The 53,655-nt window shown below is 62.6% G+C and carries 44 protein-coding genes; 25 read left to right on the top strand and 19 right to left on the bottom strand.

Annotated features, from left to right (window positions below; genetic code table 11):
* The first annotated feature begins 250 nt into the window (after positions 1–250).
* The 10 genes from VIO10_RS03075 to VIO10_RS03120 all read left to right on the top strand — a co-directional run bounded on the left by VIO10_RS03075 (position 251) and on the right by VIO10_RS03120 (position 12,516).
* Positions 251–1,435: an acyl-CoA dehydrogenase family protein gene (locus VIO10_RS03075; RefSeq protein ID WP_331959156.1), complete on the top strand. Its 1,185-nt coding sequence runs from the start codon at positions 251–253 to the stop codon at positions 1,433–1,435.
* A 42-nt stretch (positions 1,436–1,477) separates the two neighbouring features.
* The gene (locus VIO10_RS03080; protein WP_331959159.1) at positions 1,478–2,665 is read left to right on the top strand and encodes an acyl-CoA dehydrogenase family protein; all 1,188 of its coding nucleotides are present in this window, start codon (positions 1,478–1,480) and stop codon (positions 2,663–2,665) included.
* Positions 2,666–2,841: 176 nt separating this feature from the next.
* A complete protein-coding gene (locus VIO10_RS03085) occupies positions 2,842–3,579 on the top strand; it encodes an alpha/beta hydrolase (RefSeq protein WP_331959162.1) in 738 nt (245 codons plus the stop codon).
* A gap of 213 nt (positions 3,580–3,792) precedes the next feature.
* Positions 3,793–4,527 (top strand): hypothetical protein, encoded by a 735-nt coding sequence (locus VIO10_RS03090; RefSeq protein ID WP_331959165.1) that lies wholly within the window; start codon positions 3,793–3,795, stop codon positions 4,525–4,527.
* The gene (locus VIO10_RS03095; RefSeq protein WP_331959168.1) at positions 4,524–5,888 is read left to right on the top strand and encodes a hypothetical protein; all 1,365 of its coding nucleotides are present in this window, start codon (positions 4,524–4,526) and stop codon (positions 5,886–5,888) included. The genes VIO10_RS03090 and VIO10_RS03095 overlap by 4 nt, the downstream gene beginning before the upstream one ends.
* A gap of 8 nt (positions 5,889–5,896) precedes the next feature.
* Positions 5,897–7,216 (top strand): hypothetical protein, encoded by a 1,320-nt coding sequence (locus VIO10_RS03100; RefSeq protein ID WP_331959171.1) that lies wholly within the window; start codon positions 5,897–5,899, stop codon positions 7,214–7,216.
* 32 nt (positions 7,217–7,248) lie between these two features.
* Positions 7,249–8,988 (top strand): hypothetical protein, encoded by a 1,740-nt coding sequence (locus tag VIO10_RS03105; RefSeq protein WP_331959174.1) that lies wholly within the window; start codon positions 7,249–7,251, stop codon positions 8,986–8,988.
* A gap of 98 nt (positions 8,989–9,086) precedes the next feature.
* Positions 9,087–11,015: a hypothetical protein gene (locus tag VIO10_RS03110; RefSeq protein ID WP_331959177.1), complete on the top strand. Its 1,929-nt coding sequence runs from the start codon at positions 9,087–9,089 to the stop codon at positions 11,013–11,015.
* Positions 11,016–11,168: 153 nt separating this feature from the next.
* On the top strand, positions 11,169–11,798 hold the full coding sequence (locus tag VIO10_RS03115; protein ID WP_331959180.1) for a DedA family protein: 630 nt from the start codon (positions 11,169–11,171) through the stop codon (positions 11,796–11,798).
* Positions 11,799–11,823: 25 nt separating this feature from the next.
* A complete protein-coding gene (locus tag VIO10_RS03120) occupies positions 11,824–12,516 on the top strand; it encodes a hypothetical protein (protein WP_331959183.1) in 693 nt (230 codons plus the stop codon).
* Between the two features lie 46 nt (positions 12,517–12,562).
* Here the strand turns inward: VIO10_RS03120 and VIO10_RS03125 are convergent, their stop codons facing one another.
* Together VIO10_RS03125 and VIO10_RS03130 are read right to left on the bottom strand one after the other, a co-directional pair.
* Complete coding sequence (locus VIO10_RS03125) at positions 12,563–14,236, bottom strand: acyl--CoA ligase (RefSeq protein ID WP_331959186.1); 1,674 nt, start codon at positions 14,234–14,236, stop codon at positions 12,563–12,565.
* Complete coding sequence (locus VIO10_RS03130; protein ID WP_331959189.1) at positions 14,233–15,915, bottom strand: thiamine pyrophosphate-binding protein; 1,683 nt, start codon at positions 15,913–15,915, stop codon at positions 14,233–14,235. Before VIO10_RS03130 ends, VIO10_RS03125 begins: the two co-directional genes overlap by 4 nt.
* A gap of 131 nt (positions 15,916–16,046) precedes the next feature.
* Here VIO10_RS03130 and VIO10_RS03135 point away from each other — a divergent pair, with 131 nt between their 5' ends.
* The 5 genes from VIO10_RS03135 to VIO10_RS03155 all read left to right on the top strand — a co-directional run bounded on the left by VIO10_RS03135 (position 16,047) and on the right by VIO10_RS03155 (position 22,389).
* Positions 16,047–16,349 (top strand): hypothetical protein, encoded by a 303-nt coding sequence (locus VIO10_RS03135; protein WP_331959192.1) that lies wholly within the window; start codon positions 16,047–16,049, stop codon positions 16,347–16,349.
* 12 nt (positions 16,350–16,361) lie between these two features.
* Positions 16,362–19,112: a UPF0182 family protein gene (locus VIO10_RS03140; protein ID WP_331959195.1), complete on the top strand. Its 2,751-nt coding sequence runs from the start codon at positions 16,362–16,364 to the stop codon at positions 19,110–19,112.
* A 218-nt stretch (positions 19,113–19,330) separates the two neighbouring features.
* Positions 19,331–21,004, top strand: a complete 1,674-nt coding sequence (locus VIO10_RS03145; protein WP_331959198.1) for a sensor histidine kinase — start codon at positions 19,331–19,333, stop codon at positions 21,002–21,004.
* On the top strand, positions 21,004–21,660 hold the full coding sequence (locus tag VIO10_RS03150; RefSeq protein WP_331959202.1) for a response regulator transcription factor: 657 nt from the start codon (positions 21,004–21,006) through the stop codon (positions 21,658–21,660). Before VIO10_RS03145 ends, VIO10_RS03150 begins: the two co-directional genes overlap by 1 nt.
* Positions 21,661–21,708: 48 nt before the next feature.
* Positions 21,709–22,389, top strand: a complete 681-nt coding sequence (locus tag VIO10_RS03155) for a nitroreductase family protein (protein WP_331959205.1) — start codon at positions 21,709–21,711, stop codon at positions 22,387–22,389.
* Positions 22,390–22,464: 75 nt separating this feature from the next.
* Here the strand turns inward: VIO10_RS03155 and VIO10_RS03160 are convergent, their stop codons facing one another.
* Both VIO10_RS03160 and VIO10_RS03165 read right to left on the bottom strand, forming a co-directional pair.
* A complete protein-coding gene (locus VIO10_RS03160) occupies positions 22,465–22,923 on the bottom strand; it encodes a hypothetical protein (RefSeq protein WP_331959208.1) in 459 nt (152 codons plus the stop codon).
* Between the two features lie 20 nt (positions 22,924–22,943).
* On the bottom strand, positions 22,944–23,669 hold the full coding sequence (locus tag VIO10_RS03165) for a dienelactone hydrolase family protein (RefSeq protein WP_331959211.1): 726 nt from the start codon (positions 23,667–23,669) through the stop codon (positions 22,944–22,946).
* A gap of 269 nt (positions 23,670–23,938) precedes the next feature.
* On the opposite strand from VIO10_RS03165, the gene VIO10_RS03170 reads away from it, so the two are divergent.
* The 4 genes from VIO10_RS03170 (at position 23,939) to VIO10_RS03185 (ending at position 28,415) form a co-directional block, all read left to right on the top strand.
* Positions 23,939–24,661: a rhomboid family intramembrane serine protease gene (locus VIO10_RS03170; RefSeq protein ID WP_331959214.1), complete on the top strand. Its 723-nt coding sequence runs from the start codon at positions 23,939–23,941 to the stop codon at positions 24,659–24,661.
* A gap of 142 nt (positions 24,662–24,803) precedes the next feature.
* On the top strand, positions 24,804–26,186 hold the full coding sequence (gene dnaB, locus VIO10_RS03175) for a replicative DNA helicase (protein ID WP_331959217.1): 1,383 nt from the start codon (positions 24,804–24,806) through the stop codon (positions 26,184–26,186).
* 104 nt (positions 26,187–26,290) lie between these two features.
* A complete protein-coding gene (locus VIO10_RS03180; RefSeq protein ID WP_331959220.1) occupies positions 26,291–27,148 on the top strand; it encodes a hypothetical protein in 858 nt (285 codons plus the stop codon).
* A gap of 292 nt (positions 27,149–27,440) precedes the next feature.
* The gene (locus VIO10_RS03185) at positions 27,441–28,415 is read left to right on the top strand and encodes a hypothetical protein (protein WP_331959223.1); all 975 of its coding nucleotides are present in this window, start codon (positions 27,441–27,443) and stop codon (positions 28,413–28,415) included.
* Positions 28,416–28,561: 146 nt separating this feature from the next.
* On the opposite strand, the gene VIO10_RS03190 is transcribed toward VIO10_RS03185, so the two are convergent.
* From VIO10_RS03190 to VIO10_RS03230, 9 genes are all read right to left on the bottom strand, one after another.
* Positions 28,562–28,795 (bottom strand): hypothetical protein, encoded by a 234-nt coding sequence (locus tag VIO10_RS03190; protein WP_331959226.1) that lies wholly within the window; start codon positions 28,793–28,795, stop codon positions 28,562–28,564.
* Between the two features lie 49 nt (positions 28,796–28,844).
* Positions 28,845–29,126: a hypothetical protein gene (locus VIO10_RS03195; protein WP_331959229.1), complete on the bottom strand. Its 282-nt coding sequence runs from the start codon at positions 29,124–29,126 to the stop codon at positions 28,845–28,847.
* A 73-nt stretch (positions 29,127–29,199) separates the two neighbouring features.
* A complete protein-coding gene (locus VIO10_RS03200; RefSeq protein WP_331959232.1) occupies positions 29,200–29,436 on the bottom strand; it encodes a hypothetical protein in 237 nt (78 codons plus the stop codon).
* 190 nt (positions 29,437–29,626) lie between these two features.
* Positions 29,627–30,325 carry an SMC-Scp complex subunit ScpB gene (gene scpB, locus VIO10_RS03205; RefSeq protein ID WP_331959235.1) on the bottom strand — a complete coding sequence of 233 codons (699 nt, stop codon included), beginning with the start codon at positions 30,323–30,325 and terminating at the stop codon, positions 29,627–29,629.
* A gap of 11 nt (positions 30,326–30,336) precedes the next feature.
* Positions 30,337–31,095 (bottom strand): segregation and condensation protein A, encoded by a 759-nt coding sequence (locus VIO10_RS03210; protein ID WP_331959238.1) that lies wholly within the window; start codon positions 31,093–31,095, stop codon positions 30,337–30,339.
* Entirely contained in the window at positions 31,092–31,754 is a 663-nt protein-coding gene (locus tag VIO10_RS03215; RefSeq protein WP_331959241.1) for a site-2 protease family protein, read from the bottom strand. Before VIO10_RS03215 ends, VIO10_RS03210 begins: the two co-directional genes overlap by 4 nt.
* A 1-nt stretch (position 31,755) precedes the next feature.
* Positions 31,756–32,718, bottom strand: a complete 963-nt coding sequence (locus VIO10_RS03220) for a site-specific tyrosine recombinase (protein WP_331959244.1) — start codon at positions 32,716–32,718, stop codon at positions 31,756–31,758.
* On the bottom strand, positions 32,715–35,465 hold the full coding sequence (gene glnD, locus VIO10_RS03225) for a [protein-PII] uridylyltransferase (protein WP_331959247.1): 2,751 nt from the start codon (positions 35,463–35,465) through the stop codon (positions 32,715–32,717). The genes VIO10_RS03220 and glnD overlap by 4 nt, the downstream gene beginning before the upstream one ends.
* Positions 35,462–36,736: an N-acetylmuramoyl-L-alanine amidase gene (locus tag VIO10_RS03230; RefSeq protein ID WP_331959281.1), complete on the bottom strand. Its 1,275-nt coding sequence runs from the start codon at positions 36,734–36,736 to the stop codon at positions 35,462–35,464. The genes glnD and VIO10_RS03230 overlap by 4 nt, the downstream gene beginning before the upstream one ends.
* 208 nt (positions 36,737–36,944) lie before the next feature.
* Here VIO10_RS03230 and VIO10_RS03235 point away from each other — a divergent pair, with 208 nt between their 5' ends.
* Entirely contained in the window at positions 36,945–38,519 is a 1,575-nt protein-coding gene (locus VIO10_RS03235; protein WP_331959250.1) for a glycosyltransferase family 39 protein, read from the top strand.
* Positions 38,520–38,581: 62 nt separating this feature from the next.
* On the opposite strand, the gene mutS is transcribed toward VIO10_RS03235, so the two are convergent.
* Positions 38,582–41,176, bottom strand: coding sequence for a DNA mismatch repair protein MutS (mutS, locus tag VIO10_RS03240; RefSeq protein WP_331959253.1), 2,595 nt, complete (start codon positions 41,174–41,176; stop codon positions 38,582–38,584).
* Positions 41,177–41,417: 241 nt separating this feature from the next.
* Here mutS and VIO10_RS03245 point away from each other — a divergent pair, with 241 nt between their 5' ends.
* A complete protein-coding gene (locus VIO10_RS03245) occupies positions 41,418–42,932 on the top strand; it encodes an aldehyde dehydrogenase family protein (RefSeq protein ID WP_331959256.1) in 1,515 nt (504 codons plus the stop codon).
* A gap of 345 nt (positions 42,933–43,277) precedes the next feature.
* Positions 43,278–44,036 (top strand): hypothetical protein, encoded by a 759-nt coding sequence (locus VIO10_RS03250; RefSeq protein ID WP_331959259.1) that lies wholly within the window; start codon positions 43,278–43,280, stop codon positions 44,034–44,036.
* Positions 44,037–44,051: 15 nt separating this feature from the next.
* Here the strand turns inward: VIO10_RS03250 and VIO10_RS03255 are convergent, their stop codons facing one another.
* Positions 44,052–44,933: an SDR family oxidoreductase gene (locus VIO10_RS03255; protein WP_331959261.1), complete on the bottom strand. Its 882-nt coding sequence runs from the start codon at positions 44,931–44,933 to the stop codon at positions 44,052–44,054.
* Between the two features lie 180 nt (positions 44,934–45,113).
* Between VIO10_RS03255 and VIO10_RS03260 the strand changes: the two genes are divergently transcribed.
* Both VIO10_RS03260 and mobA read left to right on the top strand, forming a co-directional pair.
* The gene (locus tag VIO10_RS03260) at positions 45,114–45,740 is read left to right on the top strand and encodes an esterase/lipase family protein (protein ID WP_331959264.1); all 627 of its coding nucleotides are present in this window, start codon (positions 45,114–45,116) and stop codon (positions 45,738–45,740) included.
* Positions 45,741–45,788: 48 nt separating this feature from the next.
* Positions 45,789–46,406, top strand: a complete 618-nt coding sequence (gene mobA / locus VIO10_RS03265) for a molybdenum cofactor guanylyltransferase (protein WP_331959267.1) — start codon at positions 45,789–45,791, stop codon at positions 46,404–46,406.
* 9 nt (positions 46,407–46,415) lie between these two features.
* Here mobA and gcvPB read toward each other — a convergent pair whose 3' ends face one another.
* From gcvPB to gcvT, 3 genes are read right to left on the bottom strand one after another with little or no spacing between them, the layout of a single operon-like run.
* Complete coding sequence (gcvPB, locus tag VIO10_RS03270; protein ID WP_331959270.1) at positions 46,416–47,942, bottom strand: aminomethyl-transferring glycine dehydrogenase subunit GcvPB; 1,527 nt, start codon at positions 47,940–47,942, stop codon at positions 46,416–46,418.
* Positions 47,942–49,291, bottom strand: a complete 1,350-nt coding sequence (gene gcvPA / locus VIO10_RS03275) for an aminomethyl-transferring glycine dehydrogenase subunit GcvPA (RefSeq protein ID WP_331959272.1) — start codon at positions 49,289–49,291, stop codon at positions 47,942–47,944. Before gcvPA ends, gcvPB begins: the two co-directional genes overlap by 1 nt.
* Positions 49,292–49,343: 52 nt before the next feature.
* Entirely contained in the window at positions 49,344–50,477 is a 1,134-nt protein-coding gene (gene gcvT, locus VIO10_RS03280) for a glycine cleavage system aminomethyltransferase GcvT (RefSeq protein WP_331959274.1), read from the bottom strand.
* 130 nt (positions 50,478–50,607) lie between these two features.
* On the opposite strand from gcvT, the gene VIO10_RS03285 reads away from it, so the two are divergent.
* Entirely contained in the window at positions 50,608–51,510 is a 903-nt protein-coding gene (locus VIO10_RS03285; protein WP_331959276.1) for a bifunctional 5,10-methylenetetrahydrofolate dehydrogenase/5,10-methenyltetrahydrofolate cyclohydrolase, read from the top strand.
* A gap of 705 nt (positions 51,511–52,215) precedes the next feature.
* Here the strand turns inward: VIO10_RS03285 and VIO10_RS03290 are convergent.
* Complete coding sequence (locus VIO10_RS03290) at positions 52,216–52,866, bottom strand: hypothetical protein (RefSeq protein WP_331959279.1); 651 nt, start codon at positions 52,864–52,866, stop codon at positions 52,216–52,218.
* Positions 52,867–53,655 lie beyond the last annotated feature (789 nt).

Raw genomic sequence — 53,655 nt, forward strand, 5'->3', positions numbered from 1 at the left:
CTCCGTTGTCGCGCGCGACCCCTGCCGCGAGCGCGCGGTCTCTTAATACTGGCCTCCCGTGCCAACGGGCGGGCGCGCCCACTGCCAACGGCTTAATACTGCATGCCGTCGCCACGGCCACGGGGGCTGGTCTCCCTTTGCAGAGCGCGGGTCGAATGTTTTAAGTTCAAGCGCGACCGGCGCCTTACGCTCAGCCGGGCGATCGTCATGGCCGCTACGGGACAGCCGGCCGTGCCAGGAGAAATGCGCGATGGATTTCAATTTCAATCCCGAAGACGAAGCGTTCCGGATCGAGTTTCGCGCGTGGCTGGACGCCAACAAGCAGTTTGCGCCGCGCTCGCGCGAGATGTTGATGGCCGAGGGCAGGAACGCGTTCGATGAGCAGAAGCGCTGGGCCAGGAAGATGGCCGAAGGCAGATGGCTCGCGCCGAACTGGCCGGTTCAGTATGGAGGGCGCGGCGCCGGCATCCTGCAGACGATCGTCTATAACGAGGAACTCGCGCGGGCGGGCGTCGCGGCGCCGATGATCGGGATGGGCACCACCATGTTCGGGCCGACGCTGTTGCATTGGGGGACCGAGGAGCAGAAGCAGCGCTTCATCCCGCCGATAATGAAAGCCGAAGAAATCTGGTGCCAGGGATATTCCGAGCCGGGCGCGGGCTCCGACCTGGCCTCGTTGCAGACGCGCGCGGTCGAGGACGGCGACTACTTCGTCGTCAACGGGCAGAAAGTGTGGACCACGATCGCGCAGTACGCCGACTGGATCTTCCTGCTGGTGCGCACTGATCCCGACGCGCCCAAGCATAAGGGAATCAGCTACCTGATGGTCGATATGCACAGTCCCGGGGTGACCGCCCGGCCGCTGGTGCAAATCACCGGCACCAGGGGTTTCAACGAGGTGTTTTTCGAAGACGTGCGGGTGCCGAAGAAAAACCTGGTCGGCGAGATCAACCAGGGCTGGCAGGTGGCGATCACGACGCTGATGTTCGAGCGATCGGGCGGCGGCGGCGATCGCGGCGTGCTCACGCAATGCCGCGAGCTGGTGGAGCTGGCAAAATCGATCCCGCGCAACGGCGCATCGGCGTGGGAGGACGCGAGCGTGCGCCAGCAGATCGCCCAGTTCCACTGCGAGGCGATGGCGCTGCGTTACACCGGCTATCGGCAACTGACGCGCCGGCTCAAGGGGATGCCGCCGGGGCCGGAAGGATCGATGATGAAGCTGTGCGGCACGGAGCTGAACTTGCGCATCCAATTGTTCGCGATGGAGCTGCTCGGGCCGTACAGCCAGCTCGAATTCAACGCGCCGTTCGCAGTTGACCGGGGCAAGTGGTCGTTTCGGATGCTGGCGGCGCGCGGCGGCACGATTGCGGCGGGCAGCAATCAGATCCAACATAATATTATCGGTGAGCGGGTGCTCGGACTGCCCAAGGGCTGAGACGGGCGCGCGCCGGGAATCAACGGAGAAGGCATTCAATCGATGGACTTCAACTATACGCCGGAAGACCAGGCATTTCGCGCCGAAGTGCGCACGTGGCTCGAAGCGAACAAGAAATTCGCTCCGCCGCCGAGCAATATCATGGCCGACGAGGGCGAGGGCGACTGGGCGGCGCGCCTCAACTGGCACCAGCGGCTCAACCAGGGCGGCTGGGTGGCAGTCAACTGGCCCAAGGAATACGGCGGGCGCGGCGCAACCGTCATGCAGCGGCTGATCTATCGGGAAGAACTGAGCCGGCTGGGGCTCAACGAGCCGATGATCGGGATGGGAATCAACCTGCTCGGTCCTACGCTGATACATTGGGGGACCGAGGAACAGAAGAAAAATCATATTCCGAAAATTCTCAAAGGCGAGGAAGTCTGGTGCCAGGGATACTCCGAGCCGGGCGCGGGCTCCGACCTCGCGTCGGTGCAGACGCGCGCGATTGACGATGGCGACGACTTCGTGGTCAACGGGCAGAAGACGTGGACCTCGATCGCGCAGCATGCGGACATGATCTTCGCGCTGGTGCGCACCGATCCCGCCGCGCCCAAGCACAAGGGAATCAGCTACCTGTTGATCGATATGCACAGCCCCGGCGTAACCGTGCGTCCGCTGGTGCAGATGACGGGCGGCAAGGGCTTCAACGAAGTTTTCTTCGAGGATGTCCGCGTGCCGAAGAAAAATATCCTCGGCGAGCGCAACAATGGCTGGCAGGTCGCGATGACCACGCTGCTGTTCGAGCGCGGCGGCGGCGGCGGCGAAGGCGCGATGGGCGAGGTCTATGAGCTGGCGAGGCTCGCCAGGCGCATCCCGCGCAGCGCTGACGGCTCAACCGCGTGGGACGATTCGAGCGTGCGGCAGAAGGTTGCCGGATTCGCCGCCGAGGCGCAGGCGCTGCGATACACCGGCTATCGGCAGCTTACGCGCCAGTTGAAGGGACTGCCGCCGGGGCCGGAAGGCTCGATGATGAAACTGTGCGGCACGGAGCTCGCGCTCCAGATTGCGCTTTACGCGATGGAACTGCTGGGGCCGTATAGCCAGCTCGAATTCAACGCGCCGTTCGCGGTTGACAAGGGCAAGTGGTCGTTCAGAATGCTCGCGGCGCGCGGTCCCACGATTTACGCCGGGACCAATCAGATCCAGCACAACATTATCGGCGAGCGCGTACTGGGTCTGCCCAAGGGCTAGCGCATACGAAAATCGAAGAGCCTGTTGGCGTGCGTGATGCCCGCATCGCGCACGTTTTTTTTCACTGTTCACAGTTCACAGATATTTCGCCCCAATGACTTTACTGTTACGGCATTTCGTGGCAGTGTCGCGCGAACGCGCGTGCACCAACGCCAGGAGACTGATTAACAACCAGGATGCTGCTGCAACTTATCGCCTCCGCGTACTTCGACTTCCTGCGGCAGTTCGCTTCGCTGGTTCGCGACCCGGTCGGCTACGGCGTCGGAGTGCCGCACGGCGACGGCCATCCGGTACTCCTGATTCCCGGATTCACCGCGGGCGATTGGTCGCTCGGCACGCTGGCGCGATGGCTCGGGCGCGTCGGCTACCGTCCGTATCTGTCGGGAATCGATCTCAACGTCGGATGCCCGCGGCGCACGATGGAACTGGTGGGATGGCGTCTCGAAAAGATCGCGCACGAATCCGGCCAGCGCGTGACGATCATCGGGCATAGCCTGGGCGGCGTACTGGGCCGCGCAATCGCGGCGGCAAACCCCGCAAACGTGCGCCAGGTGGTGGCGCTTGGCTCGCCGATTCGCGACGGATGGACGGGAGTGCATGACCAGGTCCGTCCTGCGCTGCAGGCGATCCAGGCTTTCTGGCAGACGTTTTCCGACGATCCCGACGACTGCAGCACGACCGAATGCGCATGCGCATTCGTCGCCGCCGTGTTCGCGCCGACCCCGGAAGAGGGCCGCTTCAGCGCCATCTACACGCGCCGCGACGAGATCGTGAATTGGCAATCGTGCATCGACGATGCGGGATCCAATTTCGAAGTCTCCGGACTGCACGCGAGCTTGATCGTCAATCGCGAGGTTTACCGAATCCTCGGGTCGATCCTTGCCGACGCCCCAGGCGAGAGCGCCGCCGCTTGAACCTTACCCGCCCCCGGTCCTATTCATCGTCGCGAGAAATTCCAGGCAAGAAGAAATTTCCAACGCGGCGGTTCGCGATTTCACCGGCGCGCGCCGACGCAGCGCGACCGCCCATTCGCCATGAAGGCCCGACGCGTATCGCCGGCGCAAGATTGTTGATGGATTGGAAAATGGTAATATCGCGCCATCGTTGACGGCTGCAAGGAGGAGCGAATGATCAAATACGCATTGATCGCGGCTGCCGCCGTTTTTGCAGTCGGGTGCAATTCTTCGCCGTCACAATCCCCCGAAAATAAGGTCGGCGGTCCCAACGTCGTTGCTTCCGCGCAAGCGCCGATGGCGACGGCGACGACGAGTCTTTCGCTGGACTGGGGTAAGAAAGGGCAAGCCGGCCAGGTCGCGATCGCTCAGCTATTGAGCTACGGCGGCTCGAAACCGGCGATCGCTGCGCCGGCCGGCTGGCTGATGATTCGCGACGATTCCACCCCAACCACGCGCCAGTCGCTGTATTGGCATGCAATCCAGGCGAACGACGCCGGCACGGCGACGTGGGCATTCAGCGCGCCGGTCGATGCGCAGGGCGCGATCGTGTTGCTGGATAATGTTGCATCGGCCGCGCCGGTGGATATGACAAGTGGCAACACCGGCACTGGCGGCATGCTGACGGCCAGGTCGATTGCGACTACCGCCGATGGGGATTTGATCCTCAGTTATTACGCAACCGATTTCCATCTCCCCGGGCTCTTGGGATCGTCCCCGCAGATGCCGGCTGAGACGAAAACGCTGATGAATCAGGAAGCGGCGTCGCGCGAATTCTGGATCCTCGCGACCTATCAGAGTCAGAACGGCGTCACCGAAGACCAAGTCTGCAGCGCCGCGCAGCTTTTCAACTGGGCCGCTGCGCAAGTTGCGATAAAACCCGCCAACGCGACCCCATCGCCACCGTGAGCACCGACGTGACCGAATCGCACGCCGGTGCGAACCGCCCGACCCTGACGACCAGCCGCGGGTTCTTCGCGGCCGCCGTGGTTTTCGCGGTCGTCGGATACGCCGTCATCTTGTGGTACGGATGGAGCCTGACGCGGCTCGACATAATTTCGGCAATCGTCGCGCTGGGCGCTCTGACCTATTCATTCTGGCTGCCGGATTCGGAGCGGTTGATCGTCGAGACCGCCGCCAAGCGCGACGAGATGATTTCGCAGTTCGCCGTCTTCGTTGCATTCCTTGCTTTCTATGCGATAACGGCGGGCTCGGACGCCAGCCCGTTCAATGCCCACGTGCGCCAGGCGTTCGCTTTCATCCACGGCCACACTTACATCGACGCGCCCAATTACATCGAGCATGCGCAGCTTGGGCGCTACAGTTACCAGCTTCATCCGATCCTGCCGGCGCTGTTGCTGATGCCATTCGCAGCGATTTGGGGGATGGACACCAACCAGACGATTTTCTCGATCGTCTTCGGCGCGCTCGACGTCGCGCTCGCCTGGCGCCTGCTCGGGCGTTTGCGCCTGACGGTCAACGCGCGAACCTGGCTCACGGTTTTTTTTGGCGCGGGCACGATCGTCTGGTACGAGACCATCCACGGTACCAGCTGGGGGGTGTCGATGGTGGTCGCAATCGCGATGACGTTGCTTGCGCTCGACGAGACGTTCGGCAAAGCGCGCCCCGCGATCATCGGGACGTTTGCCGCGCTCGCGGCGCTGGCGCGCTACGATCTGGCGTTCGTCTGGCCGATTTATCTTGCGCTGCTTTACCTGCGGGGAGCGCGCAGGATTCGCGAATTGGCATGGTTCATACCGGGCTGCGCGGCGGTGGCGCTGGCGTACATTACGTTCAACGAAATTCGCTACCAGAGCTTGTTTGATCGCGGCGTATTTGTCTTCGCGCCACCGGGCTCTCATCTGTTTGGATGGGAGCACTTTCCCGGAAACTTCTACACGCTGTTTTTCATGACCACGCGGTTGGACGACACGTTCCCGTACATCCATCCGACTTTCGGCGGCCAGGCGCTTATTCTCACCAGCCCGGCATTCATCCTGGCTCTGCGGCCGAGCTTCCGCCGAATTCAAACCGCGCTCGTCGGCGTCGCCGCGCTGATCGCGATGACACCGAGCCTGTTCTACTTCACCAACGGATTTGCGCAGTACGGCACGCGTCATTACCTGCACACGTTTCCCTTTCTGTTGCTGCTGATGGCGTTCGGTGTGCATCGGCGAGCCGATCAATTGACGCGCATCCTGATTGTGGTTTCGGTCCTGATGATTGCGTTTGGCGTGTGGCATGAAAGATTCTACGGGCTCAACGCTTAACGGGGTTAATGCGGGGAATCGACCAGACCAGTTACGTCCTTGGTGTGCTGTGCGGCTTGTGCCTGCTGGCGCTGCTCGCGGCGGCGCTGGCGGTGGCTATCAGGCCCATGCTGCGGGAGCGCGACCGGCGCTTCGGGCTGGTGCTCGCGATCCTCGTCGCGTTGGCAATCGTCAAGCTCGCGCTGTTGCGGTTTCTGCCCGGTGATACGGTTGACCTGATGCAGTTTGAATCCTGGGGCACGGCGATGGCGCGATTCGGGCCGGCCCACGTGTACGATCCTCAGTACGTATGCAAGTACACGCCCGCTTATCTGTACGCGCTGTGGCCGGCGGCCGCATTAGCCCCGAACTCCACAGATAGTCTGCGCCAGTTCATCGAGATCCCTTCGATTATTGCCGACCTGCTTCTCGCGATCAGCGTGTATGCTGCTGTGCGGCGGATAGCTGAGCTTCGTTTCGCGTTGCCCGCGACCCTGCTTGCGGCATTCAATCCCGCGTTGATCTATTCGAGCACGGTATGGGGGCAGAACGACTCGCCGCTGGCTTTTCCGGTTCTTCTGAGCGTCGTAATGGCGCTTGACTCGCAGTTCGAGCTGGCCTGGGCGCTGGCGATTGTCGCCGCGATGATAAAATCGCAAGGTCTGATTCTGCTGCCCATTCTGGCGTGGTGGACGCTTATGACCGGCAAAGTCAGCGATTGGTTCAAGGCGGCGGGAGCGGCCCTGGTTACTGCAATCGTGGTGCTTGCGCCTTTCCAGCTTGCGCGTCCGTGGCATTTCCTGCCGGACCTTTACGCCTCGTCGGTAGGTTGGTTTCCGTGGGCGTCGCTCAACGCGTTCAACCTGATGTTGGCCTTGGGTGGGTTGACTGTATTAGACAGCGAAAGGGTATTCGGATCGGTTTCGTTTTTCATGCTGGGAAACTTTCTGTTTGGAATAGCCTACCTCATCGCGGGATACATCGTTTGGCGCCGGCGCGCGGGATGGAGTCTGATGTTTTCCGTTTTCCTCGTGTACCTGGGGATGTTCGTTTTTGCGCCTCGAATGCACGAGCGCTATCTGTACTACGCCGTCGCGCTGCTTGCGCCGTTGGTGTTCAGCTCCTGGGCGACGATCGTGCTCTACGCTACTCTCAGCGCCACGCTGTTGTTGGACATGGCGTACGTGTTCTTTGAGTTGGTATTTGTGAAAGGGGTCGTCGAGGGACACCTGATTATTGGGCCCAACGGCCGATTTGAGATCGCGCTTATCAACGTGACGGCCTTCGTGCTCGCCGCCATCTACGGGCTTGTCATGACCTTTCGGACCTCAGAGCGGGTACCAGCGTGAAAAAGCCGAATCGTCCCCAGGGGGCTCGCTAGATGCCGTTGTCGTCGCCGCGGCTGCGATGGCTGCGTAACGAGCGCGTGATGGTGTCGCTCGGCGCGGTCATCTACGCATGCGTCTTCGCTTATCCGGTTTTAACTCACCTCTCGACCCCGGGTACCCTGTGGGATTGGGATTTAGAACTGGGTCAAGAGTGGGCCGCCTGGGAAACGGTAACTGTCTTTAAGCAGATTCCGCTCTGGAATCCTTACAAGTGCGGGGGGCTGCCGATGCTGGCGCATCCGCTCGGCCGCGTCGTCGCGCCAACCTTTCCGCTTACGCTGATGTTCGGGCCGGCTGCGGGTCTGCATTTGTCGATCCTGATGTTCCTGGCGATTGCATGGTCGGGGACATACGTACTCGCACGCGCCTTGAGCATGCGTCCGCTCGCTGCGTTGGGCGCGGCGTTCGTCTTTCCGTCGAGTTCGTGGTTCGCGCTGCAAGTGGGCTCCGGTCACATTTGGACGTTCGGCTTTGCCTGCCTTCCATGGCAGGCGGCGTTCGCGATACTTGCGGTCGAGCGCCGTCGCACCGGCTTCGCCGTGCTGGCCGGCTTTGCGCTGGCGGTGGGGTTCCTCGAGGGCGGCCCGTATCCGCTGGCATTGTGCGGACTGACGATCGCGATGCTCCTCGCGACCGTGGCAGCGCTGCGCAGGAGCTGGTGGCCGTTGTACGTCCTGGGCGTGATTTTCTGCTTCGCCGTCGGGCTTTCGGCAATCAAGCTGCTTCCCGCCTACTTCGTAAGCATTAGCGTCCCGCGCCGGACCGCGGGCGACGAGGTCAACACGCTTGCGGCGCTTGCGACGGATCTTTTTTCCCGCACGCAAAACCTCTTCCTGCCTTTCCCCAACGGATTCAACTTCTGGGAATCCGGCGCGTACATCGGCCTCTTCGCTCTGCCCGCAGTCGCCAGCGTCTTCACCCCGCGCCGCAGCGCTGCATGGCTGATTGTGGGCGCGATCCTGCTGCTGCTGGAGCGCGGCGCGCTGCCTCCGCTTCCGCTCTGGCCCTATCTGCACCACCTGCCCCCCTTCTCCTCGTTGAGGGTTCCGTCGCGCTTCATCATCTGTTTCGCGTTGGTCGTAGCGATTCTCGCCGGATTCGGATTCGACTGGCTCGCGGCAAGGGCGCGTCCGTGGGGTGCGATCGCCGCCAGCCTGCTTATGGTTGCCGCTGCAACCGACTGCTGGCTGGTGGCAGTGTCAATCTATGGCGGAATCTTTTCCTATCCCGCCCATCCGGGACCCGCGATGGCATCCTTTCGCCAGATTCGGAACGTTCCCAACACCAACAGCATGCTGTTGCCCGCGATGCAGAACGAGGGCATCTTGGTGTGTTACGAATACACTTACTGGCCGACCTCTGCCGTGGGATTCGGCCAGCCCGGTTATCGCGGCGAGCAGTACCTGCTCGGCCCAGGCTCCGTGACGCTGGTGCGATGGACTCCCAACCGCCTCGAATACGCCGTGGACGCGCAGGCCCCTTCGGTGATGGTCGTCAATCAGAACTACGATCCATCGTGGCGAGTCACGTCGGGACCGAGCCAGACATTCTCCCAGGATGGATTGCTGGCGGTGCGGGTGCCGGCCGGGAAAAGCCGAATCGTCCTCAGATACATCAGCATCGCGACAATTTGCGGGATGATAATCTCAATTCTGACTGCTATCGCCGCATTTGTGCTGATCCGATGGGAGTCGCAACGGCCCGCTTCCGAGACGCGTAATTTTGACACCTGACTAGCAAATCGCTTACGCTGGCACGCTCAATCCGGCAAGCTGGAGACGGCCGAGGCCGGGGGAGGAGTGGCGCCGGCTTCGCGACCGATGGAGTTCCAATGCATGGGATAGCCGACCGCGCGCACATCACGAACCTGCTCGCGACGCGGGGCTATCTCGGCATTTTCGCAGCTGTGTTCGCCGCCAACCTGGGCGCCCCGGCGCCGGCTGCAACGGCTCCGACTGCGTCTGCGCGGCTCTTTCTTCTCTCGCGGCCAGAAGCGAAGTGGCTGACTCTCGGCTCCCTGGCCTTCGCGCTTGTTTTTTTCTTTCCGATCTTTTTCGACGGCTCAGTTTCGGGCGCGCCGATCGCCAGTTGGTTGCTGGCTTGGCCCCAACTGAGATTCAACGGCGGGATTCCGGGCGACATCGATCGCGATGTGTTCATGGAGTTGCGATGGGTCCCTTACTACACGCTGACACATTTCCATCAATTCCCGTTCTGGAGTCCCTACAAGTGCGGTGGAATGTCGATGCTCGGCAATCCGGAAGGCGCGGTAGTTACGCCGTTCATACTGCCTTACCTGCTGTTCGGCATGGCGTCGGGCGTCATAATCGAGGTCTATCTGCATCTCGCGATCATGTTTGCCGGCGGCTACCTGCTGGGTCGTGAACTCGGCCTTCGCCCACTGGCATGCGTAGCGCTCGCAGCGATGTTTCCCTCGAGTTCATGGCTCCCAATACATATCGGTATAGGCCATCTGAATTTTCTCTCGATAGCCTACACTCCATGGGTGCTCGCGTTGCTGCTCGCATCGTGCCGGACCAAGCGATGGTTCCCTTCCTTGCTGGGTGGATTGTTGTGCGCGCTGGCGCTGACGGAAGGAAACTACGGATTCGTCTTCACCGTGATGCTGGTCGCGCTGCTGGCGATCGCGCTTACAATCTTCGGGCTGAGTCTTAGACCGCTCGCCGCGGCGCTCTTGATCGGAGTGTTTGCGGTTGCGTTCAGTTCCCTTAAGCTGATTCCCACTGCCGAGTTGCTCAGTATATATCCGCGCGACTGGGGAGGGTCATGGCATAGCTGGTGGAGCGTCTCTGTATCTCTTTTTTCGAGATATCAGGATATTAGCCACCCGCTGCTCGCCTCTTTCTTCTTTTCCGAATACGCAGGCTACATCGGCGCGCCTTTCGCAGTGCTTGCCTTGATCGGCGCGGTCAGCGATTGGCGCAAGGCGTGCCCATGGGTGTTGGGCGGCATCATCTTTCTTTTCCTCTATCGCGGCGATACGAGTCCGGACGCATTGGTTGTATGGATGCGCGAACTTCCGCTGGGCGGCAACATCGGACTGTGCGGACGCTGGGTTGTTCCGCTGGTGTTTTGCGTCGGCGTGCTGGCTGCCCTGGGCGTTCAGGCTCTATGTGCCCGGCCAGGCAAATGGGGACCTCGGCTGGCTTTCATCATGGTCACGGTCGGCTTGATCGACGCATGGCTGGTATGCGCTGGGAACTACCGCTACTTCTTCCGGCCTCCATATACCGCACCGGCAGGATCGGAAACGTTTCGCCAGTATTGGAACAACTCGCCAGGCGGCATGGTCGCTGCCAACCAGAATAACCTGGGCGCCGTGAACTGCGGATGCTGCGGCTACTACATCCCCTACGACGTCGCGCGAGGTTACAACCAGGCCGGCTATCGCGGCGAGTTCTACCTGCTCGGAGCGGGCGAAGTGAAGCAGACCATGTGGACACCCAACCGTCTGCGCTACGAGGTAAGCGCGCCCGCGGCGACCTCGCTGGTGATCAATCAGAACATGTATCCGGGGTGGCGGGTGGTTCACGGAGATGGTGAGACCTACTCGGACGGCGGCCTGATGGCCGTGCGTGTTCCGCCCGGACGCCAGCAAATCGAAATCGTGTATAGGCCCACGCACATTCTCTGGGCATATTTGCTCACGCTCATCGCAACGACGGCATTGGTCGGGGTCTGGCTAATTGAGAAGAAAGTCGAACCGCCGCTGCGCGCTGTCGAGCCACCGCCGAGATAAGAATCGCGAATACGGCGTTTTGCTCCGAGACGCGTAATTTTTACACCTGACTAGCCAAAAATCTCCTGCGCTGGCACACTCAATCCGGCAAGCTGGAGATGGCCGAGGCCGGGGGTGGGGATTGGCGCCGACTTCGCGACAGATGGATTTCCAATGCATGGGATAACCGACCCCGCGCATATCGCGGATATGCTCACGACGTGGGGCTATCTCGGCATCTTCATTGCCGTCTTCGTCGGCAACCTGGGCATCCCGGTGCCGGAGGAAACCGTGATGCTTGCCGCCGGATTCGTGGCCGGCCGCGCGCTGCTCGATCTGCGAATCGTCTACGTCACCGTCGTCGCGAGCGCGGTCACGGGCGACTGTTGTGGCTACCTCATCGGCCGCACCGGCGGACAGCGGGTACTGGTTCGGCTCGCGTCCGCCTTTCCCTTCATGCGCACGCGTTACGACCGCCTGCAACTTTTCTTTCAGACCCACGGCAGCAAGGCGGTGTTCATGGCGCGATTTATCACCGGCGCGCGATTCATGGCGGGCCCGATGGCGGGTGCGTGCGGGATGCCATTCTTCCAGTTCCTCGGATGGAACGTGCTCGGTGCGATCGTATGGTGCTCGCTCGTCGTCACGGTCGGCTACCTGGTGGGCGACGAGTTGTATCGCGCCATCACGGCGGCTCATCAGGCGTCGCGATGGATTGAGCTGGCCGGAGTCGCCGTGGCGATCGTGGTCTTCGTCTTTTGGTGGAGAGATCGGCATCCTGCGGCGTCGCGGCCTCAATCGTAGCCGCGTTCGCGACTGCGTCGCGATCGTGGCGCTTGCGCTGGCGCTGACTGGATGCAAGCCGCGCACCCGTATCGATCTTCATTATCTTCCGGGCTTCGTGCCCGGGTCGCAGAATATTTTTCGTCCCGCCAGAATTGCGACGTCTCCCACGACCGGAGATTTCGGCTCCGGCAATTCCAGCGTCGGCATGATCTACGCCGCCGACGGCGTTCCCCGGACTCCGCTGGTGGTTGCCGACGCGGCCCGCGTGTTCAACGGCGCGTTGATCAAGGGACTGGCAGACGCCGGTCTGACGCCGGTGGCGCTCGACTCGAATCCGGGCGACGGCAAGCCACCCGAGGGCTCGGATTTTCTCCTCACCTCCGACCTCGAACAACTCGAGGTGAACAAGCGGTTCACAACGACCCAGACCGTGCACGGCCAGTACTTCTCGATGAGAGCCGTGGTGCGCGTAAAATTCGAGCTCAAGAATCGCCATGGCGCCGTGCTTTACTCGGGCAAGATCAGCGGCATCGAAAATGAACCGCCAAATCCCGTCGGCGCCGAGGTCTTTCTGCCGCTCGAGACCGAACCCGCCGAGTCTCTGTCGGTTGCACTTTCGCGCGCCGTCGGCTTGCTGATGCTACAGCCCGGATTTCGCGACGCACTGCCGGCGCGATCGGTCGAGGCGACTCCGACTTCGACGCCGCAATCTCCCGGCGCGTCGCCCACGCCCTAAGCGAGTCAAATCGCCGAGCCGGCGGATACCGAAGTGAATGCCGAACTTAAGCGGACTTTCCCTTGCGCGATTCTTCCCGGCGGCGCAGCTCGACGCGGCGAATCTTTCCGCTGACCGTCTTGGGCAGCTCGTCGATGAATTCTATCTCGCGCGGATACTTGTAGGGCGCGGTCACGCGCTTGCAATGCTCCTGCAACTCGGTCACCAGCCGATCGCCGGGCTCGGCGCCGGGCCTCAGCTTCACGAAGGCCTTGACGATTGAGCCGCGATCCGCGTCGGGACTCGCGACCACCGCGGATTCCATTACCGCGGGATGCTCGAGCAGGGCGCTCTCGACTTCGAACGGCCCGATTCGGTAGCCCGCCGAAATGATCACGTCGTCAGCGCGCCCGACGAACCATAGATAGCCGTCGGCGTCGCGGGTGGCCTGGTCGCCGGTCAGGTACCAATCGCCGCGAAACACACTGGCGGTCTCTTGCGCATTTTTCCAATACTCGATAAACAGCGACGGCGGCCGCTCGGGACTCACCCGTACTGCTATTTCTCCGAGCTCGTCAACTTTGGTCTCGGCCATTTGGTCGTCGATTACGCGGACATCGTGACCGGGAAACGGCAGCCCCATCGAGCCCGGTTTCACGGGCATCGCGGGCATGTTCGCGGCCAGGATAATCGTTTCCGTTTGCCCGTAGCCGTCGTGAATCGTGAGTCCCAGCCGCTCGCGCCACACCTCGATCACTTCCGGATTGAGCGGCTCGCCCGCACCCGTGCAATGCCTCAGTTTCGGGAATGAGTAGTCCGCGAGGTTTTCCTTAATGAGTATTCGATACTCAGTCGGCGGCGCGCAGAAGGTAGTAACTCCGTAGCGCGCGATCAACTCGAGTTCTTTCGCCGCATCGAAGCGGCCGTTGTACATGAACGTCGTCACGCCGTTCATCCACGGCCCGAACAGCACGCCGTATCCCGCCTTGGCCCAGCCGGTGTCCGAGGTTGTCCAATGGAGGTCGTCCGGCCTCAGGTCGAGCCAGTTAAGCCCCGTGAACCGATGACTGTAGGTATGGGCGTGACTATGCAGAACCGCTTTCGGTTCCCTGGTCGTGCCGGAAGTGTAATAGCAAATCGCCGGCTCCGACGATTTCGTATTCGCCGTCTTGAACGCAGGCGACGCGTGACTCATATATTCCTGCAGGCTTATCCAGCCGGTGCGGGCGGCGCCGGCTATCAGGTAATGCTCGACGCTGGGGCATTGCTTGCGCAGTTGCGCGATCATCGCGGCATTCTCGACGCCGGCGATTATCGCGCGCGCCCCGGAATGATTCGCGCGGTACACCAGGTCCTTCTCGCGCAGCATCGAAGTGCACGGGATGACGATCGCGCCGAGCCTGAGCGCGCCGATATACGCCGCCTGCCACAGCGTGATTCGCGGCAGCACCAGCAGAACTGCGTCGCCGCGCCGGATTCCATGTCCGGCGAGAACGTTGGCGATGCGCCTGGATTGCTGCGCGATATCCGCAAACGTCAGCCGTGCGCGCCGGCCTTCGCTGTCTTCCCACAGGATTGCAACCCGGCGCGGATCTTCGGCGAACTTGTCGATGACCGCGGCGAAGTTGAAATGCTCCGGCGTCTCCCAGCTGAAGTCACGGTACGCGCGCCGATACTTCTCGATTGCGCCGGACTTGATCGGGTCGATCTTGATTGAATCAGTCTTGATTGAATCAGTCATGGGCGCGAATTCCCGCGTGCCGCGCGCTCCACTGGCGCTTGCGAGCGCTTCGCTGCCGCCTTGATATACTTCACCGTCACCGGGGACAGATCGTCGCGTTCGACCCGCACGTCGATTATCGCAAACGATTTGCATTCATGCGCCGCGCGCAGCGCATTTCCCAGCTGCTCGACCGTGGCCGCCTCGAATCCTGCGCCGCCCCAATCGCGCGCGAGCTGCGCATACGGCCACGGCGGAATCTCGAGCAGTTCGCGCCGCTCGGCGATCGGCCGGAAGATGCCCCATCCGCCGTTGTTGATCACCACCACGATCGGATTCACGCGCTTGGCCGGAGCCTGCGAAATTTCCGGCCCGGTCATCTGAAAACCGCCGTCTCCGCACAACACCAGCGGCCTAAGACCGCTGCCGATTTGCGCGCCCAGCGACGCCGGCACCGCAAATCCCATCGAAGCGTAAAACCCTTGCGCCAGGTAGCCGCCGTTGTGCGGCACCCGGATGTCGAGCCCGCCAAACAGCATGTCACCCGACTCTGCGACCACCAGGTATTCGCGCTTGTCGGCCAGGAATTCGTTGACCGCGGCCAGAATCTGGCTGACCTTGACCGGCTTGCCGTCGCGCGCGGCGATCTCGCGAAGATTGTCGGCGTAATGAACCTTCTCACGATGAAGCCGCAGCTTCTCGCGCAGCAACGCGCGCGCGAAATCGCGCACCGCGGCGTCGGTGTAAGTGTGATACTTCACCTCGACCTTGCGATCGACCGCCCATACCGTTCGGCCTTGAATCACGTGCGGCGGACGGTTGCCGAAGTTCATGTCGGTTTTCAGACATCCGAGGTTGAGCACGAAGTCGGCCGCGTCCATCCGTGCGACGATCGACGGCGGGCTGATCGGGCCGACGTGCACGCCCATGTACAGCGGATGGTCCATCGGGAACGCACCCTTGCCGAGCACCGTCGTGAACACCGGCGCGCCCATCTGCTCGGCCAGCTCCACCAACTCGTGCGACGCCTTGAAGCGATGAATCTCGATGCCGGCGATCAGCACGGGCTTGCGGCTCTCGTTGAACATCGCGGCGGTCTCATGCGCCGCTTCCTCGACCTTGCGCGTGTCGGATTCCTGGAAATGCAGCCGCCCGTCCCATTCGATCAGCTCGTCGGAGACTTCGATCTGCCGGTCAACCATGTCGCGATGAATCTCGATGTAGCCCGGCCGCTGCTCGGCCCAAATGGCGCGCACGACGCGATGCAATTCATCGGCGGCGCTGCGCGGATCGGTCAGCACGGCCGACGCGCAAGTTACTTCGTCGTAGATGCGGCGCTGCGATTCGATTTCGCGGGCCTGGTGATGAATCAGCGTGCCGAGCTTGCGTTCCTCCTCGCCCGGGCCGCCCGAGAAAATCAGAATCGGCACGCGTTCCGAGAACGATCCCGCGACCGGATTGACCATGTTGTGGCCGCCGGCGCCGTAGGTCACGCAGATTACGCCGATTTTCCCGGTCGCGCGCGCGTAGCCGTCGGCCGCGAATCCGACCCCCGGCTCGTGCGACAGGGTGATGATTTCCAACCCGTGCTTGCGGCCCAGCGCGAAAAACAGCTTGAGCGCGAGGTCGCCGGGGATGCCGAAGACGTGCGACACGCCAAGCTTGCGCAGGTAGGCGACCAGGAAATCGCCCAGCGCCATGTGTCTCTTCACTCCGCTTCGCCCTCCTCGGTCGCCGCTAATTGTAACAAAAACAACCCCGCCGCAGCACATCTTCGTCGCCGCGCTGTGCTAGTGTATGATGCTGCCGGGTCAAGCTGATGTTTCGATCGATGCTTCGCATGCAATTCCTCGGGCCGATGCAACTGAGCCGGCTGGTGATGTACCTGCCGCAGTTCGTACGCTTGTTCTATCGGCTGATCACCGACGAACGGGTGCCGATGCTGGCGAAAACGGTGCCGTGGATGGGTTTGCTGCTGATGCTGACGCCCCCGGCGCTCGAGCTCGACCTGGTTCCAATCATCGGCGAACTCGACTGGATTCTTATCGCCTACCTCTCGCTCAAAGTGTTCATCTGGCTCTGCCCACCCGACGTCGTGCGGGAACACGTCAGCCAGATTGGGCGTGGCGAATAGCGCAGCACGCTGATGCGACCCCGCGTAATCCTGATTAGCCTCGCCGTTGTCGTTATCGTCGCGCTCGTGGCGCTGAGCCTGGCTGACCAGCTGCTGGTCGATTACCTGTGGTTCGGAAGACTCGGCTACGGCGGAGTTTTCAATACAACCGTCGCTGCGGAAATTGGGATCTTCGCGATCGTGTGGCTGGTCGCGTTCGTCGTGATCTTCGTGAGCGGGTTGATCGCAATCGGCTCGAGCCGCGATCGCGAGCGGCTGCGCGTGGTGCGCCGCCCCGACGAGATGGTCGAGGTCAATCTGCCTGAGCTGATTCGCGCGCTCGGCGAACGCGTGCCGTGGCGCGTGATCGTCGCCTGCGGCGCGGCCTTGCTGGCGCTGTTCGCGGCGCAAGGCGAGGCCGGCAGCTGGGATACTTACCTCAAGGGCCTCTACGGGGCGCCGTTCGGAATCGCCGAGCAGGCGTTCGGCAACGATATCGGCTTCTACGTGTTCACGATGCCGCTGCTTGAGGAAATCCGCGATCTGTTCCTGATGATCATCGTGCTGGCGGCCGGGATTGCGATCGCCGTCTATTGGGCGCGCGGCGCGCTCGACTTCAAGGAATCGCCGCCGCGCGTGTCGCCGGGCGCGGCGGGGCATCTGTCGGTGCTGCTGGGGCTGTTCTTCGTGCAGCGGGCGATGACTTATTGGCTCGGCCGCTTCGACTTGCTGCTGCATACCGACGGCGTCGTATTCGGACTGCGCTACGTCGATCGCATCCTGTGGCAGCCCGGGCTGTGGCTGCTGGTGGCGCTGTCGTTAGGCGCCGCCGTGATGTGCATGTTCAACGCGCGCGAGGGCGGACTGAGAATTCCGGTGGCCGCGTTCGTTGTCGTGTTCGGGCCCGCGCTCATCATGAATTTTATCCAGCCGGTGATCGAGCGCTTGTGGGTCAAACCCGACGAGCTTCGGGTCGAGCGTCCGTACCTGCAACGCAACATCGAGGCGACGCGGCACGCGTACAAGCTCGACACCGTTGACGTGAAACCGTTTGCGGGGCAGGGCACGCTCACCCCCGCGGCGCTCGAGCAGGATTCGGCGACGGTCAAGAACATCCGGCTGTGGGACCCGCGCCCGCTAATCGACACCTACCGCCAGTTGCAGGAAATTCGCACCTACTACGATTTTCGCGACGTCGACATCGATCGCTACTGGATCGAGGGCAAGTACACCGAGGTGATGCTGTCGGCGCGCGAGATGAATCTCGACCAGCTGCCCGACACCGCGCAGACCTGGGTCAACCAGCATCTCAAATTCACCCACGGCGCCGGGCTGGCGATGAGCCCGGTCAACCGCAAGGACACCGAGGGGCTGCCGGTGTTCTATATCAAGGATATTCCGGCGGTGTCGGACGTGGGGCTGAAGATTGACCAGCCGGCGATCTACTTTGGCGAGGCGCGCGACAACTACGCCGTCGTCGATTCGGCGACGCCCGAGTTCGACTATCCCAAGGGCGCCGACAACGTTTTTTCGTATTACGGCGGCACGGGCGGCGTGCCGGTGGCGGGATTTTTTCGCCGGCTGCTGTTCAGCATCTTTTATCGCGACATCAATCTGCTGGTCACCGAGAATATCGTAAAGAACAGCAAGATCATGATCCGGCGCAACATCGCAAGCCGAATCGCGTACATCGCGCCGTTCCTGAACCTCGACCGCGATCCATACGCCGTGATTCTCAACGGCCGCATGGTGTGGATCGTTGACTGCTATACCACCAGCGATCACTACCCCTACTCGCAGCGCAACGCCGACGGGATCAACTACATCCGCAATTCGGTCAAGGTGGTGGTCGACGCGTACACCGGCGACACCGATTTTTACGTGGCGGATGCCGAAGACCCGGTCATCAAGACGTGGCAGCGGATTTTCCCCGCGATGTTCAAGCCGATGTCGGCGATGCCGGCGCAGTTGCGCGCGCACATCCGCTATCCCGAAGATTTTTTTCTGATTCAAGCCGACACTTTCCGCACCTATCACATGACCGATCCGCAGGTCTTCTATAACCGCGAGGACCTGTGGGGATTTCCGCGCGAAAACTACGCCGGGCAGACGGTTCCGATGCAGCCCTACTACGTGATCATGCGGCTGCCGGGTGAGCCGCAGGCGGAATACATGCTGATGCTGCCGATGGTGCCGTCGGGACGCGACAACATGATTGCGTGGATGGCCGCGCGCTGCGACGGGGCGGATTACGGCCATCTGTTCGAGTATGCATTTTCCAAGGACAAACTCATTTACGGCCCCTATCAGATTCAGGCGCGCATCAATCAGAATCCCGAAATTTCGCGGCAACTTTCGCTGTGGAATCAGATGGGTTCGAAGGTCCTGCTCGGCAACCTGCTCGTGATACCGATCCAGGACTCGCTGCTCTACGTCGAGCCGCTGTTCATCCGCGCCGAGAACGGCCAGTTGCCTGAGCTGCAGCGGGTGATCGCGTCTTACAGCGATCGCGTGGTGATGGGCGATACGCTCGATCTGACGATGGCGGCGCTGTTCGCCAATCAGGCGCTGCCGGCGCCGCCGATCGCCAAGGCGATCATGAATGAGTCGGTGCCGCAGTCGATCGCCGCGGCAGGCACGCCCAAGGCCGACATGCAGAGCGCGGCGCAGCATTACAATCGCGCGCTGGAGGCGATTCGCGCCGGCGATTGGACGGCGTTCGGCGCGGAGATGAAGGCGCTCGGCGACGAGCTATCCAAGCCGTCAGATTCCGGCCATCAGTAGAGCGAAGGGTGCGCGCGCGCAATCGCGAACGATGCGTGCAGTTCTAACCTCTGACCCCTTCCCATGTGGTAAGGGGACCAATCGCTGACAAAAAGAGTTTTTCTCGCAACAAATTGTTCTTTGCGTAACGGGATGCGCGCCGCATCTGCTTGCGCTCCCTTAGAACATTCGTCTCCCTCTGTCATTCTGAAGGCGGAGCCATCAAGTTGGCAAACGCTGTGAAACAACGCAATCAACTGGCGGTGCTCGCGCCGCGACCCGAATCGCGTCAGATATCTTTCAGCGATCGGATCGCCGCCATCGCCGAGCTTGGCGCCGGGACGCTCGCGGTCGAGCGATGCGCGATCGCGTTTCCCGCCAGTGGTGCGGGCGCCGCCGATGTGGTGTGCGCGCCGCGCGGAGACTCGCGATGGGACGCGGTGGTGAATGCGGTTCTGAGTGCACTCGACAATCGGCTCGGTGATGCGGTCGCGGAATACGGATCGAAGCGAGCGCTTCGTGCGCCGGGTTCGATCGAATCGATTGAGAGAGTTGCGCTGAGCACGCGGGAAATCGACGCAATCGTGCCGGTCGAAAAAATAGACGGGCGCCAGATAGCCGCGGCGGCGTTCACCGACGGCGTGAGCGCGGTGCGAATCGCGATCGTGGCGCAGGCCGATCGCGCCCGCAGCGAACTTGAAGCATCGCTTGAACTTATGGCGCGCGCCGTTTTCGGCGAGATGGCGCTGGCCGCCGCGCGCGCGGCGCTTGAATTCTGGCGGACCCACGGCGCCGAGAGCGGCCGTCAGGCGGCCGGCGCAAAGCGGGAGTTGGCGCGAGAGCGGGCGGCAGCGAATTACCTGGACACGGCGGTTGCGGCGGCGCGGCGCGGGCAGCCGAACGAAAGGTTCGGCCGTTTCGGCGAACTCGTCGCGGGTGGGGCCGGCTTCGACCAATGGGTGGTTGCGGTCGCGGACGGTGGCGCGTTGACGGTGGCCGCATCGTCGTCCGGGCGCAAGGAATTCGATTTGGGCGAGACGGGCAGCGCGCTCTTGGAAAGTTTCCGGCGCCGTATCGTGATTGCGCGCTGGCGCGATCGCGACGCGGCTATCGTCGATCGCGCCAAACAATCTTCCGAAGACAGAGTGTTCGGTGGTTCGTATGTGTGTATCCCGTTCGAGGCCGGCGCGATCGCGCTGGCGTCGAGCGACGGGGGCGCATCCGCGGCCAGGGCGGAGGCGATTGTCGAGCGGCTGGCTCCAATCGCAGCGACCTGGGTGATGGAGCGGGAGGCCGCGCGGCGCAACCTGCTGGTGCGCCAGCTTGCGCTCAGAATGTTTGCCGCGAGCGACGAGGAGCGCGCCAGAATCGCGCGCGACCTGCACGACGATCAGGCGCAGTTGCTGGCGGCGGCGAAAATTGCGCTCGACGGCCGGCGCGAGGCGGCGCGCGCGATCTTCAAGCAGGTCGAGGAGGAGTTGCGCCGCAAGACGCGCGAACTTCGTCCTGTCACGATCGGAGACGGATCGCTCGACGAGGCAATCGAGCGCGAGTTCGCGCGACTGCATCGCGCGGGCGTAACGGCGAAGTTAGTTCACCTGGTTCACGATGGCGCGGCGGAGAAAATCTCGCGCCCGGTGCAGCAGCTATGCTTCCAGGTGGTTCGCGAGACGCTGTCCAACGTGATTCGGCATGCGCGCGCGAAGTCGGTCCAAATCACGATCGACGGCACCGATGCGGCCACGCGCGTCTCGGTTACTGACGACGGCTGTGGCATCGGCGCCGACATCAAGCCAGAGGGGACTGGCTTGGCGGGTGTGCGGGAGCGGCTGGAGTTGATGGGTGGAAGCTTGACGGTGGAATCGCGGGCAGGCCGCACGACAGTCGTCGCTGAAATCCCGGAGTCCGCGTGATGGAAAATCACCGGCGGATTCGCGTGCTGCTCGCCGATGACCATCGGATCTTTCGCGAGGCGCTGCGGATGGTGCTCGCGGCCGAGTGCGACGTGGTCGCGGAGGCAGCCGATGGCGAACAGGCCGTCGTGATTGCCGCGCAACTGAAGCCGGATGTGGTGGTGATGGACGTCGGGATGCCGGGAATCGGGGGACTTGCCGCGGCGCGTCGAATCGCCAAGGAAGCGCCGGTCTGCAAAGTGCTGGTGCTCAGCCAATACGACGACGAGGAATACGTGTTGGAGGCGTTTGGCGAAGCGGGCTGCGCGGGCTACGTGGTCAAGACCGACGCGGCGGCCGAATTGCTGAGCGCGGTGCGCGCAGTTCACTCCGGGCGGCGCTACCTGAGCCCCACAATCGCACCGATCGTGCTCGCGCGGCTGCGGACTGGCGCGCCTGCCAACGCGTCGCGCGCGGCGAATCCGACGCAACGGGAACGCGAAGTGCTCAAGCTGATAGGCGAGGGCGCGACCACCAAGGAGGTCGCGCAACGACTCGGCATCAGCGTCAAAACCGCGCAAGCGCATCGCGACAACCTCAAGCAGAAGCTCGAGCTGCGCTCGACCGCGGCGATCGTGCGATACGCGATCAAGCACAAACTGATTCGCATCGATTGAGCACGGGGCGCCGACCGAGTAACAATCCGCAGCCGGAGCAGCTTAACGATGGCAGAAATAGGGCTCTTCGAGGCAATTTACTCGGCGCGATCGCTCAGGCGATTCAAACCCGATCCGGTTCCCGACAATGTAATCACCAAGGTGCTCGACGCGGCGATTCGCGCGCCCTCGGGCAGCAACCAACAGAGTTGGGAGTTCATCGTCATCAAGGACGCGGCCCAGCGCAAAAAGATCGGCGACGTGTATCGCAAGGGTGGCGGAGTTTTGATGGCGCTCTACGCCAATCGCGTCAAGCCCGCGCACATGAGCGAGGACGCCTACCGAAAACTGAGGGCGTCGGCGACCCACCTTGTCGATCACATGGGCGACGCGCCGGTGCTGTTGCTCGCATGCTTGAAGCAGACGGCGCCGGCCGCAGCGCCGCCCAAGCTTGCGCCCGAGGTGGCCGCGGCGATGAAGAGCATGGCGCGGATCTCGGGCTCGAGCATTTATCCCGCCGTGCAGAACATCATTCTCGCCTGCCGCGGCCTGGGTCTCGGCACGGTGCTCACGACGATTCACGCCTACTTCGAGGACGAGGTGAAGGCGATATTGGGGCTGCCGCCCGAAGTGCAGACGTACGCGCTGATGCCGATCGGATATCCGCAGGGAAAGTTCGGACCGATCAGGCGCCGGCCCGTGAGCGAGGTCGCGTACCTGGACAAATACGGCAACCACTGGAAGAGCTGAGCGCGGCGCGATTTACGCAGGCGATTGCAGGGGCGTCCGGGGATCACCGGGCGCCTCGTTTTTTGTCGCGGAGTATCAGTGCGGTTCGTCGCGAAGATCCTCGGTGACTTTGCCGGCGAGGTGCCGGACCTGGGCGTGTTGCGAGAGCAATGAGGCGAGCACCGCGGGGTCGGGCTTGCCACCAAGGCGGTACTCGTCGGCGGAGTGCGCGAATCGTTCGTATGCGTTCAGCAGCTTTACGAAATCGCGATGCGAGCGCAGCGACGACTCGCGCGGCGTCGATGAGGAGAAGGCGTTGGCCTTGTTGAAGGCGTAATAGAACTCGCCCATCTCCTCGGACGACAGTTGGCGATCGTCGAGCTTGAAATAGGCGCGGCAATAATCCGCCAGCTTGTCCGACATATCGGAAAGCAGCGACACGTTCGCCGTCATCGTGCGATGGTAGTCGGACGAATAGCATGCGGTGACCGCAGCGATGGCAAGCGCGAGAAAAAAGACGGGCCGGCGAAGAGCGGCCCGCCGCAATGATTTCAACAAAACACGACCACGCCGTTTCAGCCGAGATACTCTTTGAAGAACGCGATGGTCCTGGCCCACGCCTCTTTGGAATGCACGGGATGGAACGACGGACGTTCGTCGCACATGAAACCGTGATCGGCGTCCGGGAAAAAGACCACCTCGGCCGGCTTGCCGGCCTGCTTGAGCGCATCGCGAAATTCGTCCACTTCGGCGATCGGAATGTGCGCGTCCTTGCCGCCGAAGAAGGCCAGCACCGGGGCGTTGAGACCGTCAACGTATTCGATGGGCGGTTTCACGCCCGGCTGCCGCGGCTTCACCATCCCACCGCCGTAATAGGGCGCGGTCGCTCTGACAGCGGAGTTGCGGCACGCGGTCATGAAGGCCACGCGTCCACCCATGCAGAATCCGACGGTGCCGAACGCGGGCTTGACTTCCTTCAACGCCTTGAGGTGATCGATCGCGGCGCCCATGTCTGCGACGATTTGATCATCGTTGACCGAGCCCATCAGGCGAAAGGCGCCGGGCAAATCGTCGTAGCGGACGACGTTGTCGGGTTGGCGAAAGTAAAGATTTGGAGCGACCGCGACGAAGCCTTCGGCCGCGAATTGATTGGTGATGCGTCTGATGTGATCGTTGAGGCCGAACGCTTCCATCACGACGACCAGCGCGGGATACGGACCTCCGGAGGCGGGGCGCGCGAGATGCGCCGGCATCTTCTCGGCGCCGGTACGAATTAATACTTCATTCGAGACGACTTCCATGATTGAAACCTCTTTGACAAGGATTCGCGTCCGCTGACCAGCCGGCGCGATCCCGGATCGCGTTTGACGCCGCCGCCGATCCAACGATCTTTCTCGCATACAACGAGGTCCCGCTCAAGCGAGAAAGTTCGACGAGGCGCTCGCATAAGAAATTTCACTTTTCATTTTTCACCTTTCATCGCCGCTCGCGCCGTCTCGCGCCGACCCGCCGCGCGCCGCTAGTATTGCTCCGCCGGTCGATCGATCCGCGTGCCCGGCCTGATATTGCGATGATTCCGCTTCGCGACAACGCCGCGCCGCGCCGCCTGACTCCGATCAACACCGTGCTGATCGCCGCGAACATCGCAGTGTTCGCCTACGAACTGTCGCTCGGCGCGGGTGCAGGAGCCTTCGTGGGCAGATTCGCGATGGTTCCGGCGGCGGTCACGCGTGCGCTCTCGACCAATGCGCTCGCATTGCACGAGCTGGCCGCGCATCGCAGCCTCGGCGCGCTCGCGCCGTTGATGACGACAGTCACGTCGATGTTCATCCACGGCGGTTTCTGGCACGTCGCGGGCAACATGCTGTATCTCTTCATCTTCGGCGCCGCGGTCGAGTATCGGATGGGCGCGCCGCGGTACATAATTTTTTATCTCGCTGCGGGAGTCGCCGCGGCGCTGGCGACGGTGTGGATCGCGCCCGAGTCGGGTGTCCCGGTGATCGGTGCGAGCGGTGCGATCGCCGGCGTGCTCGGCGCGTACTTCATTTTCTACCCGCGTGGGCGCATCCTGACGATTATCCCGATTTTCATTTTCGTGCAGTTCGTCGAAATTCCGGCGGTCATTTATCTGTTGGTCTGGTTCGCGGTGCAGCTCTACGCGGGACTCGAACAGGGCGGCCGCGGGGCGACGATGGCGGGTGGAGTCGCGTGGTGGGCGCACGTGGGAGGCTTCATGTTCGGAGTAGCGCTGGGCCCGATGCTCGCGGTGAATGGTCCGCGCCGGCGACGATAGCGCCAGCGATTGTGCATTAGCTGTGGACGGTGTGGTGACAACCGTTGGCGTGCGGCTGGAGTAATAGTTGTAAGCGGTCACTGCATGGGAAATAATTTGCGCTCCTGGAAATCAGGGCGCGCGGTCGGGAGGTGGTGGTCAGGTGGCGGTTTCGTCGGACGATATTCTAAGGCGCGTTCCTCCGCAGAATCTCGAAGCAGAACAATCGGTGCTGGGCGCGATCCTGCTCGACAACGACGCGATTAACCACGCGCTCGAAATCCTTGCGGCTGAAGACTTCTACCGCGAGTCGCATCGCGAGATTTTCCGCTCGATGGCGGAGCTCACCGACCACAGCCAGCCGGTCGATGCGATCACGCTGACTGACGCGCTGCGCACCAAGGGCGCGCTCGAGCAGATAGGCGGCCCCGGCTACATCGCGGAGCTGGCTTCGATCGTGCCGACCGCGGCGAATGTCGCGCACTACGCGCGCATCGTGCACGAGAAGGCCGTGCTGCGCAGCCTTGCCTCGATCGCGACCGACATCGCAAGCTCTTCCTACGAGGCGCCGTCCGACGTGGACGGTTTCGTGGACGAAGCCGAGCATCGCATCTTCGAGATTTCCGAGCGGCGGATTAAGCCGTCGTTCCACACGATGCCCGAGCTGACGCGCGAGTCGCTGAAGATCCTCGAGCGGATGTACGAAAACCGCGAGATGATCACCGGCGTGCCGAGCGGGTTCGTCGATCTCGATCGGATCACGGCGGGCTTCCAGGCCTCCGACCTGATCATCATCGCGGCCCGCCCCAGCATGGGCAAAACGGCGCTCGCGCTGAACATAGCGGCCTACGCCGCGATGGACGCGGACCCGCCGATGGGCGTCGCGTTTTTTTCGCTGGAAATGTCGAAGGAGCAGCTCGTGCTGCGCATGTTGTGCTCGGAGGCGCGGGTGGACAGCGCGCGTGCGCGCCAGGGATTTCTGGGCGAGCGCGACTTCCCCAAGCTCGCGCAGGCGGCGGCGCGGTTATCGGAGTCGAACGTCTATATAGATGACTCGTCGGACACGACGGCGATCACGCTCAAGGCGAAATGCCGGCGTCTCAAGCGCGAGCGCGCCAAGAACCTGGGCCTGATCGTGGTCGATTATCTTCAGCTGATGAGATCGGCGCGGCCGGGCGAATCGCGCGAAAAGGAAATCGCGGAAATCTCGCGCTCGCTCAAAGCGCTGGCGAAAGAACTCAAGGTTCCGGTCATCGCGCTCTCGCAGCTCAACCGGCAGGTCGAGTCGCGCGAGAATCGCCGTCCGATGCTGGCGGATCTGCGCGAGTCGGGCGCGATCGAGCAGGACGCCGACGTGATCGCGTTCATCTACCGCGAGGAAATGTACAAGGGCAAGGAGAGCAAGGAGCCCGGAGTGGCCGAAGTGATCATCGCCAAGCAGCGCAACGGTCCCACCGACACCGCGAAGCTCACCTATATCAGCAACTACACCCGCTTCGAGAACTACACGCCGGAGACCGGCGTTTTCGAAGACACCGGCGTCTAGAAGGAGTCCAGTTGAGGAATATCCAGATGGTGATGTAAATCGCCTCCGCTGCTACGTGCTACCCCTGAACGGCGAGAGAGCAGATCCAGCCGTCCGGTGGCCTTATGGTCGAAAAGAACACGCATTGGGAAAGGGACAAGGAGTGGGCCGGATGGACGCTTCGCGACGAAATCTACTCTTTTATCCGAAACCATTTGGTGCCAATCGTGTTCAGCGTTTTAGCCGCTCTGATGAGTGCTACTGTAGCGTACTTCAAGGTGCACCCTACAGTTGGGGCTTCACTTTTCAGTGCAGCGGCTGCGGTCACGGTGCTCGCGGTCTTAGCCAAGCTCGACGGACGCAAGAAAATGTCAGGCCAGCGACTAGCCGCGGCGGAACCGTCACAACCCATAAAAGGTGAGCCGCCAGTTTCCGAACTCGCGGAAGCCCCGGCATCTGAGCGGGAAGCAAAGGAAGTCATAGGGCGAACGCTCGATGAGGACCCAAAACTTATCGAGGCGGCCAGTGCATATGCCTATTTTCAGACCTCGGTCGGGATGGGCGAATATCCTGCGTTTGAGTGGGTGAAATTTGGTGCGGTGTATGCGTTGCATCCGACGTTGGCAGCCGACAGGCGAATTAATCGCCTCCTGATGCTCCGATTTCAGCCCGAGACGGGAGAGCCGGTGACCGATATGCTGCTTTTGATCCTCTACGGTTACAAGCACATCTATGGCTCGGACGAAGTCAGCGTCGAAGTATTGCAGAAGGCACTCTGGGAATCGGGGGTTCGCCAGAAGAACAATTTTGCTCGCTTGCCAGAAGGTTCCTTAATCAACATTGACGATCTTGTGAGGAAATGTCCGCTGAGAGAACTCATCTCCCCAAAGTTTAGATTGTCCGAGGGTGGCGCTTATCGACTAACCGAAAAAGGCGAGCAGGCGGTAACCGTACTCTTCGAGGATTTAGCAGAGCGAGCGTGAGAGAGACGGATTCTTGAAATGGAAGTTCCAACTGAACAGGCTCGCTGGCGTCCTTCTCATATAGCTGAGACGCCCGCCAGTTTACGCACCTCGGCACCCTGCTATCGCCTTGACGGGCGGCGCCGGCCACCCAATGAGTTACTGCGAAGTCTTGTTTTCGTCGTCGTCGGAAGGCGCAGGCGGCGTGGCGGCCGTTTCTTCAGTATTGTCAGAGGATGCGGCGTCATGCGAGGACGCCAAAGATCAGAACGAACAGCGCCGCCGAAGCGGCACTTATTGAGGGCCGTGACCGATGAGACTCATTGATCGGATTATTTCGACATTTGGCCGCGACTGCCTGCGCCGTCCGGAGTTGATGTTGGCCGATCCCGCTGGCCACGCGGCGGAGGTGCCGGGCGATCCATTCGAAGAAGCTGTCCATTTTCGCATTCAAAATGTCGCGGATTATTTCTTTTCAACTTCTCAGCAGGAGTGGCCCCCCGGCGGACCGGAGTTGTACGAACAATTCCCAATCATGAGATCTCCTTGGCCGACGGTATATTGCGAATGGCGGGATCTCGCACGGGGCACAGACTTCGGCGCCTTTGTTTTAACCCGGGAATTAACGCAAATAGAAAAAGGCCTGATTGCCGCACCTGTGCGGTGGCAAGCCACCGAAGTTCTCTTTAGCCGTGCTCACAGCCGATTCCTTGTCTTTGCGCAGACGCTTTTTTTAGGGCTGGAGGGGCAATGGCTTTGGATTCCAGCTAATTGCCCGCTGGCTCTCGCGCGCACGCCCTGGCTCAAAGAAGACCCCGGTTTCCCAGGTCTCGGGACCGCCCCGCTGATCCCGGTCACGACCATCCCCGCAGGCATAATGGGGCGCGTCAACCCGGGTCTCTTTACGATTTCATCGATTCCGCTCTGGCTGGCGTTCTCCTTCTGCCACTGTCGCAACGTGAAAGTATTGACTCAGAGAGTTCCTGAAAAATTGAACCGACGATACGAGAAAAAGGGCGGCCCGAGGGTCGATCACTGGTATGTGCTCGAAATTTCCCAGATGCAGCGGACTCTCGACCAAACCATGCGTGATGCCGGGACTAGGAGCCTAGCGCGCTGCCTGCACATCTGCAGAGGAAATTTTGCGAGGTACAAGAGCGAGCACCCTCTCTTTGGGAAGTATGTCGGCCTTTTCTGGCGCCCGATGCATGTTCGCGGGAACAAGAGCCGCGGTGTGGTCCACAAAGACTATTCCGTCGGTGAACAGCCAATAGAGAAAAAGAAGTGACCGAGGAGGCCCGTTGACCGATGGAGGAAAACGCAAAGGTGATTCCAATCGTCGGCGCCGACGTCCGCGAAGCTCACCTTTATCAGCAACTACACCCGCTTCGAGAACTACACGCCGGAGACCGGCGTTTTTGAAGACACCGGCGTCTAGAACGAATCCAGTTCGTCGTCCATCGGTTCCTGCTTGGTCATCGGATGCGACGACTTGACGAGCAGCGCCTGATGCCCGTTCTGCGCTTTATCGATCTTGTAGTCATCGAGCGTGAACTGATCGATCGCAAATGGCAGGCCCTCCGAGGCCGGGAACGACGGCGCGTCGCAGACCTGGAAATGCAAATGCGGCTCCGATGAATTGCCGGTATTGCCGAGATGCGCGAGCACGTCGCCGGCTAGTGGATCGCGCTGCAGAGAGAAGCAGCTTTTGAGCGCGCTACGGTGCGAACGGGAGCGTTGCGTGGGCGAGGACTGCGACAAGCGCGAGGACGCTCGCGGCCATGACGATTGCCAGGGTGCGCGTGCGCCTCTCGTGCGCCGATCCGCGGGCGAGCGCCATGACGACCGCCACAGGGACCGCTAGGATGACGGCCGCGAGAAGAAGCTCGATGCCCAAGTTGAGCCACATCAGTCCGTTGTAACTCCACCAAGTGGGCGGCACGACTGCTAGGACGGCGCGTCCGATGAGGAGCACGGCAGTGAAAAAGGCGGTCCCCATCTCAGTGGCCTCCGTTTTCTGCGGCGGCGGGTCGCGCGGGAATCGCCGCCGGGCGGAGCACGTTTTGAGCGCGCTACTTAATCGGCGCGACTTGAGCGTCGCGCCGGGCGCGCCGCTTCTGCATCCATCCCCCGACCAGGTAAAGGAGGAACGCGAGCCCGAGCAACCCTTGCAGCCAGTCAGGGAGAACCGAATCCAGGAGCGACCAGGCCCACCATCCGACTGCCAAGAACGCGACGACGAGAGCGAGTTGCTGGAGCATGGATTTCGCGTCTATCCACTTTCGCCACTTGTCGCCGATGCTCTCCATGACTAGCGACTCTATGCCGACGAGGACTTGACCGCCAACGCTCGCCAGATGACAAGCGTTGTGATCACAGCGGTGACGTTTGCTGGGCGAACGACGATCGTGCGAACGCAAACGAAATCAGCGCAACGAGTGCCAGCAGCCGGAATCGATGCATCGTCTGTGTCTCCTCGCCGTCGAGAGCGGCGACACGTCAGTGCGAAGTCTTGTTCTTGTTGTCGTCGGATGTTCCAGGTCCGGGCTCGTCCGGTTCTTCGCCCGCGCTTGATGAGCCGACCTCGTCGGATAAGGCGGGATCCACCGCAACCGCGTCTTCGGGGTGAGTCTCGATGCCTTCCACCGGCCCGGTCGTCGTCTGCTCGACGGCGCGCTCGATCTCACGGAACTCCGAAAGGTCGGGCAGACCTTCGAGATTTTTCAGTCCGAACAATTCGAGGAACTCATCGGTGGTCTCATAGAGCATCGGGCGTCCCGGTGCGTCCTTGCGCCCGGCAATCTTGACCAGGCGGCGTTCGAGCAGCGTTTCGAGCACGCCTCCGGTGTCAACGCCGCGCAACTGTTCTATCTCCGGGCGGGTGATGGGCTGTCGATAGGCGATTATCGCGACGGTCTCCATCAGCGGGCGGCTAAGACGCGGCGGCCTGGCGGCGAGCAGCTTGCGAACGTAGCTGGCGTGGTCCTTGGGCGTTCGCATCTGGTAGCCGCCGGCGACTTCGTCGATCACGATGCCGCGGTTTTCGGCGCGGTACTCGGCGGCCATCGCGGCCAGCGCTTTTTGCACCGCCGCACGCGGGAGGTCGTCGAAGACCGCGGCCAGCCGCGCGAGCGAGACCGGCTCGCCGGCCGCGAATAGCAGGCTCGCGAGAATTGATTTCAGTCGCTCTTCTTCCACTGGGCCTCCCGTCAACCCGCGGCGGCGCGCTCGAGAAAAATCGGGCCGAAGCGCGCTTCCTGAAATGCGCGAACTTCGCGCCGGCGTATCAACTCGAGCAGCGCCATAAACGTCGCGATTACCAGCGATCGATCGCCGGCGTCCTCGAACAGCGCGGCGAACTGGACTGGTCCCGCGCCCTCCAGCGCGCGCATTATCCGCGGGATACATTCCGCCACCGGGATGTCGCGCAGCTCGATGGCGCGCGGGGTCTTGTCGGCGACGCGCTTGAGCACTGCGCCAATCGCCTCGACCAGGTCGAAAATTGTAACCGCGTAATGTTTCGCCCCCGCGTCTTCGGGCGCGCTCTCGCCGGGCGTGGTGAACACGTCGCGGCCGAGCAGGGCGCGCTCCGCCAGCTTTTCAGCCGCCTCGCGATAGCGCTGATATTCCAGTAGCCGTTCGATCAGGTCGCGCTTGAGCTCCTCGGCTTCCTCGGTGTCGGCGAGCTCGGGATGCGGCAGCATTGCGAACGACTTGATCAACAGCAACGTCGCCGCCATCACCAGGTACTCGCCCGCCACGTCGAGGTTCAACTGGTCGAGCAATTCGAGCCATGCCAGGTACTGCTCGGTGATTACGCTGGCGGTGACTTCGTGCGGGTCGAGCTCGGCGCGCTTGAGCAAATGCAGCAGCAGGTCGAGCGGGCCCTCGTAAATCGGGAGCCGGAAGCGGACCCCGGCGTCGGCTCCGAGTCTGGGCGGCGTGTTGGATTCGTTTTCGTTGCTCACAGTTGCACCATCCAGGAGATCGCGCCCAGCGCCATGTTCATGACCGGATAGATCGCGACATCCAGCCAATGCGTATACAGCAGCAACAGCAATATAAGGAAGCCATAACGCTCGGTCTGCGCGTAGGCGCGCGCGGCGGCGAGCGGCAGGATGCTGAACAACACCCGACCGCCGTCCAGCGGCAGCACGGGAAAGAGATTGAAGACCCCCAGTTCGACATTGACGATCACCGACGCCTGCATCATCCGAGCAAGCGGTTCGGCGACGGTGGGGCCGAGCGAGCCGTGCATAAAGGCCGGCATTACCCGCAGCACAAGTCCGCTCACGATTGCCAGCACGAAGTTCGTCAGCGGCCCGGCGGCCGCCACCTTCAACATTCCGGTCCGGCCGCCGCGCAACACGCGGAAATCGACGGGGACCGGCTTCGCGTAGCCGAGCACGGGCATACCAAACAGATACAGCGCGAACGGCAGGATAATCGTCCCAAAGAGATCGACGTGTGAAATCGGATTGAGCGTGAGCCGTCCGGCGCGAAGCGCGGTATCGTCGCCAAGCCGCAGCGCTACCACGCCATGCATAACCTCGTGCGCGATGATCGCGAAGATGATCGCCGGCGCGACGATGCAGATGGTCGCGATGCTTGCGTTCAGGTCGCCCAAATCAGTCCGTACCTTCCACCACGCTCGCGCGGGTCGCGCGCGGATGAAACGTGCGATGCACCTTGCGCAAGTGGCTCTTGGAAAGATGGGTGTAGATCTGCGTGGTCGAGATGTCGCTGTGGCCGAGCATCTCCTGCACCGCGCGCAGATCCGCGCCGCCCTCGAGCAGATGGGTGGCGAAGCAATGGCGCAAGGTATGCGGGCTGACCCATGCAAGGCGCGGATCGGCGGCGGCCCATCGTTTGAGCGCCTTGAAAAATCCCTGCCGGGTCATCGCGCGGCCGAGCCTGGTAATGAAAACCGCCCAGACGCGGCGCGGAACCTCGTTCCTGCCGCGCTTGCCATCGCCGGCCGGATTCAGAATTTCATCGCGCCGATCCAGGTAGGCCTTCAGCGCGCGAATCGCGGCGCCACCCATCGGCACCATCCGCTCCTTGCCGCCCTTGCCGAGCACGACCACGGCGCCGGCTGCGAGATTTACCTGATGCAGTTGCAAGCCGACCAGTTCCGAAACGCGCAGACCGCATCCGTAGGCCATTTCGAGCATCGCGCGGTCGCGCAATCCGCGGGCATCGCGCGCATCGATCGCGGCGATGAGATTTTCCACGTCGCCCGGCGACAGAGTGCGCGGGAGTTTGCGCGGATGCGGCCTGAGCTTCACGGCCGGCGCGGGATCGCGTTCGATGATTTTTTCGTCCACCAGCTCGCGGGCCAGTCCGTGCAGACTGGCGAGATGGCGGCGCTGCGAACTGACCGCCAACCCCCGATCCGCCAGCGCTTCGAGGTACGCGGTCAGGGTGGCGGCGTCGAGTTGCGCCGGCTTCAGCCCAATCTTGCGGCACCACGATTGAAAAACGCTGAGGTCGTGCGCGTATGCGTCCATCGAATTACGGCTGAGCCCGCGCTCGACGGCCTGGCGCGACAAATGGCGATCGATCAGCTCGTCCCAGCCGGCGGCGCTCACGCGGTTGCTCCTGCGCCGGGATCCTGTTCGACCTTTTCGAGCAGGGCGGCGCGCAGCTCCCGCATCCGATCGAGATCCTCGATTTTCCCGCCCTCGCGATCGCTCACGTAAAAGACATCGAGCGCCTGATCGGCGTTGGTTGAGATGCGCGCGAGGTGAATCAGCAGGCCGAGCCGGTAGAGCGTGTGGGTGATCGCGAACAGCAGTCCGACGCGGTCCTGGGTGAAGACGTCAATCACGGTGAACTGCTCGGAGGTGCGATTGTCCACCGTGACTTCGGTCGGCACGTGGCGCACGAACTTGCGGCCGGAGCTCTGCACGTGGTGCGCCGCGGCGACCAGCTCCGCGATCTCCTGCTGGCCGGTGATGACGCGCTCGAGGTCGTGCTCGACGCGCAGCCAGCGGTCCTCTTCCATCGCCATCGAGCCGGCGCCCATCCAATGCGATACGCGAAACACGTCCATCGCGACGCCGTTGGTGCGGGTGGTGATTCGCGCCGACAGGATGTTGAGATTGTTGGCAGTCAGCGCGCCCGCGATCATCGAAAACAGTCCCGGCTGATCGCGCGTCACGACGATAAACTCGCTGAACTCCAGTTCGGGAAAATGCCTGATGCGGCAGACCAGCGGCCGCTCTTCGAGCGAGCGCATCAAGTCGAAGTGCAGCGCAATGTCGGCTTCGGGCACGGTGAAGAAGTAGCGGTCGGGCATCTGGTCGAGGAATGCGGTGACGTCGGCCTCCGGCGCGCCCGCGGCGAGCAGGGTCGCGCGGACGGCAGCTTTGACGGTAGCCAGCCGGCGCGCGGGTTCGACCGCCTCGCGATCGCCCTGCTCGAGAACCTTGAGCGCCCGCATGTAGAGATCGCCCAGCAGCATGTCGCGCCAATTGTTGTAAACCTTCGGCGCCACCGCGCGCATGTCGGCATAGGTGAGCAAGTAGAGCGCCTTGAGGCGGTTGATAGAGCCGACGGTACGCGCAAATTCCTCGACGGTGGTGTGATCGTCAAGGTCGCCCTTTTGCGCGATCTGGGACATCAGCAGATGGTTGCGGACGAGGAACACGACACGGTCGATTTCCTCGCTGCTCAGTCCAAGCCGCTGTGACACTTGCGCGGTCAGGCCGGCGCCGCGCTCATGATGGTCATGGCCGTGGCCCTTGCCGATGTCGTGCAGCAGCAGCGCAAGGAACACCAGCGGCAGGTGGTCGAATTCGCGCACGACCTCGGTGAGCAGCGGGGTCGGATCCTTGAACTCTCCCGTGCGCAGGCGTTCGAGCTCGCGCACCGCAACCAGCGAATGCCGGTCAACGGTGTAGATATGGTAGAGGTCGTGCAGAACGCGCGCGTAGAGGTTGCCGAACTCGGGGATTATCGCGCCGAGCACGCCCGACAGATGCATCGCCTCGAGCGTTTCGGCGACGCGCTGGCGCGCCGACAGAATCTTCATCAGCGCGGCGCCGACGCGCGGGTCTTTGCGCATCGCCTCGTCGATCAATTCAAGATTGTCACGCACCAACTGATAGCCGCTGCCTGATAGGCTCACGTTCTGCGCCTGGCAGTCCGCGTAGATCGTGATCAGGTTGAGCGGATCGCGCTTAAAAAAATCGCGATCCGCGATGCTCAGCAGATTGCGCTGAACGATCACCCCGGGGCGAATCTTGCGGGTCGGCGTGCGGCGAAAAAATCGCCCGCCGGAACTGTTCTCGGTCACCCGCGCGATCAAGCCCTCGGCAAAGCGATGCACCGTCGAGGCGTGCTGGTAGTACGCGCGCATCAAGGCGGAACCCGCCGCCTGTCCCTCCTCGGGCTTGAAGCCCAGCATCGGCTCGATCCGTTCCTGCATCTCGAAGGTGAGCTGATCGAAGTGGCGCCCGGTCAGAAAATGCAGCGAATTGCGCACCCGCCAGAGAAAGTCGCGCGCCTCGATCACTTCGGCCGCTTCGGGCTCGGTGATGACGGCCCTTTGCACCAGCTCTTCGAGGCAATGCACTTTGTATTTGACCTTGGCCAGCCACATCGCGGTGTGAAGATCGCGCAGCCCGCCTTCGCCTTCCTTGATCTGAGGCTCGAGCAGGTAGATCGAATCGCCGTACTGGGCGTGCCGTTTGCGGCTTGCTTCGAGCTTGGTGGCGAAGAACTTGTCCTGGTTGCGATTGAGCACGTCGGCGACCAGCAGCTTGTCGAGATCGGCGTAAAGCTTTTCGTCGCCGCATAAGAACCGCGCGTCGAGGATCGCGGTTTTTTCCTTCAGGTCCTCGTTCGCCAGCCGCACGCATTCTTTGGCCGCGCGAACCCCGTATCCGACCGTCAGACCTGCGTCCCAAAGCGCGTGCAATATTATTTCGGTGACAACTTCGGCGTATGGACCACGCTTGTAATCGTGCAGAAACAGCAGATCGACGTCGGATTGCGGATTCAGTTCGCCGCGCCCGTAGCCGCCGCGCGCGACCACCGCAAGTTTCTGGTTGAGCTTGGTAAATCGCCGGCCGTGTTCCGCGTCCGCATAATAAAACAGCGCGCGCAGCAGTTCGTCCATCGCCGCCGTCAGCGCGCTCACGATATCGCTGCCGCTCGCGCCGGCGAAATGGCGCTCGGCGAGCTCGGCGCGGACCGATTCGAGATAGGCGCGCGCAATCGCGCCAGGCCGCTTGCTCGCGGCAAATTGCGCGAGGATGGCCTGCTGGCCGCGCGGCGAAGACTCGGCAATTGGCACAGGCTCGGCGCGATTCGCGCCCCCGACCAGACTCACAGATTTCCCACCGCCAGATCGGCGTTGAAGTAATGCGCTACTGCGCCGGCGACCGCGCCCGCGAGCACCTCCTGGTAGTCCGCCGACGCCAGCCGCGCGGCTTCACCGGCGTTCGACATGAAGCCGCATTCGACCAGCACGGCCGGCATATGCGCGCCGACCAGCACGTAGAATGGTCCCATCTTTGCTCCCAGCGCGTTCACCTTCAGTCCAAATCCGGCGTCGAGATCGGCGACCGTCTGCGCGTCGATCATCTTGGCCACAGAGGCCGCTTCCGACGCCTTATAGTTCTGGCGCAAGTCGGTCAGGATGTAGTTTAAGTTGGAGGCGTCGGCTGCGCCATAGCCTCCCGCGCCGGCGTTCTCCATTCGCGCCAGCCGAATCGTCGCCCGGTCGGTGGTGTTGTTCAGGTAATAGACTTCGATTCCCGTGGTGTCGGTGTTCGGACTCGAATTGAGGTGGATTGAAACGAACAGGTCCGCGCCGGCGCGATTCGCAATTCGCGTGCGCTCGGCCAGGCTGATAAATACGTCGGTCGAGCGCGTTAGCTCGGCGCGGATACCGCGGGCTTCCAGCGCGGATTTCAGCCGCGTCGCGATTTGGAGAGCGAGGTCCTTCTCCTCTGCGCCGGCCGACGATTGCGTGCCGGGATCGTAGCCGCCGTGACCCGGATCGATCATCACCAGGAAATGACCCGGCTGCCGGATTTCCTCGCTCATGTTCGAGGGCGTGGACGCGATTGGCTGCGCGCGAGAGTTGGCACGAGGCTTCGGCGCGGGCGCGAATGCGACCGCGCGCGCGACCGGCGCCGCGGGGCGCCGCGGGGCGTCGTCATGAACGATCATCGGGGCCGCGATATTCGGGTCCGCGCCGGCGGATGCGACCCGCAGCACTATTTCATTTCTGCCTCTCAGCCGCGCGATCGCATAGTCGGCCTTGCCTATAACCTCGACGACGATTCGCGACCTGCCGCCGGCCAACTCGATCGCGCGCACGCTCGCAATCGGCGCCGTTTCATAGCCAAACAGCGGGCGCGGAGGGATCGCGATGCGCGTGCGCCCGAGCTCGACCCAGAGTTCGATCCCGTGCGTGCTGAGTTCGAGTGGTGGGGCGGGGCCGCTGAATCCGAAATGGATTTCGAGAGTCGGGCCGCGATGCTCGATTCGTGCGGCGGTCAGCGCTGACGCGGGAAGACCTGCGCCGACAATGACCGGGGCAACCATCGCGCCGATTGTCGCCGCCGCCGCCGCAACCGCCATCATTCTCCGCATCACCGCAACCCTGCCCAGTATGCAAGGATAGCCGCCGCTTGGACCGATCGCCACGCCCCACAACGAGATCTGAGGCGAATTGATCGCGGGGAGATTGTTGTCGTTCTGGCATGTCGTTTGCTCTAATCTCCATCCGAGGAATACCGAACCAGATGCCGCAGGCTCAATCCATAGCGTTGTGGGCGTGTTGAACGGCGAATCTACCGCCGTGCCGCCGCCGTCACCGGCAAATTCGGCGCAGCCCGTTTGCGGCGCTGCAGTCGGCGGCTTGCCGATCGTCGCGCTGGCACTCGCCGCAGTCGCGGTCCACCTGGTCACCAATCTTGGACTGGGCGGCTACGGCTACTTCCGCGATGAGCTTTACTACATCGCCTGTTCGCACCATCTCGCATTCGGCTACGTCGACCATCCGTCGCTCTCGATCATCCTGCTGTGGATCGAGCTGCATCTGTTCGGCACCTCGATGTTCGCGCTCAGGCTGTTTCCAGCGCTGGCGCATGGCGCCGAGGTGATCGTGGCCGCGATGCTGGCGCGCGAGATGGGGGGTGGACGCTTCGCGATGGGCCTGGCGGCGTTGGCGGTGCTTATCGCTCCGGTTTTCCTGGGCCTGACGGCATTCTACTCGATGAACGCCTACGATCCTCTGTTGTGGGGAGCCGCGGGACTGGTCGTCGTGCGCATCCTCAACACTGGCGATGCGCGTCTGTGGCTATGGTTCGGCCTGATCGCGGGGATTGGGCTGGAAAACAAGATCTCGATGCTGTTCCTGTGCCTGGGCGTCGTGGCCGGGTTGATCCTGACCGGCAGGCGGCGCGATCTGCTGAGCCCCTGGCTGTGGATCGGCGGCGCGCTCGCGACGCTGTTGTTCCTGCCCTATGTGATCTGGAACGCGCGGCACGGCTTTCCCACGCTGGAGTTCATGCACAACGCGGATCTCTATAAGAATTATCACCCGTCGATTCCCGCCTTTGCCGCCGCACAACTCATGCTGCTCAATCCGCTGGTCGCGCCGTTGTGGATGGCGGGTCTCGGCTGGTGCTTTTTCGGAAACAGCGGCCGCTATCGTCTCATCGGATGGATCTACGTCGCGGTGTTCGCCCTGACGTTCCAGGGCGGCAAGGCCTACTACGCGGCGTCCGTCTATATGCTGATGCTCCCGGCGGGAGCGGTAGCGCTCGAGCGGTTCAGCTCCGCGCGGCAATGGGGCGTTGCTATCCGCCGCGCCGCGGTGGCGGTGATAGTCATCGCCGGAGTAATCTCCGCACCTTTTGCGATTCCGCTCCTGCCGCCGAATGCGCTCGCCAGCTTTGCCGAGCGGCTTGGTCCCAGGCAGAACAACGCGCTCGTCGGCGAGCGCACCGAGCAGGGCATCCTGCCGCAGAATTTCGCCGACCGGTTCGGATGGCCCGAGATGGTCGCGGCGGCCGCGCAAGTTTACGCTTCATTGCCCCCGGACCAGCGCGCACATACCGCGATCTTCGCCAGCAATTACGGCGAGGCTGGCGCGATCGATTTTTTTGGTCCGCGCTACGGGCTGCCGCCGGCGGCCTCGGGACACAACAGCTACTGGTTCTGGGGCTTAGGCAATCGCGAGATCGATACCGTGATCGTCCTTGGTGGCGACCGAGCGAGCCTGGCCAAGTTCTTCGGTGAAGTGATCCCGGCGGCCAAGTTCCGATGCCGTTACTGCATGGGTTACGAGAACGGCCTCGACATCTTCATTTGCCGCAAACCGGCAGCCCCGATTGCAAAGATCTGGCCGCGGCTCAAGAAGTTCATTTGAGCTTGCTTCTCTTGCCTGCCGCGCCCGCCAACGGCGGGCGGCCTTAATACTGGGTGCAGGGGTCACCCCTGCTGCTTGAGGCGCGCGGCCAGACGCGCGAGCGCGTTCAGCGCCTCCATCGGGGTCATCCGTTCGACGTCGAGTGCGCGGAGCTCATCGATGACGCGTTCGTCTCGTGGCGAGAACAAACCGAGCTGGGGCGGCGGGCTCGTAGCGCGCCGATCGCGGGCGATTCGCGGCATCCCGGCCTCGTCCAGTTCGCCCTGCTCGAGGTTGGCGAGAATTTCCCGCGCGCGGCTGATGATCGAATCCGGCAATCCCGCCAGCCGCGCCACCTCGATCCCGTAACTTCGCGACGACGGCTGCTCGATAACCCGGCGCAGGAAAATCACCTCGGCGCCCCATTCGCGCACCGCCATGCTCAGGTTCTTGACCCGCGGACGCTCGCGCGCAAGATCGGTCAGTTCGTGGAAGTGGGTCGCGAACAGCACCTTGGCGCGCGTCTGATCGTGCAGGTATTCGGCGACCGCCCACGCGATCGCAAGCCCGTCGAAAGTGCTGGTGCCGCGGCCGACCTCGTCGAGCAGCAGCAGGCTGCGTTCCGACAGTCCCTTGAGCAGGCGCGCCGTCTCGCTCATCTCGACCATGAAGGTGGATTCGCCGCGCCGCAGTTCGTCGCGCGCGCCGATTCGCGTCAGCACGCGATCGATTAGCCCGATGGTGGCCTCGGCGGCGGGCACGAAGCTGCCGACTTGCGCCATGATCGCGATCAGCGCGACCTGGCGCAGGTAGGTCGATTTGCCGGCCATGTTGGGGCCGGTGATGAGCAGGATTTGGCGCGTGTCGGGCTCCGCGTCGAGGTCGTTGGGCACGAACTCGCCCGGGCGCATCCCGGCTTCGAGCACGGGATGGCGTCCGTCGCGCACCCGCATCCGCAGGCCGGTGTTGATCGTGGGACGCACGTAGCCGCGGCGCCGCGCCACTTTCGCCAGCGACATGATCGCGTCGAATTCGCCCACCGCGCGAGCGGTTTCAAGTATCGTGGCGGCGTGCGACTGCAAGTCGCGGAGCAGCTTTGTGAAAATCTGGAGTTCGAGTTCCTTGAGTCCCGATTCCGCGGTCAGGATTTTGCGCTCGAGTTCCTTGAGCGCGGGCGTGGTGAAGCGCTCCGCGCTGACCAGCGTTTGCTTGCGCTCATAGTCGGCGGGCACCCGCTCGAGATTGGGCTTGGTGACCTCGATGTAATAGCCGAAGATATTGTTGTAGCGCACCTTGAGCGACGGGATCGCGGTGCGCTCGCGCTCGGTCGCTTCCAACTTCGCGATTACGCCGCGGGCGCCGGACGCCAGGCTGCGCAATTCGTCAACTTCGGCGCTGAGCCCCGGACGAATCACGTTGCCGTCGCGGGGATTCACCGGAGGCTCGTCGGACAGCGTCGCCGCGATTTGCGCCGCCAGCGCGGGCATCGGCGAGATCCGCGCGGCCTGTTCGCGAATAAGCGGGCTCTTGAACGCGCCCATCGCTTTTTTCAGTGACTCGTCCGCCTTGAGCGCGTCCGCCAGGCGCAAACAATCCCTCGGCGACGCCCGCATCGCGCCGATTCGTCCCGCCAGCCGCTCGAGATCGCCGATTCGTTTCAAGGATTCCGCCAGCGCGCCGCCCAGGTCGGCATCGAACAGCTCTTCGACGGCGTCGTGGCGCGCGTGGATCGCGTCGAGCGCGAGCAGCGGATAGGTGATCCAGTTGCCAAGCGTGCGCGCGCCGGCGGCAGTCAGGGTTTCGTCGAGAATCGACAGCAACGAGCCCTTGCGCGCGCCGTCGGTCGAGGCGACGAGTTCGAGATGACGCCGCGTGGTCTCATCCACCAGCATGTACTCGGCGATCCGGTAAAGACGCGGCGCTTCGAGATGGGCCAGGTCGCGGCCGAAGGTGTTTTCGACGTAGAGCAGCGCGATTGCCGCGGCGCGCGCGATCGATTCGTGGAGATCCGCGGCGGCGGCCGCGAAACGATTCGAGAACGCCGCGGCCGCCTGCTCGGCGCTGAACGATTCATGATCGAGCGTCGTCACCGGACAGTTTAAGTCCTTCAGCAGCGCGCCCAACTCGCCGTCATGTCCGGGCGCCTGCGCGGCGACTACGATTTCGCGCGGCGCGATTCGCGCGATTTCCTCGCGCAGCGCGGCGGCCTCGCGAACCTGCGTGGCGAGAAATTCCCCCGTCGAGACGTCGAGCGCCGCCAGCGCGAACCCCGCGCCAGCGCCTTCGGCGGCGGTGACTGCGACCAGGTAATTCTTCTCGGCGGCGGTCAGCACCATCTCCTCGCCCACGGTGCCGGGCGTGATCACGCGGACTATTTGCCGCGGCATCAGCTTGGGAGACCTGGCGTCGGGCGTCCCCTGTTCGCAGATGGCAACCTTGTGGCCGGCCTTCAGCAGTTTGGCGATGTACGGTTCCGCGGAATGGTACGGCACGCCGCACAGTGGCACGCCGTCCTTGTTGCGCGAGGTTAGCTGAATGTCGAGCACGCGCGCGCCGACTTCGGCGTCCTCGAAGAACATCTCGTAAAAGTCTCCGAGGCGGAAGAACAGGATCGCGTCGGGAACGCGCTGTTTGACGCTCAGATACTGCGCGATGAGGGGTGTTTGCTTGACTGCCACTGATGCGATTGCGGTCCACAATAGCCGTGATGGGAGCAATGGGCAAAACCGCCTGCGCGGCGCGTCGTGAGCGGACGCAATAGCAAGGGGCGCGCGCCAACTTTTCGCTTTGCCGAACCCATCTCGATTTACTAGAGTGCGAGTGTTAGTCAGGCTCTATGCCGATCGCCACGTCGATTGCCGCGGGGCAGTCTTCGCGGCCGGCGCACGGCGACACATCACCGATAGGAGATTAGGAAAGATGGCATCAGCATCAGCGTCATTGGAATCAGCAACTCACGGCGCCAAGTCGAGCGCAGCGCTTGAGTTCCTCAAGCGCTCGCCCAAGAAACTGCTCATCAACGGCAAATGGGCGCCGTCGAAATCCGGCAAAACTTTCGAGACTCTCAACCCGGCTAACGAGCAAGTCCTGGCCCTGGTCGCCGAGGGCGACAAGGCCGACGTGGACGAGGCTGTCAAGCACGCGCACAAAGCCTTCGAAGACTTCAAATGGGCGAACATCACCCCGCATGCGCGCACCCGATTCCTGCTCAAGATCGCGGACCTGATCGAGCAGCATGCCGAGGAGCTCGCCGAGCTCGAGACGCTCGACAATGGCAAGCCGCTGTTCGAGTCCGCGAACATCGACATTCCCCTCGCTGCCGAGACCTTCCGCTACTACGCGGGCTTCGCGACCAAGATTTACGGCGACACCAACCCGTCCGATCCGTCGATGTTCAACTACACGCTGCGCGAGCCGGTCGGCGTGTGCGGACAGATCATACCGTGGAATTTCCCGCTGCTGATGGCGTCGTGGAAGATTGCGCCCGCGCTCGCATGCGGCAACGTCGTCATCCTGAAGCCTGCCGAGCAGACTCCGCTGACCGCGATTCGCCTCGGCGAGCTCATCTGCGAGGCCGGCCTGCCCGATGGCGTCGTGCAAATCATCACGGGCTTCGGCCCCGGCGCGGGAAGCTCGATCGCCGAGCATCCCGACATCGACAAGGTCGCCTTCACCGGCTCGACCGAAGTCGGCAAGCTTATCCTGAAGGCCTCGGCCGGCAACTTGAAGCGGGTATCGCTCGAGCTCGGCGGCAAGTCGCCCAACATCATTTTTCCCGACGCCGACATGCCGTCGGCGGTGTTCGGCTCGGCGCTGGGCATCTTCATGAACCAGGGGCAGGTCTGCTGCGCCGGCTCGCGCGTGTTCGTGCAGGAAAGCGTGTACGATCAGTTCACCGATTCGCTGTCGCAGATGGCCGCCGGACTGACGCTCGGAAATCCGCTGGACCCCAACACCCGCATGGGCCCGCTGGTTTCCAAAGAGCAGCACGATCGGGTCAAGGGATATCTGAAAGCCGGCAAGGCAGAGGGCGCGAAGGCCAAGACCGGCGGCGAGCCGGGCAAACAGGAAGCCGGATACTTCATCCAGCCGACGGTTTTCACCGGCGTGAACAACCAGATGAAAATCGCGCGCGAGGAGATCTTCGGCCCCGTCGCCGCGGCGATCCCGTTCAAGGACGAGGCCGACGTCGTCTTCCAGGGCAATGACACGACCTACGGGTTGGCCGCCGCCGTGTGGACCAAGGATATCAACCGCGCTCACACGATCGCGCGCAAGCTCAAGGCCGGCACGGTCTGGATCAACACCTATGGCATTCTCGATCCGATGTCTCCGTTCGGCGGCTACAAGCAGTCCGGTTTCGGCCGCGAGCTGGGCAGGTACGCGATCGATCTGTACACGCAGATCAAGTCCGTCTGGGCCAAGATCGGGTAGGCATGCGATAAGGATTGGCCGCTAACGCGGTCGTCGAAAACAGTTCGAATTTTCCGGCAAGGGCGCCCGACGGGGCGCCCTTTTTTTGTGCCGCCGCGCAGCGCGCTGCGTTCGGGGGAAGCAAAAAAATCATGCCTTCGAGGCCCAACCATGTTTCGCTTGACCCCTCGATTCCCTATTATTGACGGCAGTGAGCCAGTAGGGGTTGGCGTCATGCCGCGTTAGACCGATTGCGGCCGGCGCACGTCTTACGGCGTGAGGATGAGCCGTCCCGAGGGGACGGCATCAAGCGGGTGGTGTGGAATCGGCGTCGCCGCAGGTCCGACGGCGCGGTGGGGTTCACCAATGGCGGCCGGCAACAACGATGGCCCGATCGAGGCGACGGTCTCGTCGCGAGTGCCTCGTCGCACCCATCAGCCAATCAATCCCGCAAATCCGGTCGAGACGCTGACCGAACGATCTACTGCCGAAGAGGCCCGAGAAAAGGCCAGGAGCGAAGCGCGCGAGCCCCAATCGCCGCGGCTGCGTCCGCCGGGGCATTCGGAGCTCGAAGGGCGGCTCGAAGTTCGTCCGATCGGCACTCCGCTGGGTTTGCGCGAGCTCGCCGCGCTCCACAAGCGGACCTGGAGCACGCTAAACGTACAGGAAAAGCGCGTGCACGCGCTGCTATGGCCGCTGGCGATCCATTTTGGCCTCTACGCGGTGGGTCTGGGCAACGAGCAACGGCGCCCGCCACTGCTTGGCGCGTTTTGGGCGCGATGCCTGGCTGACGCGCCGCTGACGCTTGGCCATCTGTATCCGCCGCAGTTGTTCAAGGGGTTGCTCGCGTCGGAAGTGTTCGAATTTGGCGGGATGGTGATGGACCCGAACTACCAGGGCAAGGGCCTGGTCAAGATGATGTCGGACACCGCGCGATTGTTTCTCTTTTCGCGCCGTCCCAAGTTGTTAATCACAAATCCGGTTGATCCGCTCTACGAGATGTACAAACAGCTCGGGCTCAAGACGGTAGGCCGCGAGCCGGTCGAGCATCCACACGCATTCAACGTGCGGGTGTGGCTGATGTACGGCAAATTCGACCAGTTGGCGACGCCATACTTTATGTAGAGATTTGCTACATGCTTACGGTTTTGCTTTGTGCTGTGGCTTGGCCGGGCCGCCCATAAGTGCGCCCGCGCTCCGCATGATGCTGGTGCCGACGCTCAGCACCGCGTCGGTGACGCCCGGGAACAACGACGCGAGTTTCTCCGCGACTGCGGCGCCGGGAGGAACGTCCACTTCCGTCAGCCCGAACGCGGCCGCGGCCAGCACCGCCCACGTCACCCATCGCGCCGGCATCGCCATCATGGCGGATACGCTCTTGAGCGAATCGTCCTTGAGCGCATCGCGCGCCATGGGCGTGTCGATCACTCCGGGCATCACGAGCGACACTTTTATCCCGGTATTGAACAACTCTACGCGCAGAGCTTCCGTCATTCCCACCAGCGCAAACTTGGTCGAGCTGTAGCCGCCGAGCGGACTGACGCCGCGGCGCCCCGCCAGCGACGAGATGTTCACGATGCTGCCCGACTTGGCCTTGCGCATCACGGGCAGCACCGCCTGTATCGCATTGAGCGCGCCGAAGACGTTTATCGCCATCATCTTTTCCAGATCTTCGGGACGCATCTGCTCGACCGGATCCGAGATGAGCAATCCCGCCGAGTTGATCAGGATGTCAACTCTTCCGAATGCTTCTTTAACCTGCTCAATCGCCCGGAATACGCGCGCGCGATCGGTCACGTCGCAATCGAGCGCGAGCGCTTTGCCCCCTGCCTGGTTGATCTTATGCGCGAGTTCTTCGAGCTGCACGCGCCGGCGTGCGAGCAGCGCGACCTGCGCCCCTTGTTCGCCGAACGCGAGCGCGACGCCGTGGCCGATTCCACTCGACGCCCCGGTTATGACCACCGATTTGTCGAAAAAGTATCCGCGCACCGGTCCTTTGGATTGGCGCTTGGCTGCGCTCATAACCGTCACCTCGATATGGGCGCCGCGGCATGGAACTGAGGGTAGGGGCGTCGCGTTTTTGGCATTGTGCGCCGGTCGCACACGCAGGCGCAAATCCCCGCTGAAGCTGGTTGCCGCGGCGATACGGTGTGATTAGCTTTAGTCTTGGAGAAAGGGTGGGACGGGGGAAGGCTCAAAATAGTGAACTCGAAAACTTTGATTGCTGAAATCGCCGCTGCGGGCGCATTGATCGGCTCGTATCCACTGGATTGGCTGGTCAAGAGGGGCGAGCCGTATTTCTCCGCGCCGGCCAGCGAGCCGGTAATTCTTATTCACGGCTTCGGCGGCAGCCGCGCCAATCTGTTGGCGCTTGCAGCGTACCTGCGGCTGGCGGGATTCGACAACCTGTCATACCTCGAGTACCCGCGATGGCAGTCGATCGATGATTCTGCCGCGCACCTCGGGCGCATCGTAGAGGGAAAATCCGGCGCAAAGGGCGCTCATCTGATCGGCCACAGCCTCGGCGGCACCGTAGCCCGGCGCTACGCAGCTGGCGCGCCAAAGGGTGCGGTACGCTCGCTCGTCACGCTCGGCTCGCCGTATTCGTACGGTCAACGGAGTCCCGCCGAGATCGGAATTTTCGGCGATGATGACCCTGTCGTGCCGGCGCCGATCGAGGCGTTGATTACTCGCAGCGCGTTCGCGCGGATCGTGACGCTTCACGAGGTCGGGCATCTTGCACTGATCTTTCATCCCGAGGCCCTGCGGATCATCGGCACCGAACTGCGCGCAAATCGCGTGCCCGGAAGCAACGCCGCGGCGGATTAGTGTTCCGATCCCGCGATTGCCGGGGATTGCTTTGTTAGACTCCGCGCCATGAGCTCGACAGTTGCCGCCAGTGCAATCGTCCTCGCGGGAGGACGCAGTTCCCGGATGGGCCGGCCCAAGGCGGCTCTCGATTTCGGCGGTGTCCCGATCCTGACGAGAATTATCTCCGAGCTCAGGCGGCGCTTTGCGGAGATCGTAGTCGTCGCGGCCCCCGAGTCTGAGGATTCGCTTCAAATTGATCTCCCCGCGATAAAAATAGTGCGCGACGAAACCGCGTATCAGGGACCCTTGGACGCGCTCCGGCGCGGCCTGGACGCCGTTAGCAACGAAATCGCGTTCGGCTGCTCATGCGATCTGCCGCTGCTCGATTCCGAGGTCGCGGCGGCGATCGTCGCGATGCTTGATGACTTCGACGCGGCGATTCCGATCGTTGGCGAAAAGCCTCAACCGCTGCACGCCGCGTATCGCAAGCGATGCGCCGGCGTTCTGGCGGCGCTTGCCATGCGGGGAGAGTCGCGTCTGATTGCGATCGCCGATGCGGTCAATACGAGGCGGATTTCCGAGAACGATCTTCTCGCTCTCGATCCGCACCTGCATAGTTTCCTCAACCTGAACGCTCCCGGCGACTACCAGCGCGCACTCAAGATCGCGGGCCTCGCCCGATAAATTCCGCCGCTACGCCTTCTTCTCCCACCGCAGAATCGGGTGGCGCGCGGCCGCGGCCTCGTCCACGCGCGAGACCGGCAAGGTCTGCGGCGCGTTTTTGACCCGCTCGGGATCGTTCAGCGCCTCGTCGTAAATCCGTTCCATCGCATCGACGAAGCTGTCCAGGATTTCCTTGCTCTCGGTCTCGGTCGGCTCGATCATCAGCGCACCCGGCACCACCAGCGGGAAATAGATCGTCGGCGGATGGATTCCGAAATCGAGCAGGCGTTTGGCAATTTCGAGCGTGCTCACGCCGGCGCGCTTTTCAAGGTCGTGCGAGAGCACGCATTCATGCATCGACGGCTCGCCGGTCGCGCTTGGAAAGTGCGGTTGAAGCCGCTTGCGCAGGTAATTAGCGCCGAGGATCGCCAGCCGGCTCGCCATCCCCAGACCGTCGCCGCCGAGCGCGAGGATGTACGCGTACGCGCGCACGATCATTCCGAAATTGTTGTGAAACGATCGCATCCGTCCGATCGAATCCGGCCGCTCGGCGTCGAATTCATAGCCGGCGGCGCAACGCTTCAAGCGTGGCATCGGCAGGAACGGCTCGAGATGCTTTTTCACCGCGACCGGCCCCGCGCCCGGCCCGCCACCGCCGTGCGGAGTCGAAAAAGTCTTGTGCAAATTCAGTTGGACGATGTCCGCGCCCATGTGTCCAGGCTTTGCAACGCCGAGCAGTGCGTTCATGTTCGCACCGTCGAGGTAGAGCATCGCGCCGCGGTCATGCAAGGCCGCGGCGATTTCCTGGATCTCCGGCTCGAAAATTCCCAGCGTGTTTGGATTCGTCACCATCATCGCGGCCACGTCGTCGCTCACCAGCCGGCGAACCTCGTCCGCTTCCATATAGCCGCGCCGGTTAGATTTCGCGACGATCACTTCGAAGCCCGCCAGCGTGCAGCTGGCCGGATTGGTGCCGTGCGAAGTATCCGGGATGATCACCTTGTGCCGTGCTTGGCCGCGCTTGCGATGATACGCACGGACCATCAGCAGCCCGGTCAACTCGCCTTGCGCACCGGCCGCGGGATGCAGCGACACCGCGTCCATCCCGGTGATCTCGGCCAGCGCCGCTTCCATCCGCGCGAGCAGTTCGAGCGCGCCCTGGGCAAGATGCGCCGGGGTCGCGGGATGCAGTCCCGCCAGCCCCGCAAGCGCCGCCAGCTCGTCGTTTACCACCGGGTTGTACTTCATCGTGCACGATCCAAGCGGATAGAACTGGAGCGCCTGCGCGAAGTTGAGCTGCGACAGGCGGATGAAATGCCGGAGCACCTGCGGCTCGCTGAGTTCGGGAAAGCCCGGAAGATCCTCGCGGCAAAGCTCCACGCCGATGATTTCAGCGCCGCGCCGCTGGCCGGCGGCACGCGGCGACAGGTCCACCCCGCGGCGGCCTTCGGATGAAAGTTCGAAAATAAGCGGCACGCCCGCCACCGGCTCGATGCGTTGGGGCGTCGCAGGAGTTTCAGCGACCGCGACTGGGCCGATTCTGCCCGCACTTGCCATCACCGCACCTCCGCAATTGCCGCCGCAAGCCGGCTGAACTCGCCGCCCAGATTCATTTCGGTGACCGAAACCAGGAGCGCGTCGGAGAGTTCGGAATAATCGCTGCCGAGTGCGACGCCGGCAAGGATTTGCCTGCGCTCAGCCGCTTCCAGAGCGGCCAAGGGGTTCGCAAGCTTCAATGCGAATTCGTTGAAGAACGGTCCCGAAAAGCGCCGGCGGATGCCCGCAACCTCCAGCACCGCGGCCGCCTGATGCGCCAGCTCGACGTTTTGCTCCGCCAGCTCGCGCAGTCCAACCCGGCCCATCAGTGAGAGATAGACCGTCGCCGCCAGCGCGCACAGAGAATGATTAGTGCAGATGTTCGAGGTCGCCCGTTCGCGGCGGATATGCTGCTCGCGGGTACTGAGCGTCAGGCAAAACGCGCGGCGGCCGTCACGATCGCGAGTCTGTCCCACCAACCGGCCGGGCATCTGGCGCAGATGGGTCAGCCGCGCGGCCATGAAGCCAACGCCGGGTCCGCCGAATTGAAGCGGCAGCCCGAAACTTTGACCCTCGCCGACGGCGATATCGACGCCAAGTTCGCCCGGTGCGCGAAGCAGACCCAGCGCGATGCCCTCGGCAGTGGCGGAAATGGCCAGTGCGCCCGCGCGATGCGTGATTTGAGCGATCGCGCCAAGCGGTTCGATTATGCCGAGCGCGTTGGGATAGCCGGTGACCATGCACAGCAAGCGATCGTTGGCGATACGATCGAGCGCGGACAAGTCGGTCGCGCCGGTCGCGTCGTCAAACGGAACCTCGACGAGGTCGAGTCCCTCGAGCGCACTCAGGTAGGTGCGAATGGTCGCGCGATACTCCGGCCACAGCGCTCGCGAGAGTGCGACGACCGGGCGCCTGGGCATCAACCGCCGCGCCATCAGCACCGCCTCGGCCGCGGCCGACGCGCCGTCGTACATGCTGGCGTTGGCGACTTCCATCGCGGTGAGTTGCGTGATCAGCGTCTGGAACTCGAAAATCGCCTGCGTGGTCCCCTGGCTCGCCTCGGCCTGGTACGGCGTATAGCTGGTCGCGAACTCGGCGCGTGCGATGACCGCGCGCACCGCCGCGGGCACGAAATGGCGATAGTAACCGGCGCCCAGGAAGCTTGAGAAACCCGACGCACCTGTGTTGCGAGCCGCCAGCGCTGAAATCTCGCCGACCACATCCGCTTCACTGCGCCCGCGGTCGAGATTGATTGTCGCGCTCGCGCGCAGGCTCGCCGGCACATGCGCGATCAGGTCATCAAGATGCTTTGCGCCGATCGTCTCGAGCATCGCCGCGACATCGCGCTCGGTTTGTGGCATGAATCTCATGGAATCAAGTTGTCCTCCGCCCGGCTCCGCCTCCGCTTCACCAGCAATTTAATCACACGCGCGCGGTTGATGCCGCAGTTGGCTCACCGCGCCGATAGAACGGCCGCGCCACGATGGTTGCCCGGATTTTGCGCTCGCGAATTTCAACTTCGAGCGATTCGCCGACGGCGGGCGGATTCTTCGCGCCTGCGGCCGCCAGATATGCCATCGCGATCGGCCGTTGAATCGACGGCGCGAACGTCCCGCTCGTCACCACGCCGGCCTCATCGCCGTTTCGAAAAACCCGGTAGCCCTGGCGCGCGACCATCCTGCCGTCGTCGGTCTGCAGCCCGACCAGTGTCTTCTTCAGCCCCGCCTCGCGTTGCGCGGCAAGTGCGGCCGCGCCGATGAACGGACGCCCCAGCTTTACGAAGGCCGCCAGGCCCGCTTCAAGCGGCGACGAATTGCGATCCAGTTCGTGACCGTACAGCGGCAGCCCGGCTTCGAGCCGCAGCGTGTCACGCGCGCCCAGCCCGACCGGTTTGGCATTGACGCCGGCGCCGGCGTCGAGAATCGCTTCGAACAATTGGCGCGCGCCGGCGTTTTCCACGAACAGCTCGAAGCCGTCTTCGCCCGTGTAGCCGGTGCGCGCCGCAAGGCAGGTGATTCCCGCGATCAGTCCGCCGGCGACGCCGAAGCGCGCGACGTTGACGATTGGAAACTCCGCCAGCGTTGCCAATATCGCGACAGCCTGCGGTCCCTGAACTGCGACCAGCGCGGTGGCGTCGCTTACATCCTCGAACTTCGCCCGCCCGCCGTTGAGTTGTGCGATCCATTCGCGATCCGCATCGATGTTGGATGCGTTGACGCAGAGCATGTAGCGTTCCGGTCCGAGCCGGTACACGATCAAGTCGTCGATCGTTGCGCCATCCTCCGCGCACATAATCGTGTACTGCGCGTGGCCTTGCTTGAGCCGCGCCGCGGAATTGGTGAACGCCCGCTCGATTGTGCCGAGCGCGTGCGGTCCGCTGATTTCAAACTCGCCCATATGACTCAGATCGAAAATTCCCGCCGAATTGCGGACCGCAAGATGCTCCTCGATAATCCCGCTGTAACTCACGGGCATCTCGAAACCACCGAAAACCGTCATCCGCGCGCCGAGTTTTTGGTGAAGGTCGAACAGAACAGTGCGCTTGGGCGCATTCATCAGCGGCAAAATCCTAACAGACGCTTTTGCGCCGAACGAGACAACCGCGCGTGATCTGCCAACAACCGCCCGGCTTCTGTCCACAGCGCCTTGCTCGGCGCGATCCGGTGCTATAATCGACTGATACCCGATGGCTGCAATCATCATGGATGGCCGGGCGCTGAGCGCGCATCTGATGCCGGAGCTGCGCGCCCACGTCGACGAGCTCAAGCGCGAGTTCGGATGCACGCCATCGCTGGCGGCGATCCTGGTCGGCGACGATCCTGCCTCACGTCAATACGTAAAGAACAAGCAGCGCGTGGCTGGCGAGCTTGGATGCGACAGCCGCACGGTGCGGATGCCGTCGGCGGATGCGACCACCGGCGCGTTGCTCAGCGTGATCGAGGAACTCAACGCCGATGCGCGCGTCAATGCGATACTGCTCCAGTTGCCGATCCCCGATTCGGTCGATCGCTTCCGACTGTTCGACGCGATCGCGCCCGAGAAGGATCTCGACGCGATCGGCGCGTCCAGCGTCGGGGGCTTTTATCGCGGTCAGTGGGGACGCTTCATCCCGTGCACTCCGCGCGGCGTGCTCACCTTGCTCGACTACTACCGGGTGCCCGTCGAGGGTGCGCGCGCCGTGGTTATCGGGCGCAGCGATATCGCCGGCAAGCCGACCGCGCTGATTCTCGGCGGGCGGCTGCGCAACGCAACGATTACGTGGTGCCATCGCCACACGCGCGATCTCGCCGTGATTTGCCGCGAGGCCGACATCCTCATCCCGTGCGTCGGCGCCGACACCGGCCGGCCCTATCTGATCACGGCGGATATGGTGAAGCCGGGCGCCTGCGTGATTGACGTTGGCTTCAGACGTGTCGGTCCCGGAATATTCACCGGCGATGTGGATTTCGAAGCCGTGAAGGAAGTCGCGGGATGGATTACGCTCAATCCGGGCGGCACCGGTCCCATGACTGTGCTGGCGCTGATGCAGAACCTGATCGACGCGACCCGCTATCAGCTCGGATTGCAGCGCGCCACCTACTCCGTCTGAAGGATAGCTGTGCGTAACCTGTTCGGGGTTTTTGTTTCCTCTCCCTGTCAGGAGATCTTTGCATAACCCGATACTGGTGCTGAAGCGATAAGCGCTGGCGCGCTCTTTTTTTGTGTCATTCTGAGCGCAGCGAAGAATCCCGGATTGCCTCACCCTGACAGGAGAGCTTTGCGTAACTAACGCCGGACGCCAGAGCGTCCGTCGAGATTCTTCGCTACAGCAGCTTTCGCTCAGAATGACCCGAGTGGCCGCTCGCTTCTTTGTGTCATCCTGAGCAACGCGAAGGATCTCGCGCGCCAGCGCGTCTTGCTCCAGCATCAACATCCGGTTATGCAAAGTTCTCCTGACAGGGAGAGGCCGACGCGACTCGTCGAGCGTCGGGTGCGGGTCCAAATTCCAAGTTCCTCTCGCGTCCCGAGATCCTCCGTGTATGTCACGCCGCCAGAAACCGGCCCGAGAAGCTCTAGCCGGTATTTGCCGACTGAAACCAAAACAATCGGGCCGCGCACTGCAAAGCCCTCACGGTGCAAGCCCCAGCGTAGCGACGAGGCGATTAAACTCCGCGTTGATCGCGGCGGGCAGTACCGCTTGCCGTACTAGGAGGTTTCGTGCCAAAAGCCAAACCGGTATCACTCCATCCGCTAACGTTCCATGAAGCTCTCAAAGCCATTGTCGGTGTTGATCCTGATCGCGTCGGTATTACTTCTAAGCGCCGGAAACAACGTAAGCGGAAGCGACAAAAAACATCAAAACCAACCCACGGCCCATGAGCGCAGCGGTAACAACAAATCCCAAATAGCCACGCCATCGTTTACGATTGTCGTCCAGCCAGCGCCAGTTCAAATAATTCAACCAAGCGCCCCCATAGAGCAGAACAAGCCCAAACAAAAATGGTATAAGCGGCCCACGGTTACGGATTGGGGAATCCTCGGCGTCACTCTTCTCTACGCTCTGATCTCGCTCGGTTTGTTGAACGCGACTCGAACGCAAGCTGCGCTGGCGAAAGAGAGCGCCGACACGGCCAACAAAGCCCTGAATCTGCAATTCCGGCCCAAGCTGACCGTTCGGAATTTTGTCGTACATCCACCCTTGGGCGAGGAAGCTCCAACCGATCCGTTTCCAATGATTTTTGTTCGCGGCCATTACGTTTCGGGCCAATTCTATGCCGCGAATATCGGAGGCACGGCTGCCAAGATCACTGAGAGCCATTGCGTAGTTCACTGGCGACAAGGGCCATTGCCAATGCGTCGCCCTTACGAGGGGGCGAACGGAAACAATCCCCTTGCGGGCAATATCGAAGCTGGCGGAAGGGCGACCGTCATTTTTCAGTCCGATAAGGTGCTCGACATTAGCCATACAGAACTTGGTCACATGAGGTTTCCTGATAGGTCGCCTAGTTGGAACTTGTACATTATGGGATGGATCGAGTACGCAGACGCCGGAGGTTTCGAGCGGCGCATGGCCTTTTGTCGAAGATACGATCCTCGGATTAATCGGTTCGTGGTTGTAGACGATCCTGATTACGAGCATTCTGAGATTTAGCGACGATACTTTAAAACACCGGCCTGTCACGTAAACCATGCCCACCAGGAGCATGGGTGTCACGCCCAACAGAAAGCCTTCACGCAAAGCGCTTGGTCCACTCCCATCAAGCCCCTGCTTCGTGATTCGTTCTCCTGAACTAAAAACGTTTCACGTGAAACATTCGGGTCTGGATCCTAAGAAATAACCCCTGTTTCGCAAAATGCGCGGTAAATTCCTCCGGCCGTGGCGACGGCAGCGCAGTAATAAGCCATTGGCACGGGCCGCGCGCGACAACGGAGCGCGGCCTTAACACTGGGTGCAGGGGTCACCCCTGCAACGTTTCACGTGAAACGTTTTCGTCAAAACCCCAGCAGGACAGCATTATTTCCGGCCACTTTTGGAAAAAGTGACTGCCATTGCTCAATGCCGGATCCGGGATTCTTCGCTACAGCAACTTTCGCTCTAGAATGACACGGAAACAGAGCTACGACTTCCCCCCATAACCCTTCTAACAGGGACGAAGTCCCGGATCTTTGTTTTAACACTGGGTGCAGAGGTCACCCCTGGCCGTGGCGATGGCAGCGCAGTATTGAGCCGTTGGCAGGGGCCGCGCCCGCCAAC

It is taken from the genome of Candidatus Binatus sp. (assembly GCF_036567905.1).
GTDB lineage: Bacteria > Desulfobacterota > Binatia > Binatales > Binataceae > Binatus.

Bases quoted from the DNA above. Each gene is read 5' to 3' on its own strand.
- VIO10_RS03075 (WP_331959156.1), top strand. From the start codon at position 251: ATGGATTTCAATTTCAATCCCGAAGACGAAGCGTTCCGGATCGAGTTT.
- VIO10_RS03080 (WP_331959159.1), top strand. From the start codon at position 1,478: ATGGACTTCAACTATACGCCGGAAGACCAGGCATTTCGCGCCGAAGTG.
- VIO10_RS03085 (WP_331959162.1), top strand. From the start codon at position 2,842: ATGCTGCTGCAACTTATCGCCTCCGCGTACTTCGACTTCCTGCGGCAG.
- VIO10_RS03090 (WP_331959165.1), top strand. From the start codon at position 3,793: ATGATCAAATACGCATTGATCGCGGCTGCCGCCGTTTTTGCAGTCGGG.
- VIO10_RS03100 (WP_331959171.1), top strand. From the start codon at position 5,897: ATGCGGGGAATCGACCAGACCAGTTACGTCCTTGGTGTGCTGTGCGGC.
- VIO10_RS03105 (WP_331959174.1), top strand. From the start codon at position 7,249: ATGCCGTTGTCGTCGCCGCGGCTGCGATGGCTGCGTAACGAGCGCGTG.
- VIO10_RS03110 (WP_331959177.1), top strand. From the start codon at position 9,087: ATGCATGGGATAGCCGACCGCGCGCACATCACGAACCTGCTCGCGACG.
- VIO10_RS03115 (WP_331959180.1), top strand. From the start codon at position 11,169: ATGCATGGGATAACCGACCCCGCGCATATCGCGGATATGCTCACGACG.
- VIO10_RS03125 (WP_331959186.1), bottom strand. From the start codon at position 14,236: ATGACTGATTCAATCAAGACTGATTCAATCAAGATCGACCCGATCAAG.
- VIO10_RS03130 (WP_331959189.1), bottom strand. From the start codon at position 15,915: ATGGCGCTGGGCGATTTCCTGGTCGCCTACCTGCGCAAGCTTGGCGTG.
- VIO10_RS03135 (WP_331959192.1), top strand. From the start codon at position 16,047: ATGCTTCGCATGCAATTCCTCGGGCCGATGCAACTGAGCCGGCTGGTG.
- VIO10_RS03140 (WP_331959195.1), top strand. From the start codon at position 16,362: ATGCGACCCCGCGTAATCCTGATTAGCCTCGCCGTTGTCGTTATCGTC.
- VIO10_RS03150 (WP_331959202.1), top strand. From the start codon at position 21,004: ATGGAAAATCACCGGCGGATTCGCGTGCTGCTCGCCGATGACCATCGG.
- VIO10_RS03155 (WP_331959205.1), top strand. From the start codon at position 21,709: ATGGCAGAAATAGGGCTCTTCGAGGCAATTTACTCGGCGCGATCGCTC.
- VIO10_RS03165 (WP_331959211.1), bottom strand. From the start codon at position 23,669: ATGGAAGTCGTCTCGAATGAAGTATTAATTCGTACCGGCGCCGAGAAG.
- VIO10_RS03170 (WP_331959214.1), top strand. From the start codon at position 23,939: ATGATTCCGCTTCGCGACAACGCCGCGCCGCGCCGCCTGACTCCGATC.
- VIO10_RS03180 (WP_331959220.1), top strand. From the start codon at position 26,291: ATGGTCGAAAAGAACACGCATTGGGAAAGGGACAAGGAGTGGGCCGGA.
- VIO10_RS03185 (WP_331959223.1), top strand. From the start codon at position 27,441: ATGAGACTCATTGATCGGATTATTTCGACATTTGGCCGCGACTGCCTG.
- VIO10_RS03195 (WP_331959229.1), bottom strand. From the start codon at position 29,126: ATGGGGACCGCCTTTTTCACTGCCGTGCTCCTCATCGGACGCGCCGTC.
- VIO10_RS03200 (WP_331959232.1), bottom strand. From the start codon at position 29,436: ATGGAGAGCATCGGCGACAAGTGGCGAAAGTGGATAGACGCGAAATCC.
- VIO10_RS03230 (WP_331959281.1), bottom strand. From the start codon at position 36,736: ATGCGGAGAATGATGGCGGTTGCGGCGGCGGCGGCGACAATCGGCGCG.
- VIO10_RS03245 (WP_331959256.1), top strand. From the start codon at position 41,418: ATGGCATCAGCATCAGCGTCATTGGAATCAGCAACTCACGGCGCCAAG.
- VIO10_RS03250 (WP_331959259.1), top strand. From the start codon at position 43,278: ATGGCGGCCGGCAACAACGATGGCCCGATCGAGGCGACGGTCTCGTCG.
- VIO10_RS03255 (WP_331959261.1), bottom strand. From the start codon at position 44,933: ATGAGCGCAGCCAAGCGCCAATCCAAAGGACCGGTGCGCGGATACTTT.
- mobA (WP_331959267.1), top strand. From the start codon at position 45,789: ATGAGCTCGACAGTTGCCGCCAGTGCAATCGTCCTCGCGGGAGGACGC.
- gcvPB (WP_331959270.1), bottom strand. From the start codon at position 47,942: ATGGCAAGTGCGGGCAGAATCGGCCCAGTCGCGGTCGCTGAAACTCCT.
- gcvPA (WP_331959272.1), bottom strand. From the start codon at position 49,291: ATGAGATTCATGCCACAAACCGAGCGCGATGTCGCGGCGATGCTCGAG.
- gcvT (WP_331959274.1), bottom strand. From the start codon at position 50,477: ATGAATGCGCCCAAGCGCACTGTTCTGTTCGACCTTCACCAAAAACTC.
- VIO10_RS03285 (WP_331959276.1), top strand. From the start codon at position 50,608: ATGGCTGCAATCATCATGGATGGCCGGGCGCTGAGCGCGCATCTGATG.
- VIO10_RS03290 (WP_331959279.1), bottom strand. From the start codon at position 52,866: ATGGCTAATGTCGAGCACCTTATCGGACTGAAAAATGACGGTCGCCCT.